Below are 54,734 nucleotides of genomic sequence, written 5' to 3' on the forward strand. Positions count from 1 at the left end.
GTCGGCGTCGGCATGGGCAACCCGCATTGCGTGCATTTTGTTGCCGATGCGGAAGCGGTCGATGTCGCGCGCCTCGGCCCCCGGATCGAACACGACCCGCTTTTCCCGAAAGCCACCAATGTCGAGTTTGCCTCGCTTACCGCCCCTGACAGGTTGCGGATGCGGGTCTGGGAACGCGGCACCGGCATCACGCTCGCCTGCGGCTCGGGCACCTGCGCCACCGCCGTAGCCGCCCACCTGCGCGGCCTGACCGGGCGGCAAGTAACGGTCGATGTCGATGGCGGCAGGCTGGCGGTTGACTGGCGCGACGATGGCGTCTGGATGACCGGCCCCACCGCACGGGTCTTTCGCGGCACCATAAGCCCCGAGTTTCTGGCCGCAGCGGAATGAGCGCGCCGATCCTTGCCACCCTCGGCTGCCGCCTCAACGCCTATGAAAGCGCGGCGATGCAGGAACTTGCCACCGCCGCGGGCATGACCAACGCGGTGATCGTCAACACCTGCGCGGTGACCGCCGAGGCGGTGCGCAAGGCCCGTCAGGAAATCCGCCGCCTGGCGCGCGAAAACCCCGGCGCGCCGATCATCGTCACCGGCTGCGCCGCGCAGACCGAACCCAAAACCTTTGCCGCCATGCCCGAAGTTGCCCGCGTGATCGGCAACCACGAGAAAATGCAACCCGCCACCTGGGCGGGCCTGACCGCCGCAGACCTGATCGGCACCACCGAAAAGATCATGGTCGATGACATCCTTTCCGTGCGCGAAACCGCGGGCCACCTGATCGACGGCTTTGGCCGCCACCGCGCCTATGTGCAGGTGCAGAACGGCTGCGATCACCGCTGCACCTTCTGCATCATCCCCTACGGGCGCGGCAATTCGCGCTCGGTTCCTGCGGGCGTCGTGGTGGAGCAGATCAAGCGGCTGGTGGGCAAGGGCTTTGCCGAAGTGGTGCTGACCGGCGTCGATCTCACCTCCTGGGGGGCCGATCTGCCCGGCGCGCCCCGGCTTGGCGATCTGGTGGCACGCATTCTGCGGCTCGTGCCGGATCTCGCGCGGCTGCGCATTTCCTCGATCGACAGTATCGAGGCCGATGAGAACCTGCTGCAAGCCATCGCCACCGAACCCCGGCTGATGCCGCATCTGCACCTGAGCCTGCAACATGGCGATGATCTGATATTGAAGCGGATGAAGCGCCGCCACAGCCGGGATGACGCGATCCGCTTTTGCGAAACGGCGCGCACCCTGCGCCCCGGCATCGTCTTTGGGGCCGATATCATCGCGGGCTTTCCGACCGAGACCGAAGCGATGTTCGCCAACTCGCTGCGACTTGTGGAAGACTGCGGCCTGACCTTCCTGCACGTCTTTCCGTTCAGCCCGCGCCACGGCACCCCCGCCGCCCGCATGCCGCAACTCAAGGGACCGGCAATCAGGGAACGCGCCGCCCGCCTGCGCGCCCTGGGCGATGCCCGCCTGCTCGCCCATCTTGCAGCCGAGGTCGGCCAGACCCGCCGGATCCTGACCGAAGGCCCCCGCATTGGCCGCACCGAATATTTCACCGAAGTCGCCTTTGCCGAGGACCAGCCCGAAGGCACGCTGCTGGAGCGCCGCATTCTGGGCCATGGCAGCACGCAGCTTCTGGCCTGAGCGTCTCTTTCGTGCAAATACCCCGGGGGTCCGGGGGCAGCGCCCCCGGCCTTGCCCGCGGTAGCGCCGGGGGTTTCACACCCCCGGACCCCCGTGGGGTATTTCGGCGAAGGAGATGAGGATGCACCCGAACCCGGCCTTTCGCGGCGAATCCGCTGAAGCTTGTCTTGCCTTTGCTCTCGCGCGCGGTTTCGGCGCGCTTTCGGTGAATGGCGCGGCGGGGCCGATCGTCTCGCATCTGCCCTTTTGCGCGGTCCCGGCGGGTATCGAGTTCCACATCGTTCGAAACGCCCCGATGGCACGCGCGCTTGCCACACCGCAGCCAGCGCTGATGGTGGTCAGCGGTGCCGATGCCTATGTTTCGCCCGACTGGTACGGGCTCGATCATCAGGTGCCGACATGGAACTACCATGTCGTGCACCTGCGCGGGGTGGTGGAGACCTTGCCGGAAACCACCTTGCGCGGGCATCTGGAGCGGCTTTCCGCGAGTTTCGAAGAACGGCTCGACAAGGCTCCCTGGCGGTTGGAAAAGATGCCGGAAGCGGCGCTGGCGCGGATGATGCGGGCAATTCAGCCCTGCCTTCTGCGCGTTACCGAAGTGCAGGGAACGCTGAAGCTTGGCCAGAACAAGCCCGACGCCGCGCGCATTGCCGCAGGCCGGGCGATGCAGGCCGCGGGGCTTGGAGCCGGTGCCGCAGAGATCGCCGCGCGCATGTTGCAGGCGGATTGATGCCAAGCCTTGCCGGCTTCGGCACCGCACATCAGAGCCTGTCTGGCAAAAGTGGGCACCGGTTTTGTCGCAAGACAGGCGCAAATCAAGAAGCTAGAGTCTGTCTGGCGCTTCTATCTGCGCCGGACAGACTCTAGCGTTTCGCCCATGACAACCGCCTTTATCACCCAAGCTTCGGCCATGGAGCACCTCGCCCCGCCCGGGCACGCCGAGCGCGAAGCGCGGATTGAAGCGATCTGGTCGGCGCTAGGCGCGCCTGCATTCGCCGCGCTTGCCCGCCACCCCGCGCCCCGCGCCGATGCGGCCGAGGTTCTGCGCTGTCACCCGGCGCGGCACCTCGATGCGGTCGGTGCCGCCATTCCCGAGGCGGGTTGGGCGATGCTCGACCCGGACACCTTTGTCTCGCCGCGCTCGCTCGACGCGGCCTTGCACGCGATCGGCGGGGTCAACCTCGGGGTCGATCTGGTGCTGGCGGGGCAGGTGGCCAATGCCTTTGTCGCCATGCGCCCGCCGGGCCACCATGCCGAGGCTGACCGCGCCATGGGCTTTTGCCTGTTCGGCACCGTGGCGATTGCCGCAAGGCGGGCGCTTGACCATCACCGCCTCGCCCGGGTGGCGGTGCTCGATTTCGACGTGCACCACGGCAACGGCACCCAGGACCTGCTCTGGGACGAGCCGCGTGCGATGTTCGTCTCCTCCCACCAGATGCCGCTCTATCCGGGTTCGGGTTCCCCCACCGAGACCGGCGCGCATGGCCAGATCCTGAACCTTGCCCTGCCGCCCGGTTCCGGCAGCGCGGCAATGCGGCCCGCCTGGGAGGCAGCGCTTGCGCAGCTGCGCCGCTTTGCGCCGGAACTGGTGCTGGTATCCGCCGGGTTTGATGCGCACCGCGCCGACCCGCTGGCGGGGCTGACCTGGAACGAGGCCGATTATCGCTGGCTGACGCATGCGATTTGCGATCTGGCCGATGCGTGTTGCGGCGGGCGGGTGGTCTCGACACTTGAAGGCGGATATGATCTGACCGCACTTGCGGCCTCGGTCGCGGCGCATGTGGCGGTTCTGATGGAGCGGGGCGATGACCGAATTGGCGGCGATGAGCTTTGAAGATGCGATGGCGGCGCTGGAAAAGGTCGTGCGCGATCTGGAACAGGGCAATGTCTCGCTCGATCAGTCGATCTCGCTTTACGAACGCGGCGCGGCCCTGAAGGCGCATTGCGAGGCGCTGCTGAAAGCCGCCGAAGAGCGGGTTGAAAAGATCACGCTGGGCGAAGGCGGGGTTCCCACCGGGTCAACGCCGGTGACGGGGCTCTAGGTGTTTCAGGCGCGGCTCGCCGAGGTGCAGCGCGGCGTGCAGCCAGTGCTTGACGCTGCCATTGCCCGCCATCCCGCCGGGCAGCTTCGGGATGCGATGTGCTATGCGGCGGCGGGGGGCAAGCGGCTGCGGGCGTTTCTGGTGCTTGAAGGCGCAGCACTGCACGGCATCGCGCAATTGCAGGCGCTGCCTGCTGCTGCGGCGGTCGAGGCGCTGCACGCCTACAGCCTTGTTCACGACGATCTTCCTGCGATGGACAATGACGATCTGCGCCGCGGCCTGCCCACGGTGCATGTGAATTGGAATGAGGCCACCGCAGTGCTGGCGGGCGACGCGCTGCAAGCGCTGGCCTTCGAGCTTTGCTGCGACCCGGTGCTTGGCCCGCCTGACCGGCGGCTCGATCTGGTGGCCGCACTCGCCCGGGCTGCGGGGGCGGCGGGCATGGTCTATGGTCAGGCGCTCGATATCGCCGCCGAAACCGCTGCCGCACCGCTGACGCTTGCCGAAATCACCACCCTGCAGGCGGGCAAGACCGGCGCGCTCATTGCCTTTGCGGCCGAGTCGGGGGCGATCCTTGCCGGGGCAAACCGCGCCCCGCTTGCCGCCTTTGCCGCCGCCCTCGGCCTCGCCTTCCAGATCGCCGATGACATTCTCGATGTGACCGGCACCGAGGCGCAGGCGGGCAAACGGCTTGGCAAGGATGCGCAGGCTGGCAAGGCCACCTTCGTCACCCTGCTTGGGCTTGCCGGGGCGCGGGCCCGCGCTGCCGCATTGGTGGCCGAGGCCGAGGCGGCGCTTGCGCCCTATGGCGCAAAGGCGCAAAACTTGCGGGCCGCGGCGCGGTTCGCTATTGCCCGCCAGATGTGACCGCCCCCGGGAGGGCCCGATGACCGAACGACCCCTGACCCCGCTGCTTGACCGCGTTCGCCTGCCTGCGGACCTCAAGGGTTTCAGCGACCGCGAATTGCACCAGCTGGCGAATGAGCTTCGCGCCGAAACCATATCGGCGGTATCGGTGACCGGAGGCCATCTTGGCGCAGGGCTGGGCGTGGTCGAACTGACCGCGGCGCTGCATGCGGTGTTCGATGCGCCGCGCGACAAGATCATCTGGGATGTCGGCCACCAGTGCTACCCGCATAAAATCCTTACCGGGCGGCGTGATCGTATCCGCAGCCTGCGCCAGAAGGGCGGGCTTTCCGGCTTCACCAAGCGCGCGGAAAGCCCCTATGACCCGTTCGGCGCGGGCCATAGCTCCACCTCCATTTCCGCCGCGCTCGGCTTTGCCATGGCGCGCGAGCTTGGCGGCGAGGCGGGCGACGCCATCGCCGTTATCGGCGATGGCGCGATGAGCGCGGGCATGGCGTTCGAGGCAATGAACAACGCGGGCCACCTTGGCAAACGCCTTTTCGTGGTGCTGAATGACAACGAAATGTCGATCTCGCCGCCCGTGGGTGCGCTTTCATCCTACCTCACCCGGCTTTATTCCGGCGGGCCCTATCAAGACCTCAAGGCGGCGGCCAAGGGCGCGGTCAGCCTGTTGCCCGAACCCCTGCAGGAAGGCGCGCGGCGGGCCAAGGAAATGCTCAAGGGCATGGCCGTGGGCGGCACGCTTTTCGAGGAAATGGGTTTCACCTATGTCGGCCCCGTCGATGGCCACGACCTTGACCAGCTTCTGCCGCTCCTGCGCACGATGAAGGCGCGGGCGACCGGGCCGATGCTTATTCATGTGGTGACCAAAAAGGGCAAGGGCTACGCCCCCGCTGAAACCGCCGCTGACCGTGGCCATGCCACCGCCAAGTTCAACGTGCAGACCGGGGTGCAGACCAAGGCTGCGTCAAACGCCCCCAGCTACACTTCGGTTTTCGCCCAAAGCCTGGTGGCCGAGGCCGAGCGCGATGAAAGGATCGTCGCGGTAACCGCGGCGATGCCCGAAGGCACCGGGCTCAGCCTTTTTGCCGGGCGTTTCCCGCGCCGTTGCTTTGATGTGGGCATAGCTGAACAGCATGCCGTGACCTTTTCGGCGGGGCTTGCGGCGGGGGGAATGAAGCCCTTCTGCACGATCTATTCCACCTTCTTGCAGCGCGGTTACGATCAGCTCGTGCATGATGTGGCAATCCAGCGGCTGCCGGTGCGCTTTGCCATCGACCGCGCCGGGCTGGTGGGGGCCGATGGTGCCACCCATGCGGGCGCTTACGATGTGGCGTTTCTGGCCAACCTGCCCGGCTTTGTGGTGATGGCCGCGGCGGACGAGGCGGAGCTGGTGCACATGGTCGCCACCGCCGCCGCCCATGATACCGGCCCGATCGCCTTTCGCTATCCGCGCGGCGAAGGCACGGGGGCGGAAATGCCTGCGCGTGGCGTTCCGCTGGAAATCGGCCGGGGTCGCGTGGTGGCCGAAGGCGGCCGGGTGGCGATATTGTCGTTCGGCACCCGCCTCGCCGAGGTCTTGAAGGCCCGCGAGGCGCTTGCCGCCCGCGGGCTGGCACCAACGGTCGCCGACGCCCGCTTTGCCAAGCCGCTCGACCGCGACCTGATCCTGCGGCTGGTGGCCGAACACGAAGCCCTGATCTGCGTCGAGGAAGGTGCCATCGGCGGTTTCGGCAGCCATGTCGCGCAGCTGCTTGCCGAAGCGGGGGTATTCGACCGCGGCTATTGCTTCCGCTCGATGGTGTTGCCCGACATTTTCATCGACCAGTCCAGCCCCGAAGATATGTACTCCACCGCCGCGATGAACGCCCCGCAGATCGAGGCGAAGGTGCTTGAGGTGCTGGGGGTCAAGGTGGCGCGGAGGGCGTGAGGGGCGCGGTGCGGGTGTAACGCAGTGTTTACATCTGCAAAGGTAATAATTGTCACTTCCCTCATTATCTATTAGCCTGAGTCAGCAAGGAACAGGAAATGTACATGAAATCAGTTCGCAAACTTTCAATGACCCCTGTTCTCAAGGGGTTCTGGGGTGGTGTCTCGGTGGGACTGGCGTCTTCTGACTATGCCTTTGATGTTCCGAAGAGTTCGTACCGTTTGACGGCAGTTGCTCGAAACGGGTTCGCTCTGGACAAGGAAGCACTTCGCAAAGATGTCGAGAAAGCCAGGTCAGAATTTGCCCGCTCAGCCGCGGCAGGCGCATACGCATCCTAATCAGGCCGAGCGCTCTGAGCAACGCGCTCAGCGCATGAACGCCGATGGAAGTCGAGAAGAAATCGAGCTTCGGTCAGAGCGTTTCTGGTCAGGGGCGCTGCCTCGGCCAGAGGATTTTGCCAAGTTTGGCGAAATTGTCCCGGACGCCCCAGAGCGCATCCTACGAATGGCGGAGAAGGAGCAGGAACACCGCATTGCGTTGGAGTCTCTGATCGTCCCGGCTAACAACAAGGCTGGGCAACGCGGCCAATGGCTTGGTGCGGGGATTTCGGTCCTCGCACTCGTGCTGGCTGTAGTTGCTGTCTATATTGGTGCGCCTTGGCAGGTCGCTGTTGCGCTCGTTGGCGTTCCAGTCTTGAGCGTGGCCCGTTCGCTTGTTACGGCTTTCCGGTCAGACAACGAGTAGTTTCAGGCATCGACGGCATCATCCACGAAGACGCCCTCGGCCTCGATGCCGTCTATATTCAGGCCAAACGCTACGGTGCCGATGCCAAGGTTGGCCGCCCGGCGATGCAGCAATTCGTCAGCAGCCTTACTGGCGAGGGCGCTACCAAAGGCGTTTTCGTCACCACCTCCGATTTTTCCCGCGAGGCGCGCGATTACCTCAACCGCGTGCAGCACCGGGTGGTGCTGATCAACGGTGCCGAACTCGCGCGGCAGATGATCCGCTACGAGGTGGGGGTGCGGGCGCGCGCGGCCTATGTGCTGCGGGGCGTTGACGAGGATTATTTCAGCGAGGAATGAACCACGCACGGGCGAGCGGCAGGGTCAGTGCCAGAACAACGCCACTGCACCCGCGCCGCGGTGCACAAAGAGCAGCGCCCGGCCCGAGGGTGGGCGAGAAGCGCCCGCCCTGGGGGGCGGGTCGGGCGCTGCCCGGCGTGCCGCCGGGCGGAAGGATGCCGCTCAGAGTGGGAAAGTGAGCCCCATTGCGAGGAATAAGCCCCGTCACCCCCCTCAGATATCCAGGTTTTCCACATTCAGCGCGTTCGCCTGAATGAACTCGCGCCGCGGTTCCACCACGTCGCCCATCAGCTTGGTGAAAATGTCGTCGGCCTCGGCCACGTCGTCGATTTTCACCTGCAACAGGGTGCGCGCCGCGGGGTCTAGCGTGGTTTCCCAAAGCTGCTCGGGGTTCATTTCGCCGAGGCCCTTGTAGCGTTGCAGGTTCAGCCCCTTTTCGCCCTCGGCCAATATCGCCGCCAGCAGTTCCAGCGGCCCGTTGATCGGCTGTTCGCGGTCCTTGCGGATCAGCCGTGCGGGCTGCCCGTAAACCTCGTTCAGCGCCTCGGTATGCGCCGCCAGCCGCCGCGCCTCGCCCGAGCGCAGCACCGGCCCGTCGAGTGTGCGCACCTCTTCGACGCCGCGCAGAATGCGGGCAAAGCGCAGCCCGTGGTCCTGTGTCGGCCGACCCTGCCAGCCGCGCTCATATTCCACCGCCACGAGGTCAAGCCGCGCTGCCACCGCATCGGCCACGCCCTGCGCATCGGCATCAAGCCTGCCCGGCAGCAGCGCCCCGGCAATCGCCGATTGCTCCAGTATCCGCTGCGGATAAATCGTCGGGAAAGCGGCCAGAATCCGCCGCACCACCCGCGCCTCTTCCAGCACCCGCGCCAGATCGGCCCCGACAATTTCCTCGCCCGAGCCAAGCCGCAGCGCCGCCCCCTCGATGCCCTGCGCTATCAGAAACTCCTCCAGCGCCGGCTGATCCTTGAGGTAAACCTCGGATTTTCCGCGCGCCACTTTGTAAAGCGGCGGCTGCGCGATATAGAGAAAACCGCCATCAATCACCTGCGGCATCTGCCGGAAGAAGAAGGTCAGCAAGAGCGTGCGGATATGCGCGCCGTCCACATCGGCATCGGTCATGATGATGATCTTGTGGTAGCGCAGCTTGGCAATGTTGAACTCGTCGCGCCCGATCCCGGTGCCAAGCGCGGTAATCAGCGTACCCACCGTTTCGCTTGCCAGCATCCGGTCGAACCGCGCACGCTCCACGTTCAGGATCTTGCCGCGCAAAGGCAGCACCGCCTGGTTCTTGCGCGCCCGCCCCTGCTTGGCCGAGCCGCCCGCGCTATCGCCTTCGACAATGAAGATTTCGCTCAGCGCCGGGTCTTTTTCCTGACAATCGGCCAGCTTGCCGGGCAGGCTTGCCACATCCATCGCGGTCTTGCGGCGGGTGAGGTCGCGCGCCTTGCGCGCCGCCTCGCGCGCCAGCGCCGCTTCCACGATCTTGCCGACAATCACCTTGGCTTGCCCGGGGTTTTCCTCGAACCACTCGCCCAGCTTTTCGTTGACAAGGTTTTCCACCGCGGGCCGCACTTCCGAAGAAACCAGCTTGTCCTTGGTCTGGCTGGAAAACTTCGGGTCGGGCACCTTGACCGACAGCACGCAGGTCAGCCCCTCGCGCGCATCATCGCCGGTAAAATCGACCTTCTCGCGCTTGGCGATGCCCGAGCTTTGCGCATAGGCGTTGATCGTGCGCGTCAGCGCGCCACGGAACCCGGCAAGGTGGGTGCCGCCGTCGCGTTGCGGTATGTTGTTGGTAAAGGGCAGTACGGTTTCGTGGTAGCTGTCGTTCCACCACATCGCCACCTCCACCGAAATGCCGTTGCGCTCGCCGATGATGTAGATCGGCTCCGGCATCGCGGGTACCTTTGACCGGTCGAGGTAGCGCACATATTCGCGCACCCCGCCATCGTAATGCAGCTCAACATGCAGCGGTTCCACCGGGCGCTCGTCGTCAAGCACGATGCGCACGCCGGAATTGAGGAATGCCAGCTCCCGCAGCCGGTTTTCCAGCGTCTTGAAGCTGTAATCAAGGTTTGAAAAGGTTTGCAGACTGGCCAGGAACCGCACCTCGGTGCCTTTCGCGCCGACCTCCGCCGGGCCGACCACCCGCAGATGCTCGGCTGTGTCGCCATGCACAAAGCGGGCGAAATGTTCGTTGCCATCGCGCCAGATGCGCAGTTCCAGCCACTCGCTCAGCGCGTTCACCACCGAAACGCCAACCCCGTGCAAGCCGCCCGAAACCTTGTAGCTGTTCTGGTCGAATTTGCCGCCCGCATGCAGCTGCGTCATGATGACCTCGGCGGCCGAAACCCCCTCGCCCTCATGAATGCCGGTGGGAATGCCGCGGCCATTGTCGCGCACCGAAACCGACCCGTCGGAATGGATCCGCACGCTCACAAAGTCGGCATGTCCCGCCAGCACCTCGTCAATGCCGTTGTCCACCACCTCGTAAACCATATGGTGCAGACCCGAGCCATCGTCGGTATCGCCGATATACATGCCGGGGCGCTTGCGGACAGCCTCCAAGCCTTTGAGAACCTTGATGGATTCCGCGCCGTATTCATTCGGCTTCGCAGCGATGTTGGTCATGCCTGCCTACCTTGGGTTTTGCCTCCCGCTTATAGGGGAGCGGGCGCGCAATGTCACGCGCGCGGGGCAATTATCCGGCATCGGGCAGGGTAAGGCTGCCATCTTCGGCAAGCGGCCAGAACGGGTTCATTGCCAGTTCCCACACATGCCCGTCGGGGTCGGCGAAATAGCCCGAATAGCCGCCCCAGAACACCTCTTGCGGGGGTTTCAGCGCTTTTGCCCCCGCTGCCAGCGCGGCGGCAAAAGCCGCGTCCACCTCGGCCCGCGTGGCAAAGTTCTGCGCCAGGGTCATTGCCCCGGTGCCAAGCGCTGCGCCCGGCCTGCCCTGATCGACCGCCAACGCCTCGCGGCCGAACAGCCCGAGTGCCGACCCGAGCAGCTGAAAGAACACAACCCCTTCAAGCGCCCGCGCGACCCGCCAGCCCCAGGCCTCATAAAACCGCCGCGACCGCGCCAGATCGTCCACCCCGAGCGTGATCAGCGTTACCCTTTGTGGTGTCATGGCTGCCTCCCCGCCACTGCCGCCTGCCTCGGCAAACCTTTCCAAAAAGTTAACACAAACATGTGTTATCCAGCAATATCATTGTGTTATCAATGATAACACGCGTGTTAGCCTAACCCGGAGCCGCCGAAACCCCGCCCCGCTCGTTCACCTCGAATACCTGCGCCCGCCCGCCAAGCCCTTCAAAAAGCTCCGCCCCGGTTCCGGTCATGAAAGCCTGGCAGCCAAGCGCGCAGATCTCGTCATAAAGCGCCGCCCGCCGCTCCGCATCCAGATGCGCCGCCACCTCGTCAAGCAAAAGCACCGGCGGCGCGCCGGTATCCTCGGCCAGAGCCCGCGCATTCGCCAGGATCACCGAAATCAGCAGCGCCTTCTGTTCGCCGGTCGAGGCCTGCGCCGCCGGCATCCCCTTGGCCGCGTGATGCGCCACCAGATCGGCCCGGTGCGGCCCCTCCAGCGCCCGCCCCGCCGCCATGTCCCGCGCCCGCCCCTCGGCCAGCGCGGTGGCCAGATCGGCAGGCCCCTCGCCTTCGATCCGCATCTCCGGCACCGGAAAAGCCGTCGCCCCCCGCTGCGCTGCCGATATCCGCGCGAGCGCCGCCCGCCGGTTTCCCGATATCGCCGCCCCCGCCGCCGCCATCTGCGCCTCAAGCGCCCCATACCAGCCCGCGTCGCGCACCATGTCTTTCAACAGCCGGTTCCGCTCGCGCATTGCCTTTTCATAGGCCAGCACTTCCTCGGCATGCCCCGGCTGAAACGCCATCGTGAGCCGGTCCAGAAACCGTCGCCGCCCCTCCGGTGCCTCGATCCAGAGCCGGTCCATCACCGGCACCAGCCACAGCACCCGCATAAGCCGCCCCAGCGCCACCTGTTGCGCGGGCTTGCCGTCGATCATCACCGCGCGCGCCGCCCCCGGTGCGGCGAAGCTCTCGATCTCATGCCCGATCCCGTCAACCGTCACCGCAGCACGGATCTTCCAGCCAAGATCCCCCGGCTGGCGCGCCAGTTCCTCGGCCGCCGCCCGCCGCAAGCCGCGCCCCGGCGACAGCATCGACACTGCCTCCAGAATGTTGGTCTTGCCGGCACCGTTCGGACCGAAAAGCACCACCGGCCGCCCGTCGAGCCGAAGCTCGAGATGCGGGTGCGAGCGGAACTGCAACAGCACCAGCCGGCTCAGCACGCCACTTCCCCCTGCTTCAGGTCAAATATCCGCGCCGCAGGCACCGGGCGCAGCCCGGTCAGACCCGCATCGGCATGACCACATAGACCGCCGAGGTATCGTTGCCCTCGCGCATCAAGGTGGGGTCGCCCGACGAGTTGAACAGGAACACCGCATTCTCGCGGTCCACCTGGCTGGCGATTTCCAGCAGATACTTGGCGTTGAAACCGATCTCAAGCCGCTCGTCGGCGTAGGCCACCGCCAGCTCTTCCTCGGCCGCGCCTGCATCGGGGGCGTTGACCGAAAGCACCAGACGGTCTTCGTCAAGGCTCAGCTTGACCGCCCGCGAACGCTCAGATGAAACCGTCGCAACCCGGTCCACCGCGCGGGCAAATTCGGCAGCGTCCACCTCCAGCCGGCGGGTGTTGCCGATGGGAATGACCCGGGTGTAATCTGGAAAGGTGCCGTCGATCACCTTCGAGGTGAGTGTAATCGTCGGCGTTGCGAAGCGCACTTTGGTTTCGGAGACGGAAACCGCGATCGTCGCTTCGTCATCATCCAGCAGCTTGCGCATTTCACCCACGGTCTTGCGCGGCACGATCACGCCCGGCATTCCCTCTGCGCCCTCCGGCAGCGGCGCGTCGATCCGGGCGAGGCGGTGACCGTCAGTTGCCACGCAGCGCAGCACCGGCCCGGTTTCGCTGGTTGCCACATGCATATAGACGCCGTTCAGGTAATACCGCGTCTCTTCGGTCGATATCGCAAATTTCGACTTGTCGAACAGCCGCCGCAGCACCGGCGCGGGGGCGCTGAAATTGGCGGTGTATTCCGAATTCGCCATCACCGGAAAATCCTCGCGCGGCAGCGTTGCGAGGCTGAAATGCGATCGTCCGGCCTGCACCGAAAGCCGCCCGGTGGCGGGGTCATCGGCAAGGCTTATCAAGGCTCCGTCAGGCAGCTTGCGCACGATCTCGTGCAGCATCACCGCCGAGACCGTGGTCGCCCCGGCCCGCTCGACCATCGCGGGCGCGCGGTCCACCACCTCGATGTCAAGGTCGGTGGCGCGGAACGAAGCGGTAGCGCCCTCGGCCTCGATCAACACGTTGGCCAGGATCGGAATGGTATTGCGCCGTTCGACGACCGATTGCGCCTGCGCGACTGCCTTCAATAGCGCGGCGCGTTCAATACTGATCTTCATGTTCACCCCCAAAGGCCACCGGGAGCGGAAAACTAGCAGTTTTCCGCGCAGGCTCAAGATTTATCAGGACTTGTCCACGCAACCGCTGGCCCGTCAAGGCCTTGCGGTGTCACGCATCAAGCAGGCGGCGCAAAAGATCGATGTCTTCGGCCATCTGGTGGTCGGAGGCTTTCAGTTCCTCGACCTTGCGAATACCGTGCATGATCGTCGTGTGGTCGCGCCCGCCAAAGCGACGGCCGATTTCGGGCAGGCTGCGGGTGGTCATCTTCTTGGCAAGATACATTGCGATCTGCCGAGGACGCGCGATGGTGCGCACCCGCTTCGGGCCGATCAGGTCCGACAGCCGCACATTGTAGTGTTCGGCCACCTTGCGCTGGATCTCTTCGATCGAAACCTTGCGGTCAGAGGCGCGCAGGATATCGGCAAGGCATTCCTGCGCGAGGTCGAGCGTGATTTCGCGCCCGACGAGGCTGGCGAAGGCGAAAAGCCGCGTCAGCGCGCCTTCAAGTACGCGCACGTTGGTGGTGATGCGATGCGCCAGAAACTCCAGCACGCCATGCGCCAGAGTCAGCCCCGGATATTGGCTGCGGTAGGTTTCCGCCTTGGATTGCAGGATGCCCAGCCGAAGCTCGTAATCTGTCGGGTGCAGATCGACCACCAGACCGCACTGAAGGCGGCTTCTGATCCGCTCTTCCAGATCCTTGATTTCGCCCGGCGCGCGGTCTGCGGAAATCACGATCTGCTTGTTCTGATCCACCAGTGCGTTGAAGGTGTGGAAAAACTCTTCCTGCGTGCTGTCCTTGCCGGCGATGAACTGCACGTCATCGACCATCAGCACATCGACCGAGCGGAACAGTTCCTTGAAATCCATGATTTGCCGCTCGCGCAGCGCCAACACGAAGCGATACATGAACTGCTCGGCAGAAAGATAAAGCACCCGCAGCCCCGGCTGGCGGGCGTTCAATTCGTGCGCGATGGCGTGCATCAGGTGGGTCTTGCCAAGCCCGACACCGCCATAAAGAAAAAGCGGGTTGAAAGTTACCGGCCCACCCTCGGCAACCCGACGCGCGGCGGCATGGGCAAGTTCGTTGGGTTTGCCGACCACGAAACTGTCAAAGGTGAAGCGGCCATCAAGCGGTGCCCCGAGAAGCTCGCCGTTCTCGCCATTGCGTCCGTTGCGGCGCGGTTTTGGTTCCGTCGCGGCGACCGGGGCAGGTGCCGCCACTGGCCGCTGCTCGGCGACGCGGAGATCGATTCGGGCGGCATGGGCACCTGCGGCGTTCAACTGGCGCAGAATCTGGTCGGAGTAATTCCGCGAAACCCAGTCACGCATGAAACGGGTGGGGGCCTCGATTGTCGCGGTTTCTTCGCGCAAGGATTGCAGCGTCAGCGGTTCGATCCAGCAGGAAAAGTTGTTCGCCCCCAATACCCGAAAAAGCTCGCCACGCGCCTTGTCCCAGCAATCACTTGTCATATCCGCCATCCCCGCCGCGCCCATGCCCGCGATTTCGAAACCGGAGGGAATCGCCCCATCGCGCCAGCAAGGAAAGGTCGCAACGGGGGCCAGCACCCCGAACCTTTCCCGCCCCGGCGGCGGTGTGACGAAAGACATGCACCCCCGGCCCCGGAAATAGCCGGCAGCCAAGCAGTTGCGGCGGGCCGACCTTTTGGCCCGGCCCTCCTGTCGCATTGCGCTGCCTTCGAGCTCGGCAGCTTCCTTGAACGCCCGGCGCAGGAGCGCCGGGTGGTGCAGCAATGCGTCATGTCCCCCAGGCGACGTGAATCGCTTCGTCACGCTAACAAGCCGTCTGTGGCCTTCGCAACCAAACTTCGTACTTGACTTCGTTTTGTCGCAGCGAATCTGTCGGCACGGCAACAATAGCACAACGCATTGATATGATTGATAAAGCAAAAAAGGGCACCACCCGTGGGTGCGCCCTTTCAGGAAAAAATCCAGTCAGATCAGACAGCCAGCGCTTTCACGCGCGAGGCAAGGCGCGACATTTTGCGCGCCACGGTATTCTTGTGCAAAACGCCTTTGGTCACGCCCCGCGCCAGCTCCGGCTGGGCGGCGCGCAGTGCGGTCGCGGCGGTGTCGGCGCTACCCGAGGCAAGAGCTTCCTCGACCTTGCGCAGGAAGGTGCGAATCCGCGAACGGCGCGCCTTGTTGACGTCATTGCGGCGCTCGTTCTGGCGTGCGCGCTTCTTGGATTGGGGCGTATTGGCCATAGTGTTGTTTTCCGATTTCGGTAGGGTAATCCTGAAGCCGCGCTTCTATGCGCGACTCGGATTGAAGTCAACGGGGCGGGGCGAAGAAAAACCCTAGCGGTCGCGGAACTGCGGCTGCCGTTTTTCGAGGAAGGCGCTCATGCCCTCTTTCTGGTCCTCGGTGGCAAAAAGCGCATGAAAGACCCGGCGCTCGAACAGGATGCCTTCGCGCAGGGTTGTCTCATAGGCGCGGTTGACCGCTTCCTTCACCACCATCGTGCTGAGCGCCGACTTCGCGGCGATCTTGCGCGCCGCCTCCATGGCTTCGGGGATCAGCTTGCCTACTGGCACAACGCGGCTGACAAGGCCGGAACGCTCGGCCTCGGCGGCATCCATGAAGCGCCCGGTCAGGTGCATGTCCATCGACTTCGACTTGCCGACGAATCGGGTAAGGCGCTGGGTGCCGCCGATACCGGCCACCACGCCGAGGTTGATTTCCGGCTGGCCGAATCTGGCGGTTTCCGAGGCGATGATGAAATCGCACATCATCGCCAGTTCGCAGCCGCCGCCAAGCGCATAGCCCGAGACCGCCGCGATGACCGGTTTGCGCACGCGCGAGATGGCATCGGATTCGGCCCCGAAGTAATTGCTGGTGAACATCTCGACAAAGCCCTTGTCGGACATTTCCTTGATGTCGGCACCGGCGGCAAAGGCCTTTTCCGAGCCGGTGATGACGATGCAGCGCACCTTGTCGTTTTCATCAGCGGCTTTCAGCGCCTCGGCCAGCTCGCCCAGGAGCTGCGAATTGAGGGCGTTGAGCGCTTCGGGGCGGTTAAGCCGGATCAGCGCGACAGAATCTTCGATTTCGACGATCAGGGTTTCGTAGGCCATGATGCGACCCTTTCCAGAAGTCCGGGGGCGAGTCCTAACACTCGTGGGGCGATTATCAAGTCATCTCTGGCAGGTCGGGCAGTAGAAGCTCGACCGTCCGGACTGGGTGATGCGGGTGATGGTGCCGGTGCAGCCGGGCGTGGGGCAGGGCGCACCCGCGCGGTCATAAACCCGAAAGGTATGCTGGAAATAGCCAAGCTCGCCATCGGGCTGGCGGTGGTCGCGCAGGCTTGATCCGCCAGCTTCGATCGCCTCGGCCAGAACCTGCCGGATGATCGGCACGAGGCTGGCGATGCGCGTGGCGGAGATACGCCCGGCGGCGCGGCGCGGGTCGATTCCGGCGCGGTGCAGCACTTCGCTGACGTAGATATTGCCAAGCCCCGCCAGAAGGCGCTGATCGAGCAGCGCCGATTTGATCGGGCTGGCGCGACCCTTGAGCCGGGCAAGCAGGTAGTCTTCATGAAAATCGTTGCTGAAAGGCTCGGGGCCGAGGTCACAGAGCAGCCAATGCTGCCCGGCAGTCTCGGTGGGCATCAGATCCATTGCGCCGAAGCGGCGGGCATCGTTGAAGGTGATGCGCGCGCCTGCGTTCATGTGCAGCACCACATGGTCATGCTTTTGCGGCGCTGGGTGGGGGTGGTGGAGCGCGGCCAAGGGGCTGCCCGAAAGCAGCATCCGCCCCGACATGCCAAGGTGTACCAGCAGCGTTTCACCCGTGGAAAGATCGGCCAGAAGGTATTTCGACCGCCGCCGGAGCGCCAGAACCCGCGCGCCCTGTAGCCGTTCGGCCATGCGTTCAGGCAATGGCCAGCGCAGATCAGGGCGGTTGATCTTGGCCAGCACGATTGCATGCCCTTCCATCGCGGGAGCAAGGCCACGGCGCACGGTTTCCACTTCGGGCAGTTCGGGCACGCACTTCTCCTTGCTCTTGCCGCATTGTCTTGGCCGCTGCGCCGCCTATAAGGGGGGCACCATTCAAGATCGGCAAGGGCCATGACGGACAGCACCCAGAACACCACGCATTTCGGCTTTCAGACCGTGAACGAGGGCGAAAAGGCTGGAATGGTGCACGGGGTCTTTACCCGCGTCGCCTCGAAATACGACATCATGAACGATCTGATGAGCCTCGGCATCCATCGGCTCTGGAAAGACGCGATGATGAATTGGCTGGCACCGCGCCCCGGTCAGCACCTGCTGGACATGGCAGGCGGCACCGGCGACGTGGCTTTCCGTTTTCTCGGGCGTGCGCCGGGTGCCACCGCCACCGTCTGCGACATGACCGAAAGCATGCTGACCGAGGGGCAGAAGCGCGCCGAGGCGGAAAACCTTGCAAGCCGGCTGGAATGGGTGGAGGCCGATGCCATGGCGCTGCCGTTTGCGGACAATTCCTATGATGTGTTCACCATGAGCTTCGGCATCCGCAACGTGACGCGCATATCCGATGTGCTGGCCGAGGCCTTTCGCGTGCTGCGCCCCGGCGGAAGGCTGATGGTGCTGGAGTTCAGCCAGTTGCCGAACCCGGCGCTGCAATGGCTTTATGACCGCTATTCCTTCAACGTGATCCCGCCGCTCGGCGCGCTGGTTGCGAAGGACCGGGATAGTTACCAGTACCTGGTCGAATCAATCCGCAAGTTCCCCGATCAAGAGGCTTTCGCGCGGATGATCCGCGCGGCGGGGTTTGGGCAGGTGAAATACCGCAACCTGAGCATGGGCATTGCAGCGCTGCATTCGGGCTGGAAAATCTAGATGCGGGGCCCGCACAACCTCTGGCGGCTGATCATTACCGGCGCGACCTTCGAGAGGTCGGGCGCGATGAAACTGGCGCTGGAGGCCATGGATGTGCCGCCGCGGCTGCGGCTGGCGGCGCGGGTGATGGGCTGGCCGTTTGCCTGGCTGGGGTTGAAGGGCGACCCGGCGCTGCCGCCGGTGACGCGCGCGCTGACCGCACTCGGGCCCGCCTATATCAAGTTCGGGCAAGTGCTTTCGACCCGCCCCGATGTTGTCGGCGCGGAACTGGCTGAGCAGTTGACGGTTTTGCAAGATCGCCTGCCGCCGTTTTCGGTGGCCGAGGCGAAGGCCTCGGTCGCAGCCGAATTGGGCCAGCCGGTCGATGCGATCTTTGCCGAGTTTTCCGAAGCCGTGGCCGCTGCGTCGATCGCGCAGGTGCATGCTGCGCGACGTGTCGATACCGGCCAGAAGGTCGCGGTCAAGGTGCTGCGGCCGGGCATTGAGCGCGCTTTTCAGAAAGACCTTGATGCCTTCCACTTCGCCGCGGCGATGATCGAGTTCCTGTCGCCTGCGTCGCGCCGCCTGCGGCCTTCGGATGTGGTGGCGCATTTCGAAAGCGTGGTGCTGGGCGAGCTTGATCTGCGCATGGAGGCTTCGGCCGCTCTGGCGTTTTGTGCCAATACCGCGCGCGACGAAGGGTTTTCGGCGCCGCGCCCGCATTGGGACCTTTCGGCGCGCCGCGTCATGACGCTCGATTGGGTCGATGGCATCGCGCTCGGCGACATCGAGGCGTTGCAAAGCGCGGGGCACGACCTTGTGGCATTGAGCGAGCGGGTGTTGCAGCTGTTTCTCAGCCACGCGCTGCGCGACGGCTATTTTCACGCTGACATGCACCAGGGCAACCTCAAGGTGGCGGAGAATGGCGACATCATCGCCTATGACTTCGGCATCATGGGGCAGATCGACGAATACACCCGCCGCGTCTATGCCGAGATCCTGATGGGGTTCATCCGCAAGGATTATCGCCGCGTTGCCGAGGTGCATTTCGAAGCGGGCTATGTGCCGCGTGACCGCAACGTGGACGATTTCGCGCGGGCGCTGCGGGCGGTGGGCGAGCCGATCTTCGGCATGGATGCCAGCCATATCTCAATGGCGCGACTGCTGGCCTATCTTTTTGAAGTGACCGAGCGTTTTGGCATGCAAACCCGAACCGAGCTGATCTTGCTGCAACGCACGATGGTGGTGGTCGAAGGCGTCGCGCGCTCGCTCAACCCGGCGCTGAACATGTGGGAAGTGGCAAAGCCGGTCGTGGGCACCTACATTCGCCAGAATCTCGGGCCGCGCTCGATGGCGCGCGACCTGTTGCGCACGGCGCGGGTGCTGGGAAGGTTCGGCCCACGGCTTCCCGACATGGTTGAACGCGCGCTGCAAGGGCAGGTGGCCGCGCCTCCGCCTCCGCCACCGGCACCGCGCCGAAGCCGCGATCTCGTGCTGTTTCTGGCGGGCGGGGCGATGGTCGGCGCGGGTGTGGCCCTTGCCGCGCTGTTCTAGGCGAAGCGACGCGCAAGACACCTTTGCCCGCTTGAGAGGCTGACCGAATTTTGGCGTTTGGCGCATGACCGCTTTGGTATTTTCGCGCCGCCCTCACATCTGGTTTGCGCCAGTTGGCGCGCGAATTGCCGTTATCGCATCGGCAGCGACGGTCGCGCCGCCTGAAAGCACAAGCGTGGTGCCGCCCGCGCCGCCACGCGCCTCGGTGATGGTCGCGTAGGCTTCCACCATCTCGTTTGAGAGCTGGGCACCGCTTGCATCGTAGCTTTCCAGATAAAAACTGTACTTTCCTGGCATGAAGGCGGTGCCGGTGCTGGAGGTGCCGGTCCAGTTGACCGGCTCGGCGGAAACCGCGACATCGCGGCGATCAGCCTCTTGCCCCAGCGCGCTCACGGTAACCAGTACCGCGCGGCTGGCACCCACATGCGGGTTGGGCGAGAGCGTGACCGGGGTGACACCGTCAAATAGCACCGGCGCGGCTGCGCGTGCCTCCATTCCGACCCAGCTGGCGAATTGCGCCATGCCGAGCAGGCCGATTTGCGCAGAGAGCCCCGCCAGCAGCTGGTTGCTTTTCACCTGTTGTTCGACGCCGGAGAAGGTAGCAAGCTGCACCGCATAATCCGAGCTTTCGATCGGATTCAGCGGATCCTGGTTTTGCATCTGGGTGGTGAGCATCAGCAAAAACGTCTGAAAGTCGCTGCTGATCATTGCGGCGCTGTCGGTTTTCTGCGGTGTGGTGGTGGTGCCGGAAGTCAGGCCATTCACGACGTCTACCATGGGTTTCTCCCTTCAGAGCCTAAGGTCAAGGCCGCCGGTGCCGGGCACCGAGGGCAATTGCTGCGTGAGCGCGGCGGCCGGTGCGACCGGCTGGGCGTGCCGCGGGTTTTCGACCTCGGCCCCTGCTTGAGCCTGCGGCTTGTCGGGCTGGCCTTGCTCCTGCGGGCGGTCGCCGAAGCTGAAGGCAATATTGGAATAGCCCAATTCGCGGAAATCGCGCGCCAGATGGTCGATGTTGCGGCGAAAGAGTTCAAGCGTTTCCGGCCGCTCGGCCTGAACCGACACCGTAACACCTTGTTCGGAGGTTGCGAGTGTCAGCCGCACCCGCCCCAGTTCTTCGGGTGCCAGGGTCAGCTCGACCGGGCGGTCGGCGCGTTGGGCGACCAACTCGGCCATCTGCCGAAGCGCCGATACGCTGAGATCGGTACCCTGCCCCTGTGCGGCGGGTGCAGCTGCCATGAGGCGGTCACCCTGCGCTGACGCGGTCGAGAGCATTGGCGGATCGGAATGCAGAGCGGTGGCCGCCGGATCTGGCGCGCTGGACCCGAGGGGCGCAGCGCCGACCAAGGCTTCCGCTCGGCGGGGACCGCGCGGCTGCTGCTGCCCCTGGGGGCCCGCGACCGGCGAAGGCGCATGCCCAGCTTCTGCCTCGGGCTGCGCCGCGCGGGCTGCCGGTTCCGGCGCAGTTGCCGCTTCGGCAGAGGCCTGCCAAGCAGCGGCGTGCGCAGTGGCAAGGAGCGGTGCTTGTGCCGGTCCACTCCGGGGTGCTTGCCCGGGCGGTTCGCCTGCCACGGTGCCCGATGCGCCGCCGTGGCCGTCTGGCATCGGTGTGAATGCGGTCCGGGCGGCGCGTTCGCCTGCTTCGGCACCTGTTTGCAGGGCGGGGGGCACAGCGAAGGCACCAAGCTGCGCGACGCGCCCTGCGGTTTGCGGTGGCATGCGGCCGACGCCTTGCGCCGCATCCGAAAGCGCGGGGTTGGCATGTTGCGGTGCCAGCCGATCCGCTGTGCTGGCGCTGGCGGCAAGAACCTGGAAACCTGATCCGTGCCCCCTGGCTTCTTCCATGCCGGAGGCAGCAGTTGCGTCGGCACCCGCTGCTGCGGGCGAAGATGCACGGCCCTGTATATCGTAAGCGGCCGTTGACCCTGCGGGCTGCGGGTTTGCCCAGAGGCGCGGGGGGGGGTGCGCGGGCGCTGCAGCATGTTCGGGTGTTGTTGCGGCCCGAAATGGCGGCGTTTCGGGCAACTGCGCGCCGGGGTGAAGCAGCTGACCGGGCGGCGGGGCGGCAAAGACAAGGGCCGAAGGGGCGGCCGCCGGAGTGGGACTTGGCGCAGCTTGCTGCGCTGCGGGGGGTGGCACCTGTGGGCCGTGCCTTCGACTTGGGTGATAACCAACGAGCGGCAAGCTGGCTTCGGGCGAGAAAGTTGGTGGTGAAGTTTGCAGCTTTGCCGACCGCCCGGAAAAATCGGGGGCGGGTTGCATGATGTAAGTCGTCTTCGGCGTTACCATCGCCTCGCCGTCGGCGCTCGTAACCCTTTTCGGGTCTGGGGGAGGTGTAGCGGAAGTCGCGGCAGGCAAGGGCGAGGGCGCGATATCCGTATCTGCCGCGGGTGGGGCTGGCTGGTGCGGCTGAAGCGACGCGGCGCTGCTTCTGGCGGCAAACACGGGGTGAGCAGAGGCAGGCAACGGCGGTTGAGGAACTTGCTTGCCGCTGCTCGAAACCCCGGCTGTTGAAGTTTCACCGGATGCGGCGGACGTTGCTGCGGTGCCCGCATGCGGTTGTGCAAGCGGCATCGCCCACGAGGGCCAGGCAGCAGGCATGGCCATCTGGTCAAGCGACTCAGCACCACCTTTAGCCGGAAAAGCCTCGGGCACCGGGCGCGGGCGCTGAGCGGGTTGCGCAGTCTCGGTGTGCACGGAGGATTTGGGAGCCGAAAATCCTTGCGCGAGCACCTCACCGGTTTGGGTTGCGGCCTTTGGCACCGCCCCGTCCGTGGCGGTGCCAATGCGCGGTGGTCCTGCCGCATCCGGTAATGTGGCGGGCAGCGGTGCATCGCCGGTTGCAATGGAGCCGGGCTGACTCGGCGCGAGATCTGTGCCTGCCTCAGCCGCAAGAAACGCCAGAAAGGCACCATCGGTGGCGGGGCCAATACCATGTGAGGTGCCGGGCAGTTGCGGCGTAGCACCCAGAAATTCGCGTGCTGCGAGAGAATTCATGTTCCAAACGACCTTCTGCCGTTGATGCCGCGAACATGACAGCAGGAGGTTACCGCTTCTTTACCCGTTCTTGCCCATAATCCCCGAAATTGCTGCATTTGGAGCTATCCGATGTCCGAACTGAAATTGCCTGTGCTGCCTGAGCCTGCTCCACGCGCACCAGCCAAACAGAACCCGGCGCTGCGCGAGGCCCTGGTCGCGCTCGAGGCGAGCTTTCTTTCCGAGATGCTGAAAGGGGCGGGACTAGGGGAGGCCCGACAAAGCTTTGGCGGCGGCGCTGGCGAAGAGCAGTTCACCTCGTTCCTGCGGCAGGAACAGGCGGCCCAGATGGCGCGCGCAGGCGGCATCGGCCTTGCAGAAGCGATGTTTGCGGCAATGACCCGGAGCGCGCCATGACCGACACAACAAATACAATCGAGTCGCTGGAACGCCTGTTCGACGCCGAGCGCCATGCCATTTGCTCCGGTACATTTACCGCGCTGGGCCAACTTGCCGAAACCAAGGAACAGTTGATAACCGCACTGGCCGACGCCCCAGCCGAAGCGCTGAACCGGCTGCGCGCACGCGCCCAGACCAACCAGCGCCTGCTTGCCGCCGCCCAGAAGGGGGTTCGCGCGGCGCAAGCCCGGCTTGCCATGATTACCCGCGCAAGCCGCAGCCTGAACAGCTACGACGCGCGCGGGAAGGCGTGCACCGTGGCCTCTGGCGGCCCGAACGTGGAGCGCCGCGCATGAGCGGTTTTATGAAAATTGCTGTGAATATCAGCTGTTTGACAGGCGGCACTTAGCGAGTTCTTAGAACTTGCGGCGCAGATTTGGCGCACATCCCGAAGGATGGTGCGGCACCCGGGCAAAGCCCCGACCCGCCCCGGTCAGAACGCCAGCAGTGCCCCGATCCGGGGTTTGTGAAACCCGGCGCAAAGCGCCGACAGTATAGGACATGTCATGTCAAGCATTCTGACGAACACCAGCGCCATGGTTGCGCTGCAAACTCTGCGCGGCATCAATTCCGGCCTTGCCAAGACACAGGCCGAGATTTCCACCGGCAAGTCGGTGGCGAGCGCCAAGGACAATGCTGCGGTTTGGGCAATCTCGAAGGTCATGGAGTCTGACGTGCAGGGCTTCAAAGCCATCTCCGACAGCCTCGCGCTGGGCGAATCGACCGTTGCCGTGGCCCGTCAGGCCTCGGAAACCATCACCGACCTTCTGACCAAGATGAAGGGGAAGATCGTCGCGGCGCAAGAAGACAACGTCGACCGCGCGAAGCTTCAGACTGACGTCGCAGCACTTGTCGATCAGGTCACCTCGGTGGTCGGCGCGGCCCAGTTCAACGGCCTGAACCTGGTCAACGGCGCGGTGAGCAGCGCCGACATTCTCGCTTCGCTCGACCGGGACTCCTCGGGCAACGTGACCGCCTCGTCGATCACCGTGAACGCGCAGAACCTGTCGACCGGCGGCTACACCGCAAAAGCGGTGTTTACTGGCTCGGACGGGGTCGCGGCGGACGGCGCAGACTCGTTCGGCTTCTCGCTCGACGCGGCCGGCGGCACGGTGGCAGCGGGCACTGTCACCATCGTTGATCCAACGTTCGCCGCAGGCGACAAGATTTCGATGACGGTTGGCAACAAGCAGGTTTCCTACACCGTGACCGCCGAAGATATTGCGGCTGGCAACTCGCCTCAAGATGTCATTGCGATCAACCTGAAGGCGGCAATCGAGGCTTCGGGGGCGGCGGTTTCCGTGGCCTATGACAGCGGTTCCCCCGGCGTACTTGCAATCACCAACACTGGTGCGGATTCTCTGTCGATCAGCGGCCAGTTCACCAATGCCAATTCCGGCGGGCTCGGCCTGCTTGCCACGATCGACGTTTCCACAAGCGGCAACGCGACGACCGCGCTGGCAAATATTGAAACGCTGATCAACACCTCGGTCGATGCGGCGGCTGCATTCGGTTCGGTCGAAGGCCGTATCAGCACGCAGGCAGAGTTCATCACCAACCTGTCGGACTCGCTGAAGGCCGGGATCGGGGCGCTGGTCGATGCCGACATGGAAGAAGCATCGGCACGTCTGCAGGCGCTGCAAACGCAACAGCAGCTCGGCATTCAGGCGCTGTCGATTGCCAACCAGCAGCCGCAGAACATCCTGGCTCTGTTCCGCTAGGACAGCCGGGGGTGCCCAAAGCGGCACCCCCGCCCACACGCCCGGCAAAGCCGTGATCTGAAGCACCATTGCACTGGAAGGATTTCCCGTGAACGCTACAACCTTGGCCAAAACGGCCTATTCCGCGCCCGATCAGGCAACCCGCACGGCGCGCGGCACCGAATACGAAGTCTTCGCCCGCATCACGCACCGGCTCAAGACCGCTGCAGCGCTGGGAGATGCGGGCTTCAGCACGCTTGCCCGCGCGCTGCATGACAACCGCAGGCTCTGGAGTACGCTTGCCGCAGATGTGGCGGGGCCCGGGAACCTGCTTCCCGCGCCACTTCGGGCCCGCATCTTTTACCTTGCGGAATTCACCAACCAGCACACCCGCAAGGTGCTGGCGGGCGATTGCGGGGCTGAGGTGCTGGTTGACATCAACACCGCGATCATGCGCGGCCTCCGGCAGGAGGGTGGCGCATCATGACCGGGCTCGTGCTCAAGCTCGCGCCAAAAGAGCGCGTGCTGATCAACGGCGCGGTGATCGAGAATGGTGAGCGCCGCTCGCGGCTCGCGATCATGACTCCGAATGCGCATATCCTGCGGCTGCGCGATGCGATCCACCCCGAAGAGGTCAACACCCCGGTGCGGCGCGTCTGCTACATAGCGCAGCTGGTGTTGTCAGGCGACGCCGACGCGGGCGAAGCGCAGATGCAGCTTCTGCGCGGCATCGAGCAACTCAGTCAGGTGCTGACCGACCATGACAGCCGCGCGCAGCTGACGCTTGCCACCGCGGCGGTGCTCGACAATCAGCACTACCAGGCATTGAAGGCGTTGCGCAGCCTGTTGCCCCGTGAAGAGCGGCTGATGGCCGCCGCCGGTCGCGCATGAGCTTCGCGCCGGTCATTCCTTTTTCCGGTTACGCCGGATGGAAGTTTCTGGGCCGGACCATGCAGATGCAGAAGGCGGCCTTTGCCGCCTCTGCGACGTTGAAGCGCGACGAAGCCCATTTCCGCGAGAAGATCGGCGGAATCAGAACCGCTGAAGACCTCGTTTCCGACCGCCGCCTGCTGAAAGTGGCGCTGGGCGCTTTCGGGCTCGATTCCGATATCGACAACCGATTTTTCATCCGCAAAGTGCTCGAGGAAGGCACGCTCGACACCTCGGATCTTGCCAACAGGCTTTCCAACAAGAGCTATGCCGAATTTTCCCGCGCTTTCGGCTTTGGCGACTATTCCACGCCGCGCACCGTGCTTTCGGATTTTCCTGACGAAATCCTTGCGGCCTACGGCCAGCGCCAGTTCGAGGCCGCGGTGGGTGAGACCGATAACAACATGCGCCTGGTGCTGAATGCCGAGCGCGAGTTGCCCAAGCTTGCGGCGAAAGCCAGCAGCGAAACAACCAAGTGGCTCACCGTGATCGGATCAAAGCCGCTTGCCGAGGTGGTGCGCACCGCGCTCGGCTTTCCTGCAAGCTTCAGCGCCACGAATGTCGATGCCCAGGTCTCCAGCCTGCGGCGCAAGGCCAGCGCGATGTTCGGAAGCTCCGATCCGAAGCTGTTCGCCGACCCTGCAAACATGGACAAGCTGGTGAAAATGTATCTGCTGCGGGCGCAGACGGCGGCAGGCCTTGGCACCACAAAATCTGCTGCGCTGCAACTGCTGCAGTCGGGCGCGAATGCGCAGCGCGCGCTGTCGATGCGCCTTTAACCTGCTGGTGCAAGACACTCGGCCAGCCGCGTGAAACTGGCTGCGACCGTCGCCGGTTCATTCTCGGCAAGAAACGCATCGAGCGCGGGCCAGACCCGCAGCGCGGCATCGACCTGCGGATCGGAACCCGGCGCGTAGAGCCCCGCCTGAACCATCATCTCGGCCCGGTCATAGGTGCCGAGCAGCCGCCGCGCCTGCGCGATCAGGGCGTTTTCCGGAGCGGTTGCGGCCCGTGGAAGCGAGCGCGAAACCGAACGCAGAAGATCAATGGCGGGAAAGCGCCCGCGTTCGGCAATGCCGCGGTCAAGCACCACATGGCCATCGAGAACACCGCGCAGAATATCGGCGATCGGCTCTTCCATGTCGGAACCGGCGACCAGCACCGAAAACACCGCCGTGATATCGCCCGCGCCCTCCGGCCCCGGCCCGGCACGCTCGCCCAAAGCCATGATCTGATGCGCGGTCGAAGGCGGATAGCCGCGCAGGGAAGGCGGTTCACCCCCGGCCAGCGCCACCTCCCGGTGCGCCTCGGCAAAACGGGTGACACTGTCGGCCAGATAGAGCACATGCATGCCCTGATCGCGGAAGAATTCTGCAACCGCCATCGCTGCCCAGGCACAGCGGCGGCGCACCAGCGGCGAAAGGTCGGAGGTGGCCGCCACCACCACCGCGCGCGCCATGCCCGCGGGCCCAAGCACAGCTTCAACGAATTCGCGCAACTCGCGCCCGCGTTCGCCCACCAGGGCGATCACCACCACATCGGCGGAAACCCCGCGTGCAAACTGCGCCAGCAGCATTGACTTGCCAACGCCAGAGCCCGCGAAAAGCCCGATGCGCTGCCCGCGCACCAGCGGAAGCAGCGTGTTGAACGCGCGGATCCCGGTTTCGAGCCGCTCGCCAAGGCGGCGGCGCTGCGCCGCAGGCGGCGGGCTGGCACGGAGCGGGCGCTCAACGGTGCCGCGCAAGATGGGGCGACCATCAAGCGGTTGGCCAAAGGGATCGATGATGCGGCCGATCCAGCTTGGGTCTGGGGCGATGCCCGCCTGCCCGATAAGCTCGACCCGGTCGCCGATGGCAATTCCCTCGGCGGCACCATCGGCCAGCACTGCCACACGCCCCGTATGCAATGCCAGCACCTCGCCACCAAGCTGGCTGCCGCTTTGTCTGTGCAGGTTCACCCGGTCGCCCAATGCAGCGCGCGAGGAAAGCCCGCTGGCCATGATCGTGCCACCGCCCACCTCGCAGACCCGCCCGACAGAATGCGATGACCCAAGCCCGGAGATTTCGGCGCGCAACAGATCAAATTCGGCGAATGCCATTCTGGCCACCTCGTGTTCATGAAACGTTTTCTAAATGATTCGCTCTTAAGCCTTGGTTGATGGCTCGGAGGAGAAACCCCGATGTTTGAAAAACTTGTGATCCTGGAGATCGCGCGGGCGATGGCGTCACACGCCGCCCTGCGCCAGAACGCCGTTTCCCAGAACATCGCGAATGCCGACACGCCGGGCTATGCCGCGCGCGATGTGGCCCCCTTTGCCGAAGTTTATGCCGCCGCCTCGGGCGGCACCATGCGTGCAACCCGCAGCGCGCATCTGCCAGGCGGGTCGGCAGCAGCGGCGATGATTTCGCCGCGCCGCGAGCCGGGCACGATGTCGCCCAACGGCAACTCGGTTTCGCTGGAGGATGAGATGGTGAAGGCAGCTGAGGTCAAGCGCCAGCATGACCTTGCGCTCGCTATCTACAAGACGTCGCTTGGCGTGCTGCGCAGCAGCCTTGGGCGCAGGTAGGGGGCGAAAATGGCCGATTTCACCAGCACTCTCGCGCTTTCCGCCGCCGGCATGAGGGTGCAGGCGCAGCGACTGCGCCACGTTTCCGAAAACATCGCCAACGCCGATACACCCGGCTACCACCGCAAGACCGCAACCTTCGAGGAGGTGATCGAAGCCGGCCAGCATACCGGGATGGTCGGACTCGGCCCGGTGAATCTCGACCGGAAGGAGCTGACGCGGATCTACGATCCGGGGCACCCGCTGGCCGATGAAGGCGGCTACTACGACGGCTCGAATGTCGATCTGGTGGTCGAAATCGCTGACGCGCGCGAAGCGCAGCGCAGCTACGAGGCGAATCTCAGGATGTTCGATCAGGCGCGGCAAATGTCGTCGGCCTTGCTCGATCTCCTGCGCCGCTGATCAGAGGAGGTCCAGAATGGACGTGCGAACCTCTCTTGCCGCGCAAAGCTATGCCCAGGCCCGCCCCGCAACGGCACCGCGTCCCGTTGCGGGCGGGTCTGGTCAGAGCACGCTCGGCAGCCTTGCCAACGACTTTGCCGCAGTGCTGCGCGAGGGCGAAACCACTGCCCGTGCCGCGATGACCGGAGGTGCCGACCCGCACGCGCTGGTGCAGGCGCTCGCGGCAACCGAACTTGCGGTGGAAACCGCGGTCACGTTGCGCGACCGGGTTGTTGAAGCCTATCAGGAAATCTTGCGGATGCCGGTCTGAGCGATGGAACAGGCAGTGTTCTTCGACACGATGCGCCAGGGGCTTTGGATCGCGGTGATGATCGCGGCACCAATGCTCGCTGTCGCGCTCATTGCCGGGGTCTCCATCGGCCTCTTTCAGGCGCTGACTTCGGTGCAGGAAATGACCCTGACCTTTGTGCCCAAGGTGGGCGCGATGCTGGCGGTGTTCTGGGTTTCCATGTCGTTCATGTCGGAATCGCTGGTGGCGTTTTTCCGGCTCCAGATCATTCCGCTGATCGCGGGGGGCTGAGGCATGGACAACGCGATTTACGCAACCCTCACCCGCCAATCCGGCCTGATGCGCGAGATGCAGACCGTGGCGAACAATATTGCCAACGTCTCGACCAATGGCTTTCGCAAGGAAGGCGTGATCTTTTCCGAGCACATCGCCGCACTCGATGGCGCGGAACCTTCGCTTTCGATGGCCGAGGCGCTGGTGCGGACAGTGAACCGGACCCAGGGGCCGCTGGCAGAGACCGGCGGAACCTTCGACTTTGCCATTGAGGGCGAAGGCTATTTCCTGATCGACACACCCGAGGGCCAGCAACTGACCCGCGCCGGAAGCTTTACCCCATCGCCCGAGGGCGAACTGCTGACACTTGACGGTTTTCGCCTGCTCGATGCGGGGGCGGCACCGGTTTTCGTGCCCGCAGGCGCGCGCGGCATCACGCTTTCGCAAGATGGCACGCTTTCCGCCGAGGGGCGGCCGTTAGCCGAGATCGGGCTTTTTCTGCCCGCCGATCCGAATGGCCTTGTACATGTCGGCGGCACCCGCTTCTCCGCCGAGGCGGGGGTTGAACCGATCGAGGGCGGCGTGATGCTGCAAGGGTTTCTGGAGGAATCCAACGTCGATCCGATTTCTGAAATTGCCCGCATGATCGAGGTGCAGCGCGCCTACGAAATGGGCCAGACCTTTCTTGACCGCGAAGACGAACGCATTCGCGGTGTCATTTCCACCCTTGGCCGATAGGAGCCCCGCATGCGTGCCCTGCAAATAGCCGCAACCGGAATGAGCGCACAGCAGATGCGGGTCGAGGTCATTTCCAACAACCTCGCGAACATGTCGACCACAGGCTACAACCCCCGCCGCGCCGAGTTTGCAGACCTGCATTATCAGCAGCTGACCCGCCCCGGCACGATTTCCGCCAACGATGGCACCCTGGTGCCAACCGGCGTGCAGATGGGGCTGGGCGTACGGCCCGCGGCGGTCACGGTAAACCTTTCGCAAGGCACGCTTTCGGCAACCGGGGGCGATCTCGACATCGCCATAGATGGCCTGGGCTACCTCGAGGTCACGATGCCCTCGGGGGCCTCTGGCTATACCCGCGATGGCGGGCTGAAGCGCTCGCCGGATGGCGAAATTGTCACCTCGGGCGGCTATCCGGTGGCACCCGGCATCACCATTCCCTCCGACGCAAGCACGCTTGCAATCAACGCCGCAGGCGAGGTTTACGCCTATTTCAGCGACCGGATCCAGCCAGAGCTGCTCGGCCAGTTCACGCTCGCCAATTTCAGCAACGAAAAGGGTTTGGAGGCGATCGGCTCGAACCTGTTTCTGGAAACCTCCGGCTCCGGCCCGCCGCAAATATCGGCCCCGGGCGAGGATGGGGTGGGAACGCTGCGGCAGGGCTACCTTGAGGAAAGCTCGGTCGATCCGGTGCGCGAGATTACCGAGCTCATCAAGGCGCAGCGCGGCTATGAGCTCAACGCCAAGGTCATTACCGCCGCCGACCAGATGCTCGCGGCAACCACGCAGGTGCGATGATGCTGGGGCGGGAATTCTGGGTGCTGACAGCGGTTTTTCTCGCGCTCGCGGCCTCGGGCAGGGCCGATGTGGTCGTGGCCGCACGTACGCTGCGCGCCCAGGCGGTAATTGGCCCCGAAGATGTGGGTCTGGCCGAAGGCACAATACCCGGGGCGCTGATCTCGCTAAGCGAGGCAATCGGCCAGGAGGCGCGCAACGCAATCTACGCGGGGCGCGTGATCCGCATCGATGATGTCGGTCCCCCCGCAGTGATCGAGCGTAACCAGATTGTGCCGCTTCTCTATCGCCGCGGCGCGCTTTCGATTCAGGCCGAGGGCCGCGCGCTTGGGCGCGGCGGTGTCGGCGACAGCCTGCGTGCCATCAACATTACATCACGCACCACGGTCACTGGCTTGGTCGCGCCCGATGGCACCCTGGTGGTTTTCTCAAATGAGTGAGGTTTTCATGCGCCGCGCCTTCTTGTTCCTGACGATCTTGCCCATTGCGGCCTGCGGCAATCTTGAGGAGGTCGGTCGCGCCCCCGCACTCAGCCCGATCGAATCGAGCGATGAATTCCGCGCCATGACCACCGCACCGTTGCCCGCCTATTCCGAGCGCAGCACCCCCAACAGCGAGGCGTCGCTCTGGTCGGGCGCGCGCAGTTCGCTGCTCGGTGACCGCCGGGCCAGCCAGGGCGGCGACATCATGACCGTGGTGATCGAGATCGATGACAAGGCAGAAATTTCCAACACCAGCGGGCGCGCGCGCCAAGGCGCGCAGTCGATGGGAATTTCTGCGCTGCTGGGGCTTCCGCAGCGGCTGAACGAAGTGTTGCCGAACGGGATTGACCTTGACCCCGCCGTTTCGACCAGCTCGACTTCGTCTTTCAGCGGCAACGGTTCGGTTTCGCGCAACGAAAAGCTGACCCTTCGGGTTGCGGTCACGGTCATCGAGCGGCTACCGAATGGCGTGCTGCGCATCCGGGGCAGCCAGGAGGTGCGCGTCAACTTCGAGCTGCGCGAGCTGATCGTGACCGGTTTCGTGCGCCCGGAAGACATCAGCCGCCAGAACGAAATCACCTACGACAAGATCGCGGGCGCGCGGATTTCCTATGGGGGCCGTGGCCAGATCAGTGATGTGCAGCAGCCGCGCTACGGCCAGCAGATCACCGACATCATCCTGCCATTTTGAGCCGCAGCATGGGCAAGATCCTGCCGCTTCTGCTCGCTCTGATAGGGCTTGGTGCCGGCATCGGCGGTGGCTTTGTGCTGCGGCCGAAGGCCAGCGATACGGTCGTATTGAACCCTTGCGGGTCGGCTGCGCCCGCCGATGCGCAAAGTGCCGCCTCGGGCCTCGATCCGCAGGTGAACAGCACCCATGTTTTTGTCAAGCTCCCCAACCAGTTCGTCATTCCCGTTGTCGAGGCAGGCAGGGTTTCGGCGCTGGTGATCTTGTCGCTCAGCCTCGAGGTCGTGGCTGGCGGAAGCGAAAAGGTCTATGCCGTTGAGCCGAGGCTGCGCGATGCGTTCCTGCGGGTGCTGTTCAACCACGCCAATACCGGAGGTTTTCGCGGTGCGTTTACCGAGGCTGGCAACATGGAGGTACTGCGGCGCGCGTTGCTCGAAGCGGCGACCAGCAACCTTGGGGGTGCTGTAAAGAACGTGTTGATCGTGGATATCCTGCGCCAGGACAACGCCTGATCAGACGCTTCGCGCGCGCTTTGCCCTACGCTCAGCCGCGAGCCTCTGCGCGAGTCTGTCGAGCGCCTCGGTGCGACCGAGCGCCAGCGCCGCGCCACGCCGACAGTTTTCCGAGGTTTTTGCCGCTTCGACCAGCCTGGTCTTTGCGGATTGGAGCTGCGCCTCTGCCCAGCGGCAGTATCGGTCTAGCTGCACTGATGCGGCCATATCGGTCGGATCAGCGGCGGCCGCTGCCTCTCTGCGGCGCGCGGTCAACGCGGCAATGCTTTGAAATACAGCGAATTCCGCGCCTCGCGCCACGGCAAGGTCCTGCAACGCGGTGTCGCGCCGGAGCGCGGCAATAGCGTCAAGCACCGCCAGTTTCCTGGGCGCGCTCATGCGCCGCGCCTTTCCCGGGCACGCTGGCGGATGCGTTCGGCAAAGCGGATCGCGGCGGCGACCGCGCCGAAATGCTCCGGCCTGATCTCGGCCCCGACCGCGACCGTGGCGTGAATCGCCCGTGCCGTGGGCGGATCGGAGTGAATCGGAATTGCCGCCTCGGCCGCGCGCTCGCGGATCCGCGTCGCGATTTCGTCAATGCCCTTGGCCAGGCAGATCGGCGCGTGCAGACTGCCGCGCTTCCATTTCAGCGCTACCGCATAATGGGTGGGGTTGACGATCACCACATCGGCCTTGGCGACATCCGAGAGCATACGGTTGGTGGCAATTTCGACAGCGCGTTGCCGCCGCTGCCCTTTCATGTGCGGGTCACCATCGGATTGCTTCAGCTCATCGATCAACTCCTGTCTGGTCATCCGGTGGCGACGCAGATGTTCGGCGCGCTGCCACAGGTAATCTACCGCGCCGATGGTGGTGGCGATCAGCAGCATCAGAAACAGGAACTCGACGATCAGACTGCCAAGCTCGGAAACCGCCATGCCTGGCGACACCGCCTGCGCCATGACGATCCGGGGCAACCTGTCATAGAGAAAAGCACCAAGGATAAGCGAAATCACCGTGAGCTTGACAAAGCTCTTGGCGAACTCGAACAGGCCGCTGCGGCCGAACTTGTGCTTCGCATTTGCCATGGGGTTGATTCGGCTGAGCTTTGGCATGAGTTTTTCTGGCGCAAAGACAATTGCCTGCTGTGCCATGAGCGCGGCAAAGACCATTGCCATCGGCAGCAGGAACCACGGTGCGACATGCCACAAAAGCGCGCCCAACAGCCCGCCGAGAGGGCCGGATTCGCCGCCGAGCAGCAAGGGCGCGAGGCTGTCGGCCTGATCGAGCAAAACCATCGCCTTGGTGCCGAAACCTTGCAGGCTGGCGAGGCCAAAGCCGGAGGCTGCAATCAGCAATCCGCCATAGGCCGCCGCAACATTTACCTCGGCTGAGCGTACCAGCTCGCCGCGCTTGCGGGCCTCGGCAAGCTTGCGCTCGGTAGGTTCGTGTTCGCGTTCCGCCCCGCTGTCCTGGCTCATCGCCAGGCCTCGAACGGGTTGGCAACCAGCGCGGAAAGGTCGTTGTGCCAGAGCGCAAGCCCCGCCGGTATGCACAGCACGAGCAACAGCAGGCCGCCAGCGGTCAGCGCCGGGGCCCCGACGAAGGCCACCATCAGCTGCGGCATGGCGCGGTTGATCGCGCCAAGTGCCACGTTGTACACCAGCCCGGCCAGCACGAAGGGCGCGGCCAGAGTGAAGGCGAGCGCGAACCCGTGCGCCACCCCGCCAACGCCCCATTGCCGGATGCTCTCGGCACCCGGAAATTGCCCCGCAGGCATGGCATCGTAAGACCCGATCAAGGCCCCGGCGAGGGTGACGTGAAGCCCCAGCGACACCGCAAGCGCAAGCCCGCCCCAGGTCATCAGATGCCCGATCGCCGGTTGCGGCTCGCCCGCGCCACCGCCGAACAGCTGCGCGAGCGAGGTTGCCTGTGCCGCTATGGTGCCGGCGATCTGAAGCGCCAGAACCGAAATCCGCAAGATCGCCCCAAGCGCCAGACCAGCGAGAACTTCGGTGGCAAGAACCTGCCCCGGCAATGAGCCTGCCGCATGAAGCGGCGCGATACTGGCGCGCACAGCAGGTAACACCACAAGCGTGAAGGCAAGCGCCACGACAAGGCGCACCCGCGCAGGTATGGCGGTTTCGCCGAAAGCAGGTAGCAGCGCCATTGCGGCACCAACACGCAAGAAAACGATGAAGCCCGCCAGCAAGGACTGCGTGCTGAAGGCAAGCAGCTCGGCGAGTGCCGCATTCATGCCAACACCACGCCCACCAGAGCCGGGCGCGCGTCGATGCCGATTTCCTCGAAGCTCAGCACCGGCGCGGCGACCCCCTTGGCGGCGAGCACGGTCTTGACGAAACGCCTGCGCCGCGCCGAGGTGACAACGCCCGGAAAAACCCCGGTTTCGGCCACCCGGGCCAGCCGGTCTGAAACATTCGCCGCCAACCGGTTGAACTTGTCGGGCGGCAGAGCGATGTCGCCCGGCCCCTTTTCGGCGGACAACTGGTAGGTGGCGAAGGCTTCTTCCCATTCGGGCGCGAGTTGCAGCAGCGGAATCGTGCCATCGGCGCGCCGAAGCTCGGCCACCAGCTGAAAGCCGAGCCGCTGGCGCACATGCTCGCAGATCGCCTCGGGGTTCTGCATCCCGCGCGATTCGGAAATGGCTTCGAGGATCAACGGCAGATTGCGGATCGAAACCCGCTCCTCAAGCAGCAATCGCAACACCGAAAGCAGCAGATCGACCGGCACCTTGTCGGGGATCAGCTCATCAAGCAGCTTGCGCGTGGTCTCGGCGCGAAACGGGTCAGAGATGTTCGTCATCTCGTCAAGCAGGCGGCGCAGCGCGCGCAGGCTGAGCAGGCGGCTGAAATCGCGCTTGATGACCTCAAGCAGATGCGTTGCCAGCACTTCGGTCGCGCCGACCACGGTCGAGCCTGCCATTGCTGCTTCTTCCTGCATCGCCAGAGCCAGCCAACGCGCGGCGGCACCATAAACCGGCTCGCGCACATCCTCGCCGGGGGGAAGCAGGTTGCGGTTGTCAGCGATCAGGGCCAGCACCCGGTCGGGAAAAAGCCTGTCGCGCGCCTGTTCCACGCCCTGAATACGAATGCGGTATTGCCCCGGCTCCAGCGTGCTGTCGTCCGTCAGCCGGATTTCCGGCAGAATCAGCCCGTAGCTTGCCGCCACATGGTTGCGCATATTGGTGATGCGGGCGTCGAGCCCGGTGGCAGGGTCCAGCGCCATCGCCACCAGATTTGATGCGAATTCGACGTGAATTTCATCGATATCGAGCACATCGCCAAGCGAGCGGCGACGCGGCGCGGATTCGGGCGCAGGCATCTTCATGGCTTCTCGCGCGGCGATCCTGCGGGCGGTCCGGTCAACCAACACCGCAGTGACCCCCAGCGCGGCGGCCCCCGCAATGAACGGCAGGAACGGCAACCCCGGCACCAGCGCGAACAGCGCCATCAGCACCGCCACCGTGGTCAGCGCCGCCGGAAACCTGCCAAGCTGGCGGAAAAGTTCGATATCTGCGGCACCGCGCGCCCCGCCGCGCGAGAGCAGCAGTGCCGATGCGATCGAGATGATGACCGCCGGGATCTGACTGACCAGCCCATCGCCCACGGTCAGGATCGAATAGGTTTCAAGCGCGCGGCCAAGCGGCATGCCGTGCACACTGACCCCTATGATCAGGCCCATCACCAGGTTGAGCATGGTGATGAGCAGACCCGCCACCGCATCGCCCTTGACGAATTTCGACGCACCGTCAAGCGAGCCGAAAAAGGTCGTTTCGGCCTGCTCGCGCTCGCGTCGCGACTTGGCCTCGGCATGGTCGATGGCACCCGCGTTCATGTCGCTGTCGATGGCAAGCTGTTTGCCGGGCATCGCGTCGAGCGCAAAGCGCGCGCCCACCTCGGCCATGCGCCCGGCACCCTTGGTGATGACGATGAAGTTGACAATCAGGATGACCCCGAACACCACCAGCCCGATCAAGACCGAACCGCCCATGATGAAATTCGCGAAGCCCTCGATCACCTCGCCAGCAGCATTGGTGCCTGTATGCCCTTGTCCGATGATGAGCTTGGTCGATGAGACGTTGAGCGAGAGCCGCAGCATGAGCGAGGCGAGCAGAATCGTCGGGAAGGCCGAAAAATCGAGCGGACGCTCGATGAACAGCGTCACGGTGAAGATCAGAATGGCGATGGCGAAGGATGCCGCCAAACCGACATCGAGCACCCAGGCCGGCATTGGCAGGATCATCATCACGATGACCGCCATCAGCGCCAGCGCGAGCAGGATGGTCGGGCGAAAGACGCTTCGCAAGGTCAGCAACGGCATCATTCCACCATCGCCGCGGCGGCGGCGGACAATAGCCCGGTGCCGCTGTTGGCCTGGCCGAGTGGAACCAATGAGCCGAGACCGCCCGCGCTGCCCGACCGAAGCAGCGGAAAGCGGTTGACGCGGGGTGCCAGCGGGGCGGCGGGGCCGTAGGCCGCGAGCACGATGTCGGGGATTTCGGGGATATCGGCGGCAACTCGGGGCGGGGGCAGTGGCGTTGCGCCGGTCAGCCCGGCGAGAATGCGCTCGAAGCGTTCGGTGTAGCGATTGGCATATTCTGGCGTGCGCGAATGGTAGGCACCCGCTGCCTTGCTCCAGCTTCCGGTTTCGGCATAAAGCTCGGTTAGCAGGCGCGCGGCATATTGGGCGTTGATGAGTGGGTCGAACATCTGCTCGATCGAGCTGAAATGCTGCCCGTGCCAGCGATAGTTGATCTGGAAGCAACCAACGTCAAAGCTGCGCGCGCCACGATCATAGGCCGCAAGTGCAAACGCAGTGGCCTCGTCGCGCGTGTCAAACCAGGCGTCGTCACCTTCCATGTTCACCGCCCAGGGCCAGGCGCGAAACGCACCCGCGATGGTGCGGCCCGTCTCGGTAAGGGATATGGCGCGCATCACGTCGAGCGGAACACCGCTCTGCCGGGCTGCAATTTGTGTAACCTGCTCGCAAATCTGGTTGTTCGACAGCTCTGCAGAGGATGGTTGCGCGGCGAACAAAATGGCGCAGACAAGCATCGCAAGAATGCGCGGCATCGGGATTCTTCCCTGGATATCAGGCGCGTGATGCGCCCTGGGTGAAATTAACCGCGCAGGGGTTTAGATTCGGTAACCACCTGAAAGATCGGTCAATCGTCATCGGTTTCCGCCAGCGCGAGGTCGAGCGCCGCCCGCGCGCCGCGACTTGCCACCAGAAGCGACCGCGATGCCGCGAGGGGGCCGGGGGGTTCCACCGCAGCCGCCTCGCCGTTGGGCGAAAGCCCGAGGGCCGCCACGAGCGTGCGCTGCGCAGGCGAGCCGAAACGCGCCACCTCCGGCCAGATGCCCGCTTGCCAGGCTTCGGCACCCGCCTGATCGACTGCGTCCACCAAGAGGTAGGCGCGCTGCGCGGCGGCGTGTTCGCCGACCAGGCGCAGTGCATCGGCACGAACCCACGATGCATCGTCACCGGTCACGCCGGCAATTTCGGCGAGCGCGGCGGCACCCTCTCCCTCCTGCACGGCGGCGCGCGCGCGCAGCAGTCGGCCCGCGTCAAGGCGAACCGCCTCTGGGCCAAGCACCCGCCGGGCCTCGGCTGCAAAGCCAAGGTCCAGCAAACGTTCGGCGGTTTGTATCTTCAGCGGCCAGTCGTTTTGCCGAAGAACGAGATCTCGGCTCCGGAAGTACTGTGTGGCAAAGTTCACATCGTCCGGGGTCGCGGCGAGCTGGTGCATCAACGCGGTAGTGGTTGTTGCAATGTCGTCGGAGGTTGCGGTTGCGGGCATTCGTGCCAAGGCGTCGAAAGCGCGCTCGAACTGACCGGCAGAGCCTGCCGCCAGAACATGTGCGCGGGCAAGCGCCGGGCCGTCGGGTGCTTCACGGTGCTCATAGGCAAGCGCCGCGACAGCTTCGAGGCTGGCAGGGTCAATGTTTTCGCCAGAGGCAAGCCGGGACTCGATGGAGAGGACCATCGCGCGCGGCGCATCGGGCCCGTTTTCCGCTATCATCGGCGCAAGTGCGGTTGCAGCAGCGGCGGGTTCGCCACGCGCCATCTCGATGCCTGCGTCAATCAGCCCGATAGTTGCGCCATGGTCACCCGGTGCGCGGCTGATCGCATCACGCAGGGTTCGCGCCGCGCTCTCTGCGCCAAGCGCGATCAGCCGATCAGTGAGGCGCGGCCCGAGCAGCAGGCGCAGGTTCAGCGGCAGCATCGAAAAGCCACGCAAGACGGCGTTGACGTTTATTCTGTCGCCGCGCCTGAGCATGGAATTGGCAAGCACCGCCCAGAGTGCCACCTGCGCATCGCAGTCAGCCATTTGCGCGATCCGGCCTGCGGGATGCGCCGACAGGTCGTCAACCACCGCGGCCATGTCGCGCAGCACGTCTTCGTCGGGAAGCTCGAGGCGAAGCCCATCAATCAGCGCCGAAACCTCGGCTCCCATGCCCAGAGCAATGTACAGCCGCACGAGGCCGAGCACGGCACTGGGCGAAGGCCGGTCGAACTCGCCCAGCAGGCCAGCTTGCGCGGAGCCAAGCTGCACGGCAACCGGCGTATCACCTGCCCATGCGGCAACGTTTATTGCGGTGTCGGGAAGGCAGGCCAGACCGTCGGGGTTCAACAGCCGGGTAGCGGCACCGGTATTAGCATCGCGGTCAAACACGGTTTCGGACCGCAGCGCGAGATGGGTTTCCGGCAGGGTTGCCAGAGGTTCCGCCGAGGACAAAGTTTCCCGGGGCGCTGGCTCTGCGGCGGGCGGCGCGCTCGGCGCGAGTTCTGGCAGGGTCAGGATAACAAGGCCCTGGCTTGCTGCGCGGCTAAGTTGCAGCAAGAGTTGTTCCTCGGCCGCCATTATGCGAGGGTCGGTTGCGGTGGCTCCGCCAATATCGGGCAGCGGTTCTGCAACAGGGGCTTCGCGCCCGACAACGGCGACATTTGCCCAATAGTGATTGAGCAGCGGATCGGGCGTTGAGGTGCCGGCAGCCGGGCGAAGCGGCAACGCCAGCGTGGGGGCTGGTGGTGGTGCTGCCACCGGTTCAAGCGTAGCTGGGGCATCGAGCATTGCCTCGAAGCGAGATGCGGCGGGCGCTGTGCCATTGAAGATGTCGAGCACAATCGTTCCCGGCTTGAGCTCGAACGCCGAGGCGTAGGTTTCCGGCGCGACGCTTAGTGCGAGAGTTCCCGTTGCCTCTGGTGCGGCGACATCGAGAATCCGGCGGCGCGGAATCAGCTCGAACACCCGGCGAAGATCAAGCTCGACATCGTCGCGTGCCAACCGCAATTCGTAGCCGCTTTCGGTTCTTCCCAGCTGCCAGCCGGTTGGAGCAGCGAGTTGCAGCACCAGCCGCGAGAACGTCGGATGCTCTCCCGACTGCACCCGCACCCTTTCCGCCTGGGCGGGCATTGCCAGCAGCGCCAGCGCGGCAAAAAGGGGTAACGGAGAGGTCATGCGGCATCCTGCTTGATTGCCTTGAGCGCGCCTTCCAGCTCGGCGAAGCTCGGGCGGATGTGGTGCGGGGTATTCTGGCGACCGACCTCGATGCAGATGTTGGTGGCGTGGTTGTGCAGATTGGCCACAAGCACCTCGCGGATCAGCTTGTAGAAATGGCTGTCTTCCTCGACCACCGATTTTACCTTTTGCGCGAAAGGCCCGGCGAATCCGTAGGCCAAGAACACACCAAGAAAGGTGCCGACCAGCGCGCTGCCGATCATTTCGCCCAGAATCTCGGGCGGCTGGTCGATCGACCCCATGGTCTTGATGACACCAAGCACCGCCGCGACAATACCGAGTGCGGGAAGGGCATCAGCGACCGACTGCAATGCGTGGCTGCCGTGCAGCGCATGTGCGAGGTTGGCATCGAGCTGTTTTTCCAACACCTCTTCAACCTGATGCGGGTCGTCATAATTCATTGAGGCTGAGCGCAGCGTGTCGCAGATCAGCTCGACCGCCTCATGGTCCTTCAGAATTCTTGGATATTTACCAAAAATACTCGAGTCATTCGGCGCTTCAATATGCTCTTCGATGGCGACCGGGTTCTGTCGCGCCAGACGGATCAGTTCGAACAGGAGGCAAAGCAGATCACGGAAGTCTGTGGGCTTCCATTTCGTTCCCTTGAACACCTTGCCGATGTCTTTCATCGTATGTTTGATCGTGGACATGTCGTTGGAAATCACGAAAGCCCCCACGGCCGCGCCGCCGATGGTGATCATTTCGTGCGGCATCGCATGGAGGACGATCCCGAGGTGCCCACCGGCGAGCATGAAGCCACCGAAGACCATCACGAAGATTACGATTATGCCGATGATGCCAATCAAGCGCCTGCCCCCGTCATGCCCCGAACTTTCGCAGGTCGGGGTTAATTTTCATCCTGCGCACTACTCCACCGGCGCGCTCGCGTTTCGCCCTGCGATAAGCACCGAGACCGTGTAGGCGGCCTTTGGCTCCAGACCGGCCAGCACCAGCGCAGCCGCATCGGGACGCATGCGCGACAGGAAACCCGCCGCGAATTCGGGGGCCATTTCTGCAAATAACGCCGCCGCATCTTTCGGCTTCATGTTCTCGTAAAGCGTCACCAACCGCGCCAGATCAGCCTCGGTCGCACCATCGGCAATTGCGAGAGTCGCGGCCAGGCGGTCTTCGGCGGCGATCAGTTCGGCGAGCTTTAGGTCAAGCTGGGCTTGCGCCAGCGCGATGGCCTGCGCGCGGCTTTCAAGTCTTGCCGCACGCTCGGTCACTGCGGCCTCGCGGATGCGCAGCGCCGCCAAGAAGGCACCTGCATCGGTGGGGGGCGTGCAGGCCAGCGGTGCCACGGCAGGCGGCGCGCCCGAAACCGCCAGTGCCTGCCCCGCCGTTTCGCCGATGCGGATCAACCCCGAGGATGCAAAGAGCACAATGACCACCCACAGGGCACCGGGACCGCCGCGTCGCCGCGTACGGGCGGCGGGGCGGAGTGGTGCCGCGTCGGGTTTTCCCCTGTGGCTCATTGCGCCGCCTCCAGATCCTCGTGGGGCGTGCGCCGCCGCACCAGGCGAAACCTGCGTGTGGCCTGACCCGGTTCGGGAAGGTCGTGCATCGAGGCCAACAGCAGCTCCAGCCGTGCCGCTGCCTTCTCGGAACGTTCGGTGAGCGCGGTCAGCGTGGTGGCCGAGGCCCCTGCGGTGCTCTGTGCCTTTTGCAGTGCCTTTGTCATGTCATCGACTTGCGCTGAAAGCACGGCGATGGCACCCCCCATGCCGGTCTCAAGCTGATTGAACCGCGTAAGCCGCCGCGCCAGCACCAGACAATAGGCTGCCGCGCCAATTGCCCCCGCGCCCAGAAGGATGTCTGCAATGAGTTCCACGCCTGAGCCTCCTCAGTTCACCACGAATTCCGTCACCAGCAGGTCGCGCACGCGCCCCTCACCGGTGACAATCTGCACCCGCCGCAACATCTGCGCGCGCAAGCGGATCAGCGCGCTTCGATCCTCAATCTCGGCAACTTCGACGGCACGCAGGTACCCGTTCAGCACATCCATGACCCGAGGTAGCAGCAGGATCACTTGCGCCTCGTATGGCTTTGCAACCTCAAGCTGCGCGCGAAACAGCAAATGCCGCGCCGCCACACCGGTTCCGAGCTGAATCACCAAAGGCTCCATCGGCACAAAGGCGATGTCGGGAAGGTCGGCAACGACAACGCTTTCAGGGTTCACCGGCGGTTCCGAAGGAGAACCGAGAATCAGCCCCGAGAAGACCGCATAAAAGCCACCAGCCCCTAGCAGCAACATGGCACCAAGCCCCGCAAAAAGCGGGATTTTAGACTTCTTCGCAGGCGCGGCTTGCGCCACAGGGTCGCTTTCGGCCATGACATCCCCGCATTTCCGTTGCCCCAGATATAGACCCAAGCCCACTAACCGATTGTTAAGCGCAATCGGCGATTGATCAGCCAGGCGGTGGGCAGAAGCCCGCTCAACTGGAGGTGTGCATTGCAGCCGTTGATTGACCTCTGGATGGCGCTTGAACCGCGTCGCCGTGTTCTTGTTGCGGCGGCGACATTCGTGGTTTTCGCCGCGGTTCTCGGCCTCTCCGGTATGGTCACGAAGCCGTCGATGGCACTTCTTTATGCGCGGATCGAAGGCACAGGGGCGGGCGATGTTGTCGCCGCGCTCGAACAGCGCGGTGCAAACTACGAGGTGCGAGGCGACGCAATCTATGTCGAAACCTCGCGGCGCGATGAATTGCGGATGATTCTCGCAGGCGAAGGGCTGCCCGCCACCGGGGGCGCTGGCTACGAATTGCTTGATTCGCTCTCGGGTTTTGGCACGACGTCGCAGATGTTCGACGCAGCCTATTGGCGCGCCAAGGAAGGCGAACTTGCACGGACGATTTCCGCAAGCCCGCTGATTCGGTCTGCCCGGGTTCACATTGCCAACCCGACCGCGCAGCCGTTTCGAAAAGATCTGCACCCCAGTGCCTCGGTCATTGTCGCAACACTCGCAGGCGGGCTTTCACCATCTCAGGCTAAGGCATTGAAATACCTTGTGGCCTCCGCGGTTACTGGAATGAGCCCGGAGGATGTAGCCGTGATCGACGGGGTAGGTGGGCTGGTCTCGTCGGGCGAGGAACTTGCGGCCGCGCCAGGGGGTGACGCGCGCGCACAAGAGATCAAATTGCGCGTCGAGAGGTTGCTTGAAGCGCGGGTGGGCTATGGCAACGCCGTGGTCGAGGTTTCGGTGGAAACGGTCACCGAACGTGAGGCGATCACCGAGCGCATCTTCGACCCCGCAACCCGCGTGGCGATCTCCACCGAAACGCAGGAGCGCAGCAATTCCACGACCGACGCGGGCCGAGGGGCGGTATCGGTAGCTTCGAACCTGCCTTCGGGCGCGGGAGCCGAAGCAGGAAGTTCGCAAAGCCGACAAAGCGAAACCAGCGAGCGGGTCAATTTCGAAGTTTCCGAGACCACCCGCGAGGTGCTGCGCAGCCCCGGCGCGATCAAACGGCTCAGCGTGGCAGTTCTGGTCGACGCGGTGCAAGCCACGGGTGCCGATGGTGCCGCGAGCTATGAGCCGCGCGCCGAAGAGGAGCTCGCGGCGCTGCGTGATCTGGTCGCCTCAGCGGTTGGCTTCGACGCCGCGCGGGGCGATGTCATCACGCTGAAATCCATGCCGTTCCAGCCAGTCGTACCCTTGGGTGAGTCGGCACCATCCGGGGTGTTCTCGAATCTTGTGATCGACCTGATGTCGCTTGCGCAGCTCGCAGTGCTTGGCACCGTAGCGCTGGTGTTGGGTCTTTTCGTGCTGCGCCCAATCCTGCTGCGGCCACCATTGCGGAGGTTTGCCGAATTGCCCGCGCCCATGCTCCAAGCCGAGGCAGCGCCCTCGCGGGCACTTACCGGGATGATCGACGAAAGCGGCTATGTGCCGGACGATCTGCCGGTGATCTCCGGCTTCGATATGGCCATGCCAATGCGCAAGGGGGATTTCGGCTCCGACCCCGATTCGGTCGATCCGGTGGCCCGGCTCAAGAAACTGATCTCGGAGCGACAGGATGAATCCGTCGAGATCTTGCGCAGTTGGATGGAAGACCAAGGGGAGCGCGTCTGATGGCTACTCCATTTCGCCTTGAGGCTTTCGACACCGGCGACCCGGATCTGGAAGCGGTGCAGATGAACCTTGCCGATCTTGAGGAGGCGAAGCTTACGGCTTTTGAAAAGGGCTTCAGCGCGGGTTGGGAAGACGCGGTGGCCGCGCAGGAGGCCGAGGCCGGCAAGCTGCGCGCCGATCTTGGGCGCAACCTTCAGGCGCTATCCTTCAACTACCACGAGGCGCGTGGCCATTTGCTGCATGCGCTCGAGCCGCTGCTGCGCGATATGGTGGCAAAGGTGTTGCCCGCCGTCGCCCGCGAAACTCTGGCCGCGATCGTGCTGGAGCAGCTTTTGCCGATGGCCGAAAAGCTGACCGAAGCGCCGGTAACCGTGATGGTCAGCCCCGAAAGCCGCGAAACGGTCGAAACGGCGCTTGGCCTGCGTGCCGGTTTCCCGCTCCGGTTTTGCGAGGAGCCTTCGCTGAGCGATGGCCAGGTGTACCTTCGGCTTGGAGAAACCGAGACGCGGGTCGATCTCGACGGGGTGATCGCCGCAATTGCCAGCGCCTTGTCAGCGTTTTTCCAACTTGAGAACGAGGTGAGCCAGAATGGATAGCCCGAGCCGGTCCGACGCGCAGTCTGCGAACCCGTTCACCCAGGTGCCAATCGAAATCACCATTTCGGTCGGCAAGGCGCGGCCGCTGGTGCGCGAGCTGCTGCGGCTCAAGCGCGATGCAGTTCTGCCGCTCGACCGAAGGGTGGATGACCCGGTAGAGCTTTACGTTGGCGACAAGCTTATAGCGCGGGGTGAGCTGACCGAACTGACCGGCGATCAGGCGGGCCAGCTTGCGGTGCGGTTGACCGAGGTGGCCGATCTCCAGAACGGGTTGTGAATGCGCGCGGCCTTGATACTGCTGCTGCTGCTTGCGGCCGCGCCTGCCGGGGCACAGGACATTACCCTTTCGCTCGGCGGGGGCGACAGCCTTGCCGGGCGCACCATGCTGACGATTGCGCTTCTGACCGTGCTGAGCCTCGCGCCCGGCCTGGCGATCATGGTCACCTGTTTTCCGTTTATCGTCACCGTGCTCTCGATCCTGCGGCAGGCAATAGGCTTGCAGCAATCGCCGCCGAACATGCTCATCGTCAGTCTCGCCATGTTTCTGACCTGGTTCATCATGGAGCCGGTTTTCACCGAGGCGTGGACCGTTGCCGCCGCGCCGCTGATTGATGGCATAATCGACATTCCCACCGCGTTCGACCTCGGGTCCGAACCCTTTCGCGGCTTCATGGCACGGCGGATCGACCCCGACACGTTTACCGCCCTGCTCGGTCTGCGCCCGGAACCGGTATACGACGGCAGCATCGAGCAGGCACCGCTTTCGGTGCTGGTGCCGTCGTTCATGCTGTCAGAGGTTTCGCGTGCCTTCGAGATCGGGTTTCTGCTCTACTTGCCGTTCCTGATCATCGATCTCGTCGTGTCTGCGGTGCTGATGTCGATGGGGATGATGATGGTTCCGCCAGCGGTTGTTGCGCTGCCCTTCAAGCTTGCCTTCTTCGTGGTGGCCGATGGCTGGACCTTGGTTTCCGGGGCATTGGTGCGCAGCTATTTTTGAGTGCCGAACCCAAGGCATCAGCCCGGCGCACGCGCCATGGTGACCGTGGTGCCGCCATAGCGGCGCTGGTCGAGCAACACAAATCCCTCGGGCAAGATCGGGCGCGCCGCCTCTTCCCAGACCACCCTCGCGCCCGGAGCAAGCCAACCGCCGACGAGGCAGGAGGCAAGCGCAAGTTCACCCAAACCCTTGCCATAGGGCGGGTCGAGAAACACGAGGTTGTAGGGGGCATCACGGTTTCGCCCCATGTCGCGTGCGTCGCCGCGCAAGACATCAGTTGCGGGTGCCGCCCGCATCAATTCGATGTTGCGCCTCAGCAACCCGCGCGCCGCAATTCCGTCATCAACAAAAACCACCCGCGCCGCGCCGCGCGACAGCGCCTCGAGCCCAAGCGCCCCGGTACCCGCGAAAAGGTCAAGCACCCGCGCGCCGGGCAGCGGGTTGCCGTGGGTTCCGTTGACGAGCAGGTTGAAAATCGACTCGCGAACCCGGTCAGAGGTCGGGCGCAGATGCGCCTCGGCGTCGCCCGTCCCCACCTCGGCGAGTTTCAGGCCGCGCGCGGTGCCGCCGATGATCCTCACAGCAATGCCTTGAGGTCAGTCAGGGGGTCCGCCACTCTGGCGGCGTCGGGGCTGCGCCCCGCCTCGATCAGCCGCTTGCCGACCATATAGGCGCGTGCATCGTTCAGCGCATCGACGGCAAGCAGGGTTTTGCCACGGTAGTACCAGACCGAATAGCCCTCGGCCCGGCGGGTGATGACTTGGTCATAGCCGGTATTCAGCCCGGCAATCTGCAGTTTCGCATCATACTGGTCAGACCAGAACCAGGGCCTGGGCACATAAGCCGTTGCGGCACCAAGAATGTTTCCGGCGACGCATTCGGCCATATCGATCGCGTTGCCGACACTTTCAAGCCGCAACCTGCCGCCGCCCATCGGGAACGACGCGCAATCACCCGCCGCCCAGATCGCGGGATCAACGGTGCGGCCCTCGGCATCGACCGCAATGCCGTTGTCGATGGCCAATCCCGCCGCCTGCGCCAGCGCTGTTGCTGGTGCCACGCCGATGCCGACGATCACCAGATCGGCGGGCAGGTTGCGCCCGTCCGAAAGCTCCACCCCGCGCACCGAGGCGTCGCCCCAAAGCCGCGAAATGCCAATGCCTTCGATAATCTCGACCCCGTGCGCCAGATGCATGGAGCGGATGGCGTCGGCGGTTTCGGCGCTGGCGACGCGGCCCAGAATGCGCGGAGCGGCCTCGACCAGCACCACCTCCAGCCCCAGCTTGCGGGCCACTGCGGCGGCCTCAAGCCCGATGTAGCCACCGCCGACCACCACCAGCCGGGCACCTGCGCGCAGCGCCGGTGCCATGCCATCGACATCGGCGAGGTTTCGCACCACATGCACGCCCGCAAGCGTGCCGCCAATCGCCGCCGGCAAGCGGTGCGGCACTGCACCGGTCGCAAGAATGAGCTGGGAATAAGGCACCTTAGCGCCCGCAAGCCGCACCTCTTTTGCGGCGCGGTCGATTGCTGTCACAGCAGTGCCAAGCCGCAATTCCACCTGCTGTTCGGCCCAGAACTCCGGCGAGCGCAACAACAACCGGTCGATCGGCATCTGGCCGAGAAGATACGCTTTCGAAAGCGGCGGGCGCTGATAGGGTGCCAGTGGCTCTTCACCGATGATGGTAATCGGTTCCGCGTAGCCCAGTGCGCGCAGTTTGGCCGCGGCAGAAGCCGCCGCCTGACCCGCGCCGACAATAACCACACCTGCCATACCCATCTCCTACTGGTCAATTCCGGGTCGGACCCTATATCTGAGGCCAACCAGAACGCAACGCGAGAGGAGCGAACCATGACCATTTCCGTAGGCGACAGGCTGCCCGCCGCCACCTTCCTGCAAATTGGCGAAAACGGGCCGGCACCGGTTGAACTGGCCCCCCGCCTCGCCGGCAGGAAGGTGGTCATTTTCGCAATTCCCGCCGCATATTCCGGCACCTGCACAAACGCGCATGTGCCAAGCTTCATCCGCACCAAGGCTGCATTTCTGGCGAAGGGCATTTCAGAAATCATCTGTATCGCGGCAAACGACCCGTTTGTGATGAACGCCTGGGGCGAAAGCACCGGCGCCACCGCCGCAGGCATCAGCATGCTTTCCGATGCGGATGGCAGCTTTGCGCAAGCGCTCGGCCTGAGCTTTTCAAACCCGGCAACCGGGCTTTACAACCGCTCTTCGCGCTATTCGATGCTGGTTGAGGATGGCGTGGTCAAGGTGCTTCGCCGCGAAATGAAAGGCGGCACTTGCGAGATTTCGGGCGGCGAAGCGCTGCTGGCGGAAATTTAGGCCACGCCGTTTATGCGCCCGTAGGCATTCCCCCTTCTGGGTGAAGAGTTGCGACCCGCGGGCGCGGTATCAATTGCTGCCGTCATCGCGCCGAAACGGCCCCTGCGCCGAAAGCTCTGCTATCTCATGTGCTGCGTCCTCACGCTCCTGCGCGAGGTAGTTCGCAACGGCACGGCGAAAGGCTGGGTCCGCGATCCAGTGCAGCGAATGCACCGCCGCAGGCAGATAGCCCCGCGCGAGTTTGTGTTCGCCCTGCGCCCCGGCTTCGACACGGGCAAGGCCGTGCGCGATCGCCCAGTCAATTGCCTGATGATAACATAGCTCGAAATGCAAGCTTGGGTGCACCTCGATCGCGCCCCAGTATCGGCCGAAAAGCGCCTCCCGCCCGATGAAGTTGAGCGCGCCTGCGACCCAACGCCCCTCACGCCGCGCGAGCACCAGAAGCACATCGCGATTAAGCGCCATGGCAGCTTCAAAGAAAGCGCGCGACAGGTACGGTCGCCCCCACTTGCGTTCACCCGTATGTTGATAGAAATCCCACATTGCCGCCCAGTGTTCGGGCATTATCTCTGCACCCGTCAGCGCGACCATTTCGCCCCCGAATGCCTGCGCCTCAGCACGCTCGCGTCGCAGCGCCTTGCGCTTGCGCGAAGACAGGTCGTCGAGAAAATCGCTGTATCGCGTGTAGCCGCGATTGTGCCAGTGATACTGGGTCGTGACCCGCGGCAGATAGCCTGCGGCCACCCCCAGATCGGATTCTTCGGCAGTGCAGAAGGTCAGATGCGCCGATGACAGCCCCGAATTCGCGGCCAGCGCCCGAAGGGCTTCGAGAAGCCCAATGCGCCCCGCTGCCTCGTGCCCGGATCGCGCGAGCAGCCGCCGCCCTGTCACCGGCGTGAACGGAACCGCGACTTGCAGCTTCGGGTAATAGCGCCCGCCTGCGCGCTCCAGCGCTTCGGCCCAGCCATGATCGAAAATGTATTCGCCCTGCGAATGGCTTTTCACATAAGTCGGCGCGACGGCAATGACCTGCCCGGCGTCGCGCAGCACGAGCGGGCGGGGCTGCCAGCCGGTGCCCGGCCCGACCGATCCGGATGCCTCGAGCAACGCCAGAAAGCGATGCGTGGTGAAGGGGTCGTAAGGCCTTGCCCCATCGACGGTTTCGGGGCAGGCGCAAATATCCCAATCGGCTTCAGGTATTTCTGAAACCGAAGGGAAAAGTTCCGCCTCAGGCATTGCTCCAACCCAGGTCGCTACGCATGCCGCGACGCGGCGTAGCCCTCGAAGGTGATGTTGTGGGCGATCTTGCGCGCCGCAGCCTCGGCTTCGGGGGAACGAATGGTCCAGCAGAGTACCGCGGCACCCCTTGCTTTCAGTTCCGCAACGCGCGGGCGCGCGAGGTCGGCGGCCTCGTGCGAAATGAAACTTGCGCCGACGCGCTCATAATCCCGGATATCGCGCAGGTGGTCGCAGACCGCCCCCAGCAGTTCCGGATAATCCTCGGGCAAATAGGCGGCGGTGGTCAGCCCGACCGCCACATCGGGTGCCGCAGCATGAAAGGCCGCAACGGAATGGGGGTTGAACGACATCACCGCAACGGGGCCCGCGTAGCCCCGCAACGCATCGGCAACCGCGCGCTCAAGCGCCCCGACCTCGGGCCCGCTGGCCCCGCTCTGGTCTTTGATCTCGATCAGCAGCGGCACCCGGCCTGCGACTTCGGCCAAGACGCGCGCCAGCGTCGGCACCGCCTCTCGCCCGCCCAGCAGGGGTAGTCGCCCAAGCGCATCAGCGCTCAGGCCGGTGATGTTTCCGGGCATCCCGGTCAGCCGCTCAAGGTCATAGTCATGAAACACCATCGGCACGCCATCGGCAGATGGTTGTATATCCATTTCAATTCCGTAGCCCTCTTCCAGCGCTGCACGCACCGCCTCGATCGAATTCTCGGGGCGGCCCGCGGTGGCGTCATGAAAGGCGCGGTGCGCAAGTGGAATGCGCAGAAAATCGGGGTGCAAGGCGGGCATCATGCGACCTCGAACACCGCATCGATTTCCACCGCAACACCGCGCGGCAGCGATGGTGCGGAAACCGCGGCGCGGGCATGACGCCCGGCCTCGCCAAACACATTGACCATCAAGTCGGAGCACCCGTTGATCACCTCGGGTTGGTCGGTGAAATCGGCGGTGGAATTCACGAAACCGACAAGCTTCACCACCCGCCGCACCCGGTCCAGATCGCCTCCGCAGGCGGCGCGCGCTTGCGCGAGCAAGGCAAGGCCGCAGGCGCGCGCGGCGGCGGCCCCTTCCGCCACACTCATGCCGCCGCCGAGCTGCCCCTTGATCAGGCCATCGCTGCCTTGGCTGATCTGGCCAGAAACGAAGAGCAGATTGCCGCTCCAAACATATGGCACATAGTTTGCCGCAGGCGCAGGGGCAGGCGGAAGCATGATGCCCAACTCCGTCAAGCGCGCTTCAATTTTTCCGCTCATTACTCTTCTCCTCGGTTTTCGCTGCGCAGCATTTTGCCTGCGCCAATGATGCCGCATCGCAGCATTCTTCAGGAAACCAGCGCCTCCGCGCGCTTCAGATCGACACTTACCAACTGGCTCACACCTTGCTCGACCATGGTGACGCCAAACAAACGGTCCATGCGCGCCATCGTAACCGCGTGGTGGGTGATGATCAGAAAGCGCGTGTCGGTGCGGCGCGCCATTTCATCCAGCAGGTCGCAAAAACGTGTCACGTTCGCATCATCAAGCGGCGCATCGACCTCGTCGAGCACGCAAATCGGTGCCGGGTTGGCAAGAAACACCGCGAAGATCAGCGCCATCGCGGTCAGCGTCTGCTCGCCCCCCGAGAGCAGGCTGAGCGTCGCAAGCTTCTTGCCCGGCGGCTGACACATGATCTCCAGCCCGGCTTCCAGCGGGTCATCGGATTCGACCAGCATCAGGTTGGCCTCGCCGCCGCCGAAAAGATGGGTGAAAAGCAGCCGGAAGCTCTCGTTGACCTGTTCGAATGCGGTCAGCAGCCGCTCGCGTCCTTCGCGGTTGAGGCTGCCGATGCCGGCGCGGAGCTTGCGGATTGCCTGCTCCAAATCCGCCTTTTCTCGCACCAGCGTTTCGTGTTCGGCCTGCACCGCGCGCGCGTCCTCTTCGGCAAGCAGGTTGACAGCGCCAAGCGCCTCTCGCTGGCGGCGCAGGCGCGCGACATCGATTTCAAGCGACTCGGCAGCGGCAAGCCGGGCGGGGTCGGTGCCGAGGCTTTGCAGCAGCGCTTCGGGTGACAGATCAGCTTCGTCCTGAATCCGCCCGGCCGCTGCACTGACTGCCTCGACCGCTGCATCACGCCGCGCTTCGGATGCTGCACGCGCCTCGCGCGCCTCACCGGCACAGCGCTCGGCCTCGCGCTCGGCCTCGGCGGCGGTCCGCAGCGCTGCTTCGGCGGCGGCAAGCGCGTCTGCCGCCGACGCGCGGCGGCTTTCGGCGGCTTTGGTCGCATCAGCAAGCTCTCCGCGGCGGGCCGCAAGTTCGGCGGGAAGCGCCGCGGCCACCTGCAACCCCGCCTCTGCTTCCGCGCGCCGCGCCGCAAGCTCGCTGCCTCGCTTTTCGGCCGTGTCGAGCCGCAGCCGCCACCCCGACATCTCCTTGACGATCTCCTGCCTGCGCCGAAGCCGGGCCTCTCCCTCGCGCCGCAAGTCCTCATGCGCGGAACGCCGCGACAACATGCCGATCCGCGCCGCCTCGACCGAAAGCTTGCTGCGCTCGACGGCGCTGCGCGAGGTGGCAAGGTCGGGCAGGGCGGCCAATGCCGCCTCGACCTCGGCGGCGCGTTCCTGCGCTGCTTCAGCCTCCTGCGCGTGGCGCTGGCGTGCCTGTTCGGCCGATTCGAGCCTGCTGCCCGCGATCGAGCGATCCGCTTCGGCGCGGCTGAGCGCCCGCCCCGCCTCGGCAAGCGCCCGGTCGGCATCGCGCCGCCGCTCGCGCGCGGCGGCATCGGCACGGCTCGCCTCGGCCAAGGCCAGGGTCAAAGCCTCGTGCGCCTGCCCGGCCCCCGTGGCGCGCGCCGAGACATCTTCGAGATCGCGCTTCAATTCCACCAGCCGGTTGAGTTGCTGCAACCGCAGCGCCGTAGCTGAGGGCGCATCCTCGGCTGCCGACCGCAATCCGTCCCACCGCCAAAGGTCGCCCAGAATCGAAACCAGCCGCTGCCCCGGCGCAAGCGCCGCCTGCAACCGCTTGCCTGTCGCGCGGTCAGGCACCACCCCGATCTGCGAAATCCGCCGCGCCAGCACCGCGGGTGCCCTGATCCGTTCGGCCAGCGGTTCTGCGCCCTCGGGCAGAGGTTGCGCTTGCGGATAATCGGGCAGCACCGCCCAGCCAGAGCCAGCTTCCCCGCTGGCTACCGGCGCGCGCAGATCATCGGAAAGTGCGGCACCGAGCGCCAGCTCGTAGCCTTTGCCGACCTGAACCTGGTCAAGAACCTGATTGCCGCCGCCCGCCTCGCGCTCCACCAGCCGCGCCAGCGCAGCGACCTGCGCGCGCAGCGCACCCGCTTCGCCCTCAGCTTCGGCGCGGGTGGCGCGGGCGCGGGACTCGCGCTCCTGCACCGAGGCGCGCGCCTGTTCGGCGGCAAGCAATGCCGCCTCGGCGGCCTGCGCCAACGCCTCGGCCCCGGTGCGCGCCGCCTCGGCCTCGGCATAGTCGCGCCCGGCGCGCGCAAGCGCCGCCTCCGCCTCTGCGGCCGCCTCTGCGGCGCGCGCCGCTTCGGCTTCACCGCGCGCCGCCGCAGCGCGGTTTTCGGTCAGCAACCGTTCGCCGGACTGGTGCCGCGCTGCCAGCCGTGCCGCATCTTCGGTCAATTCGGCGAGTTCCGCCTCGCTCGCCTGCAACGCTTGCGCGGCGGCGCTGGCGGCTACCGCTGCATCCGCCAGCCGGGCGTCGTGGCCCTCGCCTGCCTTGGTGATCTGGCCCTGCTCCCATTCCAGCCGCGCGATAGTTTCGAGCGCGTCGCGGTTCAGACCCTCCTCGCGCTCGGCGTCTTGCGCGAGTCGCGCATTCTGCGCCTGCAGTTCGGAAATGCGGGCGCGCGCTTCCGCCTCCTGCGCCCCAAGCGCATCGCGCTGCAGCACGACCCGCTGCAGGATTGCCCCTGCAACCGCCTCGCTCTCTCGCAGCGCTGGCAAGGCCTGCTCCCGCGCCTGCCGCGCCGCCTCGGCGGAACGCGCCGCCGCTCCAGCTTTTGCTGCGGCGATCGTTGCGGCGGTCAGCACCGCGTCAGCCTCGCCGCGCAAACCTTCGGCATCGCGCCAGCGCAGATACAGCAAGATGCCCTCGGCGCGCCGCATCTCGGCCCCGATTTCGCGGTAGCGCGCCGCCGCGCGGCTCTGCCGCATCAGCGCGGCAAGCTGCTGTGCAAGCTGCTCAACCACGTCATCGACACGCAGCAGGTTCGCCTCGGCGGCGCTCAGCTTCAGCTCGGCCTCGTGGCGGCGCTGGTAGAGGCCGGAGATTCCCGCCGCCTCCTCCAGAATCCTGCGTCTGGATTTTGGCTTGGCGTTGATCAACTCGGCAATCTGCCCCTGCCGCACCAAAGCGGGCGAATGTGCGCCGGTCGAAGCATCAGCAAACAGCATTTGCACATCGCGCGCCCGCACCTCGCGGGCGTTGACACGGTAGGCCGAACCCGAATCGCGGGTGATCCGCCGCACGATTTCAATGGTGTCGGCGTCGTTGAAGCCCGAAGGTGCCAGCCGCTCGGCATTGTCGATGGCAAGCGAGACCTCGGCAAAGGCGCGCGCCCCGCGCGAGGCGGCCCCGGCAAAGATCACGTCCTCCATGCCCTCGCCGCGCATCACTGTGGGCCGGGTTTCGCCCATTACCCACCGAAGCGCCTCCAGCAGATTCGACTTCCCGCAACCGTTCGGGCCGACAACCCCGGTGAGCCCGTCATGGATGACGAGATCAGTCGGGTCGACAAAGCTCTTGAAACCGTTGAGTCGAAGCCGAGTGAAGCGCAAACAGATACCCTTTTTCCCGGAGTGAGTCTCCGGCGTGAAATCTTTCGCGCGTTGGCGACGGCTGTCAACCGCCGGGCCCATGATATGGAGGCGCTTGAGAGAATATCCACAAGATATGCGGTGATACGACCCGCAATCCGCAAGTAGGCCGCGCCAGCTGCGCGACACCGCGCAGATCACCAGCCAATCGCGGCGCGGCGCAATTGCATTTTGTTTGCCGCGGGACTATTTCAGCCCGATGCTGCATCACGGGGGGGGCACAGGCGATGAACTGGATCTCGAACTATGTCCGGCCCAAGATCAACTCGCTGTTTTCCCGCCGCGAGGTGCCCGAGAACCTTTGGACCAAGTGCCCCGAGTGCGGCACCATGCTGTTTCACCGCGAACTGAGCGAAAATCTCAACGTTTGCACCTCCTGCGAGCACCACATGGCGATCACCCCGCGCGAACGCTTCGCGGCGCTGTTTGACGGCGGCGTTTTCGTCGAGGTTCCGGTGCCCGATCCGGTGATCGACCCGCTCGCTTTTCGCGACCAGAAGAAATACCCGGACCGGCTTAAGGCCGCCCAAAAGGCAGCGGGCGAGAAAGAGGCAATGCTGGTGGCAGATGGCGAAGTCGGTCGCACACCCATCATTGCCGCCGCTCAGGATTTCTCTTTCATGGCCGGATCGATGGGCATGTATGTGGGAAACGCCATCGTCGCCGCCGCCGAGCGTGCCGTAATGCTCCGGCGCCCGCTCGTGCTTTTCGCCGCGGCGGGTGGTGCGCGCATGCAGGAAGGCATTCTGAGCCTGATGCAGATGCCGCGCACGACGGTTGCCGTGCAAATGCTGAACGAGGCCGGTCTGCCCTATATCGTGGTGCTCACCCACCCGACCACCGGAGGTGTCACCGCTTCCTATGCGATGCTCGGCGATGTGCAGATTGCCGAACCGAACGCGCTGATCTGCTTTGCCGG

60 protein-coding genes (2 of these 60 only partly in view) are annotated in these 54,734 nt (G+C 64.7%); 33 read left to right on the top strand and 27 right to left on the bottom strand.

Features of this window, described 5'->3' with window-relative positions; genetic code table 11:
* The 10 genes from dapF to Q8J98_RS03720 all read left to right on the top strand — a co-directional run.
* Positions 1–390, top strand: the 3' portion of a protein-coding gene (gene dapF / locus Q8J98_RS03680) for a diaminopimelate epimerase (RefSeq protein ID WP_305293197.1). 450 nt of this gene lie to the left of the window's left edge; 390 of the gene's 840 nt are visible here — the last part of the coding sequence; its start codon lies beyond the left edge, outside the window; it ends in the stop codon at positions 388–390.
* A complete protein-coding gene (gene mtaB, locus Q8J98_RS03685) occupies positions 387–1,640 on the top strand; it encodes a tRNA (N(6)-L-threonylcarbamoyladenosine(37)-C(2))-methylthiotransferase MtaB (protein WP_305293198.1) in 1,254 nt (417 codons plus the stop codon). Before dapF ends, mtaB begins: the two co-directional genes overlap by 4 nt.
* A 121-nt stretch (positions 1,641–1,761) precedes the next feature.
* Entirely contained in the window at positions 1,762–2,370 is a 609-nt protein-coding gene (locus Q8J98_RS03690) for an FMN-binding negative transcriptional regulator (protein ID WP_305293199.1), read from the top strand.
* A 147-nt stretch (positions 2,371–2,517) separates the two neighbouring features.
* On the top strand, positions 2,518–3,474 hold the full coding sequence (locus tag Q8J98_RS03695; protein WP_305293200.1) for a histone deacetylase family protein: 957 nt from the start codon (positions 2,518–2,520) through the stop codon (positions 3,472–3,474).
* The gene (locus tag Q8J98_RS03700; protein ID WP_305184711.1) at positions 3,446–3,682 is read left to right on the top strand and encodes an exodeoxyribonuclease VII small subunit; all 237 of its coding nucleotides are present in this window, start codon (positions 3,446–3,448) and stop codon (positions 3,680–3,682) included. Before Q8J98_RS03695 ends, Q8J98_RS03700 begins: the two co-directional genes overlap by 29 nt.
* A complete protein-coding gene (locus Q8J98_RS03705; RefSeq protein WP_370868051.1) occupies positions 3,683–4,549 on the top strand; it encodes a polyprenyl synthetase family protein in 867 nt (288 codons plus the stop codon). It begins immediately after the preceding gene.
* Between the two features lie 19 nt (positions 4,550–4,568).
* Positions 4,569–6,479, top strand: a complete 1,911-nt coding sequence (gene dxs, locus Q8J98_RS03710) for a 1-deoxy-D-xylulose-5-phosphate synthase (RefSeq protein ID WP_305293201.1) — start codon at positions 4,569–4,571, stop codon at positions 6,477–6,479.
* A 104-nt stretch (positions 6,480–6,583) separates the two neighbouring features.
* Positions 6,584–6,817, top strand: a complete 234-nt coding sequence (locus Q8J98_RS03715) for a hypothetical protein (protein ID WP_305293202.1) — start codon at positions 6,584–6,586, stop codon at positions 6,815–6,817.
* Between the two features lie 34 nt (positions 6,818–6,851).
* Positions 6,852–7,223 (top strand): DUF2335 domain-containing protein, encoded by a 372-nt coding sequence (locus tag Q8J98_RS14780; protein WP_370868052.1) that lies wholly within the window; start codon positions 6,852–6,854, stop codon positions 7,221–7,223.
* On the top strand, positions 7,136–7,561 hold the full coding sequence (locus tag Q8J98_RS03720) for a restriction endonuclease (RefSeq protein WP_305293203.1): 426 nt from the start codon (positions 7,136–7,138) through the stop codon (positions 7,559–7,561). The genes Q8J98_RS14780 and Q8J98_RS03720 overlap by 88 nt, the downstream gene beginning before the upstream one ends.
* Positions 7,562–7,774: 213 nt before the next feature.
* Here the strand turns inward: Q8J98_RS03720 and gyrB are convergent, their stop codons facing one another.
* The 8 genes from gyrB to mutM form a co-directional block, all read right to left on the bottom strand.
* Positions 7,775–10,195, bottom strand: a complete 2,421-nt coding sequence (gyrB, locus tag Q8J98_RS03725) for a DNA topoisomerase (ATP-hydrolyzing) subunit B (RefSeq protein ID WP_305293204.1) — start codon at positions 10,193–10,195, stop codon at positions 7,775–7,777.
* Positions 10,196–10,265: 70 nt separating this feature from the next.
* Entirely contained in the window at positions 10,266–10,697 is a 432-nt protein-coding gene (locus Q8J98_RS03730) for a VOC family protein (RefSeq protein WP_305293205.1), read from the bottom strand.
* Between the two features lie 112 nt (positions 10,698–10,809).
* Complete coding sequence (gene recF, locus Q8J98_RS03735) at positions 10,810–11,877, bottom strand: DNA replication/repair protein RecF (RefSeq protein ID WP_305293206.1); 1,068 nt, start codon at positions 11,875–11,877, stop codon at positions 10,810–10,812.
* A 58-nt stretch (positions 11,878–11,935) separates the two neighbouring features.
* Positions 11,936–13,054 (bottom strand): DNA polymerase III subunit beta, encoded by a 1,119-nt coding sequence (gene dnaN / locus Q8J98_RS03740; protein WP_305184718.1) that lies wholly within the window; start codon positions 13,052–13,054, stop codon positions 11,936–11,938.
* A 109-nt stretch (positions 13,055–13,163) separates the two neighbouring features.
* Positions 13,164–14,528 (bottom strand): chromosomal replication initiator protein DnaA, encoded by a 1,365-nt coding sequence (dnaA, locus tag Q8J98_RS03745; protein ID WP_305293207.1) that lies wholly within the window; start codon positions 14,526–14,528, stop codon positions 13,164–13,166.
* A 488-nt stretch (positions 14,529–15,016) separates the two neighbouring features.
* Entirely contained in the window at positions 15,017–15,283 is a 267-nt protein-coding gene (gene rpsT / locus Q8J98_RS03750; protein ID WP_305184719.1) for a 30S ribosomal protein S20, read from the bottom strand.
* A 93-nt stretch (positions 15,284–15,376) separates the two neighbouring features.
* Positions 15,377–16,153, bottom strand: coding sequence for an enoyl-CoA hydratase (locus tag Q8J98_RS03755; protein ID WP_305184720.1), 777 nt, complete (start codon positions 16,151–16,153; stop codon positions 15,377–15,379).
* A 60-nt stretch (positions 16,154–16,213) separates the two neighbouring features.
* A complete protein-coding gene (gene mutM, locus Q8J98_RS03760) occupies positions 16,214–17,065 on the bottom strand; it encodes a bifunctional DNA-formamidopyrimidine glycosylase/DNA-(apurinic or apyrimidinic site) lyase (RefSeq protein WP_305293208.1) in 852 nt (283 codons plus the stop codon).
* A gap of 81 nt (positions 17,066–17,146) precedes the next feature.
* Between mutM and ubiE the strand changes: the two genes are divergently transcribed.
* Both ubiE and ubiB read left to right on the top strand, forming a co-directional pair.
* Positions 17,147–17,899, top strand: coding sequence for a bifunctional demethylmenaquinone methyltransferase/2-methoxy-6-polyprenyl-1,4-benzoquinol methylase UbiE (gene ubiE / locus Q8J98_RS03765; protein WP_305293209.1), 753 nt, complete (start codon positions 17,147–17,149; stop codon positions 17,897–17,899).
* The gene (gene ubiB / locus Q8J98_RS03770; protein WP_305293210.1) at positions 17,900–19,432 is read left to right on the top strand and encodes a 2-polyprenylphenol 6-hydroxylase; all 1,533 of its coding nucleotides are present in this window, start codon (positions 17,900–17,902) and stop codon (positions 19,430–19,432) included.
* 93 nt (positions 19,433–19,525) lie between these two features.
* Here the strand turns inward: ubiB and Q8J98_RS03775 are convergent, their stop codons facing one another.
* Together Q8J98_RS03775 and Q8J98_RS03780 are read right to left on the bottom strand one after the other, a co-directional pair.
* Positions 19,526–20,209 carry a flagellar hook capping FlgD N-terminal domain-containing protein gene (locus tag Q8J98_RS03775; protein ID WP_305293211.1) on the bottom strand — a complete coding sequence of 228 codons (684 nt, stop codon included), beginning with the start codon at positions 20,207–20,209 and terminating at the stop codon, positions 19,526–19,528.
* A gap of 12 nt (positions 20,210–20,221) precedes the next feature.
* Positions 20,222–20,668, bottom strand: coding sequence for a flagellar hook-length control protein FliK (locus Q8J98_RS03780; RefSeq protein ID WP_305293212.1), 447 nt, complete (start codon positions 20,666–20,668; stop codon positions 20,222–20,224).
* 1,869 nt (positions 20,669–22,537) lie between these two features.
* Between Q8J98_RS03780 and Q8J98_RS03785 the strand changes: the two genes are divergently transcribed.
* From Q8J98_RS03785 to Q8J98_RS03810, 6 genes are all read left to right on the top strand, one after another.
* The gene (locus Q8J98_RS03785) at positions 22,538–22,822 is read left to right on the top strand and encodes a rod-binding protein (RefSeq protein ID WP_305293213.1); all 285 of its coding nucleotides are present in this window, start codon (positions 22,538–22,540) and stop codon (positions 22,820–22,822) included.
* A complete protein-coding gene (locus Q8J98_RS03790; protein WP_305293214.1) occupies positions 22,819–23,160 on the top strand; it encodes a hypothetical protein in 342 nt (113 codons plus the stop codon). The genes Q8J98_RS03785 and Q8J98_RS03790 overlap by 4 nt, the downstream gene beginning before the upstream one ends.
* Positions 23,161–23,370: 210 nt before the next feature.
* Positions 23,371–24,585, top strand: coding sequence for a flagellin (locus Q8J98_RS03795; protein WP_305293215.1), 1,215 nt, complete (start codon positions 23,371–23,373; stop codon positions 24,583–24,585).
* A gap of 88 nt (positions 24,586–24,673) precedes the next feature.
* Positions 24,674–25,051 (top strand): flagellar biosynthesis regulator FlaF, encoded by a 378-nt coding sequence (gene flaF / locus Q8J98_RS03800; RefSeq protein ID WP_305184729.1) that lies wholly within the window; start codon positions 24,674–24,676, stop codon positions 25,049–25,051.
* Positions 25,048–25,455: a flagellar biosynthesis repressor FlbT gene (gene flbT, locus Q8J98_RS03805; RefSeq protein WP_305184730.1), complete on the top strand. Its 408-nt coding sequence runs from the start codon at positions 25,048–25,050 to the stop codon at positions 25,453–25,455. The genes flaF and flbT overlap by 4 nt, the downstream gene beginning before the upstream one ends.
* A complete protein-coding gene (locus Q8J98_RS03810; RefSeq protein WP_305293216.1) occupies positions 25,452–26,273 on the top strand; it encodes a DUF1217 domain-containing protein in 822 nt (273 codons plus the stop codon). The genes flbT and Q8J98_RS03810 overlap by 4 nt, the downstream gene beginning before the upstream one ends.
* On the opposite strand, the gene Q8J98_RS03815 is transcribed toward Q8J98_RS03810, so the two are convergent.
* Entirely contained in the window at positions 26,270–27,592 is a 1,323-nt protein-coding gene (locus tag Q8J98_RS03815) for a FliI/YscN family ATPase (RefSeq protein WP_305293217.1), read from the bottom strand. The genes Q8J98_RS03810 and Q8J98_RS03815 overlap by 4 nt on opposite strands.
* A gap of 81 nt (positions 27,593–27,673) precedes the next feature.
* Between Q8J98_RS03815 and Q8J98_RS03820 the strand changes: the two genes are divergently transcribed.
* From Q8J98_RS03820 to Q8J98_RS03860, 9 genes are read left to right on the top strand one after another with little or no spacing between them, the layout of a single operon-like run.
* Positions 27,674–28,060 (top strand): FlgB family protein, encoded by a 387-nt coding sequence (locus Q8J98_RS03820; RefSeq protein ID WP_305293218.1) that lies wholly within the window; start codon positions 27,674–27,676, stop codon positions 28,058–28,060.
* A gap of 9 nt (positions 28,061–28,069) precedes the next feature.
* Positions 28,070–28,462, top strand: coding sequence for a flagellar basal body rod protein FlgC (gene flgC / locus Q8J98_RS03825; RefSeq protein WP_305293219.1), 393 nt, complete (start codon positions 28,070–28,072; stop codon positions 28,460–28,462).
* Between the two features lie 16 nt (positions 28,463–28,478).
* Entirely contained in the window at positions 28,479–28,772 is a 294-nt protein-coding gene (fliE, locus tag Q8J98_RS03830) for a flagellar hook-basal body complex protein FliE (protein WP_305184735.1), read from the top strand.
* A 3-nt stretch (positions 28,773–28,775) separates the two neighbouring features.
* On the top strand, positions 28,776–29,042 hold the full coding sequence (locus Q8J98_RS03835; RefSeq protein ID WP_305184736.1) for a flagellar biosynthetic protein FliQ: 267 nt from the start codon (positions 28,776–28,778) through the stop codon (positions 29,040–29,042).
* Positions 29,043–29,045: 3 nt separating this feature from the next.
* Positions 29,046–29,762 carry a flagellar hook-basal body complex protein gene (locus Q8J98_RS03840; RefSeq protein ID WP_305293220.1) on the top strand — a complete coding sequence of 239 codons (717 nt, stop codon included), beginning with the start codon at positions 29,046–29,048 and terminating at the stop codon, positions 29,760–29,762.
* 9 nt (positions 29,763–29,771) lie between these two features.
* The gene (flgG, locus tag Q8J98_RS03845) at positions 29,772–30,557 is read left to right on the top strand and encodes a flagellar basal-body rod protein FlgG (protein WP_305184738.1); all 786 of its coding nucleotides are present in this window, start codon (positions 29,772–29,774) and stop codon (positions 30,555–30,557) included.
* The gene (flgA, locus tag Q8J98_RS03850) at positions 30,554–30,994 is read left to right on the top strand and encodes a flagellar basal body P-ring formation chaperone FlgA (protein ID WP_305184739.1); all 441 of its coding nucleotides are present in this window, start codon (positions 30,554–30,556) and stop codon (positions 30,992–30,994) included. Before flgG ends, flgA begins: the two co-directional genes overlap by 4 nt.
* A gap of 7 nt (positions 30,995–31,001) precedes the next feature.
* Entirely contained in the window at positions 31,002–31,727 is a 726-nt protein-coding gene (flgH, locus tag Q8J98_RS03855) for a flagellar basal body L-ring protein FlgH (RefSeq protein ID WP_305293221.1), read from the top strand.
* Between the two features lie 8 nt (positions 31,728–31,735).
* Entirely contained in the window at positions 31,736–32,236 is a 501-nt protein-coding gene (locus Q8J98_RS03860; RefSeq protein ID WP_305184741.1) for a flagellar basal body-associated FliL family protein, read from the top strand.
* Here Q8J98_RS03860 and Q8J98_RS03865 read toward each other — a convergent pair whose 3' ends face one another.
* The 10 genes from Q8J98_RS03865 to fliL form a co-directional block, all read right to left on the bottom strand.
* Complete coding sequence (locus Q8J98_RS03865) at positions 32,237–32,614, bottom strand: hypothetical protein (RefSeq protein ID WP_305293222.1); 378 nt, start codon at positions 32,612–32,614, stop codon at positions 32,237–32,239.
* Positions 32,611–33,696 carry a flagellar biosynthesis protein FlhB gene (locus tag Q8J98_RS03870; protein ID WP_305293223.1) on the bottom strand — a complete coding sequence of 362 codons (1,086 nt, stop codon included), beginning with the start codon at positions 33,694–33,696 and terminating at the stop codon, positions 32,611–32,613. Before Q8J98_RS03870 ends, Q8J98_RS03865 begins: the two co-directional genes overlap by 4 nt.
* Complete coding sequence (locus Q8J98_RS03875; protein WP_305293224.1) at positions 33,693–34,472, bottom strand: flagellar biosynthetic protein FliR; 780 nt, start codon at positions 34,470–34,472, stop codon at positions 33,693–33,695. Before Q8J98_RS03875 ends, Q8J98_RS03870 begins: the two co-directional genes overlap by 4 nt.
* Positions 34,469–36,556 carry a flagellar biosynthesis protein FlhA gene (flhA, locus tag Q8J98_RS03880; RefSeq protein WP_305293225.1) on the bottom strand — a complete coding sequence of 696 codons (2,088 nt, stop codon included), beginning with the start codon at positions 36,554–36,556 and terminating at the stop codon, positions 34,469–34,471. The genes Q8J98_RS03875 and flhA overlap by 4 nt, the downstream gene beginning before the upstream one ends.
* Positions 36,556–37,308: a transglycosylase SLT domain-containing protein gene (locus tag Q8J98_RS03885; protein ID WP_305293226.1), complete on the bottom strand. Its 753-nt coding sequence runs from the start codon at positions 37,306–37,308 to the stop codon at positions 36,556–36,558. Before Q8J98_RS03885 ends, flhA begins: the two co-directional genes overlap by 1 nt.
* A gap of 92 nt (positions 37,309–37,400) precedes the next feature.
* Positions 37,401–39,698 (bottom strand): hypothetical protein, encoded by a 2,298-nt coding sequence (locus Q8J98_RS03890; RefSeq protein ID WP_305293227.1) that lies wholly within the window; start codon positions 39,696–39,698, stop codon positions 37,401–37,403.
* A complete protein-coding gene (gene motA / locus Q8J98_RS03895) occupies positions 39,695–40,564 on the bottom strand; it encodes a flagellar motor stator protein MotA (protein WP_305293228.1) in 870 nt (289 codons plus the stop codon). The genes Q8J98_RS03890 and motA overlap by 4 nt, the downstream gene beginning before the upstream one ends.
* A 60-nt stretch (positions 40,565–40,624) precedes the next feature.
* Positions 40,625–41,233: a MotE family protein gene (locus Q8J98_RS03900; RefSeq protein ID WP_305293229.1), complete on the bottom strand. Its 609-nt coding sequence runs from the start codon at positions 41,231–41,233 to the stop codon at positions 40,625–40,627.
* The gene (locus Q8J98_RS03905; RefSeq protein WP_305184750.1) at positions 41,230–41,589 is read right to left on the bottom strand and encodes a hypothetical protein; all 360 of its coding nucleotides are present in this window, start codon (positions 41,587–41,589) and stop codon (positions 41,230–41,232) included. Before Q8J98_RS03905 ends, Q8J98_RS03900 begins: the two co-directional genes overlap by 4 nt.
* A 12-nt stretch (positions 41,590–41,601) precedes the next feature.
* The gene (fliL, locus tag Q8J98_RS03910; protein WP_305293230.1) at positions 41,602–42,090 is read right to left on the bottom strand and encodes a flagellar basal body-associated protein FliL; all 489 of its coding nucleotides are present in this window, start codon (positions 42,088–42,090) and stop codon (positions 41,602–41,604) included.
* A 144-nt stretch (positions 42,091–42,234) separates the two neighbouring features.
* On the opposite strand from fliL, the gene fliF reads away from it, so the two are divergent.
* The 4 genes from fliF to fliP are packed head-to-tail and all read left to right on the top strand — an operon-like array spanning position 42,235 to position 45,423.
* A complete protein-coding gene (gene fliF, locus Q8J98_RS03915) occupies positions 42,235–43,830 on the top strand; it encodes a flagellar basal-body MS-ring/collar protein FliF (protein ID WP_305293260.1) in 1,596 nt (531 codons plus the stop codon).
* A complete protein-coding gene (locus Q8J98_RS03920) occupies positions 43,830–44,426 on the top strand; it encodes a flagellar biosynthesis protein (protein ID WP_305293231.1) in 597 nt (198 codons plus the stop codon). The genes fliF and Q8J98_RS03920 overlap by 1 nt, the downstream gene beginning before the upstream one ends.
* Positions 44,419–44,703, top strand: a complete 285-nt coding sequence (locus tag Q8J98_RS03925) for a FliM/FliN family flagellar motor C-terminal domain-containing protein (RefSeq protein ID WP_305184753.1) — start codon at positions 44,419–44,421, stop codon at positions 44,701–44,703. Before Q8J98_RS03920 ends, Q8J98_RS03925 begins: the two co-directional genes overlap by 8 nt.
* Positions 44,704–45,423, top strand: coding sequence for a flagellar type III secretion system pore protein FliP (gene fliP / locus Q8J98_RS03930; RefSeq protein ID WP_305184754.1), 720 nt, complete (start codon positions 44,704–44,706; stop codon positions 45,421–45,423).
* Between the two features lie 17 nt (positions 45,424–45,440).
* Here fliP and rsmD read toward each other — a convergent pair whose 3' ends face one another.
* A complete protein-coding gene (rsmD, locus tag Q8J98_RS03935) occupies positions 45,441–46,004 on the bottom strand; it encodes a 16S rRNA (guanine(966)-N(2))-methyltransferase RsmD (protein WP_305293232.1) in 564 nt (187 codons plus the stop codon).
* Positions 46,001–47,197: an NAD(P)/FAD-dependent oxidoreductase gene (locus tag Q8J98_RS03940; RefSeq protein ID WP_305293233.1), complete on the bottom strand. Its 1,197-nt coding sequence runs from the start codon at positions 47,195–47,197 to the stop codon at positions 46,001–46,003. The genes rsmD and Q8J98_RS03940 overlap by 4 nt, the downstream gene beginning before the upstream one ends.
* A gap of 78 nt (positions 47,198–47,275) precedes the next feature.
* Here Q8J98_RS03940 and Q8J98_RS03945 point away from each other — a divergent pair, with 78 nt between their 5' ends.
* Entirely contained in the window at positions 47,276–47,764 is a 489-nt protein-coding gene (locus Q8J98_RS03945; RefSeq protein ID WP_305293234.1) for a peroxiredoxin, read from the top strand.
* A gap of 69 nt (positions 47,765–47,833) precedes the next feature.
* Here Q8J98_RS03945 and Q8J98_RS03950 read toward each other — a convergent pair whose 3' ends face one another.
* The 4 genes from Q8J98_RS03950 to smc form a co-directional block, all read right to left on the bottom strand.
* A complete protein-coding gene (locus Q8J98_RS03950) occupies positions 47,834–49,000 on the bottom strand; it encodes a GNAT family N-acetyltransferase (RefSeq protein ID WP_305293235.1) in 1,167 nt (388 codons plus the stop codon).
* Between the two features lie 17 nt (positions 49,001–49,017).
* A complete protein-coding gene (locus Q8J98_RS03955; RefSeq protein ID WP_370868053.1) occupies positions 49,018–49,788 on the bottom strand; it encodes a glycerophosphodiester phosphodiesterase family protein in 771 nt (256 codons plus the stop codon).
* A complete protein-coding gene (locus tag Q8J98_RS03960; protein ID WP_305293236.1) occupies positions 49,785–50,249 on the bottom strand; it encodes a RidA family protein in 465 nt (154 codons plus the stop codon). Before Q8J98_RS03960 ends, Q8J98_RS03955 begins: the two co-directional genes overlap by 4 nt.
* 68 nt (positions 50,250–50,317) lie before the next feature.
* Positions 50,318–53,776: a chromosome segregation protein SMC gene (gene smc, locus Q8J98_RS03965; protein WP_305293237.1), complete on the bottom strand. Its 3,459-nt coding sequence runs from the start codon at positions 53,774–53,776 to the stop codon at positions 50,318–50,320.
* Between the two features lie 266 nt (positions 53,777–54,042).
* Here smc and accD point away from each other — a divergent pair, with 266 nt between their 5' ends.
* Positions 54,043–54,734, top strand: the 5' portion of a protein-coding gene (accD, locus tag Q8J98_RS03970; protein ID WP_305184762.1) for an acetyl-CoA carboxylase, carboxyltransferase subunit beta. The gene runs 196 nt beyond the window's last position; the window shows 692 of its 888 coding nt (coding positions 1–692); it begins with the start codon at positions 54,043–54,045; its stop codon lies off the right edge, out of view.

Source organism: Phaeovulum sp., from assembly GCF_030684035.1.
Taxonomy (GTDB): domain Bacteria; phylum Pseudomonadota; class Alphaproteobacteria; order Rhodobacterales; family Rhodobacteraceae; genus UBA6213.

Coding starts and splice junctions, on each gene's coding strand:
- mtaB (WP_305293198.1), top strand. CDS start 387: ATGAGCGCGCCGATCCTTGCCACCCTCGGCTGCCGCCTCAACGCCTAT.
- Q8J98_RS03690 (WP_305293199.1), top strand. CDS start 1,762: ATGCACCCGAACCCGGCCTTTCGCGGCGAATCCGCTGAAGCTTGTCTT.
- Q8J98_RS03695 (WP_305293200.1), top strand. CDS start 2,518: ATGACAACCGCCTTTATCACCCAAGCTTCGGCCATGGAGCACCTCGCC.
- Q8J98_RS03700 (WP_305184711.1), top strand. CDS start 3,446: ATGACCGAATTGGCGGCGATGAGCTTTGAAGATGCGATGGCGGCGCTG.
- dxs (WP_305293201.1), top strand. CDS start 4,569: ATGACCGAACGACCCCTGACCCCGCTGCTTGACCGCGTTCGCCTGCCT.
- Q8J98_RS03715 (WP_305293202.1), top strand. CDS start 6,584: ATGAAATCAGTTCGCAAACTTTCAATGACCCCTGTTCTCAAGGGGTTC.
- Q8J98_RS14780 (WP_370868052.1), top strand. CDS start 6,852: ATGAACGCCGATGGAAGTCGAGAAGAAATCGAGCTTCGGTCAGAGCGT.
- gyrB (WP_305293204.1), bottom strand. CDS start 10,195: ATGACCAACATCGCTGCGAAGCCGAATGAATACGGCGCGGAATCCATC.
- Q8J98_RS03730 (WP_305293205.1), bottom strand. CDS start 10,697: ATGACACCACAAAGGGTAACGCTGATCACGCTCGGGGTGGACGATCTG.
- dnaN (WP_305184718.1), bottom strand. CDS start 13,054: ATGAAGATCAGTATTGAACGCGCCGCGCTATTGAAGGCAGTCGCGCAG.
- dnaA (WP_305293207.1), bottom strand. CDS start 14,528: ATGACAAGTGATTGCTGGGACAAGGCGCGTGGCGAGCTTTTTCGGGTA.
- rpsT (WP_305184719.1), bottom strand. CDS start 15,283: ATGGCCAATACGCCCCAATCCAAGAAGCGCGCACGCCAGAACGAGCGC.
- Q8J98_RS03755 (WP_305184720.1), bottom strand. CDS start 16,153: ATGGCCTACGAAACCCTGATCGTCGAAATCGAAGATTCTGTCGCGCTG.
- ubiE (WP_305293209.1), top strand. CDS start 17,147: ATGACGGACAGCACCCAGAACACCACGCATTTCGGCTTTCAGACCGTG.
- ubiB (WP_305293210.1), top strand. CDS start 17,900: ATGCGGGGCCCGCACAACCTCTGGCGGCTGATCATTACCGGCGCGACC.
- Q8J98_RS03775 (WP_305293211.1), bottom strand. CDS start 20,209: ATGGTAGACGTCGTGAATGGCCTGACTTCCGGCACCACCACCACACCG.
- Q8J98_RS03780 (WP_305293212.1), bottom strand. CDS start 20,668: ATGGCAGCTGCACCCGCCGCACAGGGGCAGGGTACCGATCTCAGCGTA.
- Q8J98_RS03785 (WP_305293213.1), top strand. CDS start 22,538: ATGTCCGAACTGAAATTGCCTGTGCTGCCTGAGCCTGCTCCACGCGCA.
- Q8J98_RS03790 (WP_305293214.1), top strand. CDS start 22,819: ATGACCGACACAACAAATACAATCGAGTCGCTGGAACGCCTGTTCGAC.
- Q8J98_RS03795 (WP_305293215.1), top strand. CDS start 23,371: ATGTCAAGCATTCTGACGAACACCAGCGCCATGGTTGCGCTGCAAACT.
- flbT (WP_305184730.1), top strand. CDS start 25,048: ATGACCGGGCTCGTGCTCAAGCTCGCGCCAAAAGAGCGCGTGCTGATC.
- Q8J98_RS03810 (WP_305293216.1), top strand. CDS start 25,452: ATGAGCTTCGCGCCGGTCATTCCTTTTTCCGGTTACGCCGGATGGAAG.
- Q8J98_RS03815 (WP_305293217.1), bottom strand. CDS start 27,592: ATGGCATTCGCCGAATTTGATCTGTTGCGCGCCGAAATCTCCGGGCTT.
- Q8J98_RS03820 (WP_305293218.1), top strand. CDS start 27,674: ATGTTTGAAAAACTTGTGATCCTGGAGATCGCGCGGGCGATGGCGTCA.
- flgC (WP_305293219.1), top strand. CDS start 28,070: ATGGCCGATTTCACCAGCACTCTCGCGCTTTCCGCCGCCGGCATGAGG.
- fliE (WP_305184735.1), top strand. CDS start 28,479: ATGGACGTGCGAACCTCTCTTGCCGCGCAAAGCTATGCCCAGGCCCGC.
- Q8J98_RS03835 (WP_305184736.1), top strand. CDS start 28,776: ATGGAACAGGCAGTGTTCTTCGACACGATGCGCCAGGGGCTTTGGATC.
- Q8J98_RS03840 (WP_305293220.1), top strand. CDS start 29,046: ATGGACAACGCGATTTACGCAACCCTCACCCGCCAATCCGGCCTGATG.
- flgG (WP_305184738.1), top strand. CDS start 29,772: ATGCGTGCCCTGCAAATAGCCGCAACCGGAATGAGCGCACAGCAGATG.
- flgA (WP_305184739.1), top strand. CDS start 30,554: ATGATGCTGGGGCGGGAATTCTGGGTGCTGACAGCGGTTTTTCTCGCG.
- flgH (WP_305293221.1), top strand. CDS start 31,002: ATGCGCCGCGCCTTCTTGTTCCTGACGATCTTGCCCATTGCGGCCTGC.
- Q8J98_RS03860 (WP_305184741.1), top strand. CDS start 31,736: ATGGGCAAGATCCTGCCGCTTCTGCTCGCTCTGATAGGGCTTGGTGCC.
- Q8J98_RS03865 (WP_305293222.1), bottom strand. CDS start 32,614: ATGAGCGCGCCCAGGAAACTGGCGGTGCTTGACGCTATTGCCGCGCTC.
- Q8J98_RS03870 (WP_305293223.1), bottom strand. CDS start 33,696: ATGAGCCAGGACAGCGGGGCGGAACGCGAACACGAACCTACCGAGCGC.
- Q8J98_RS03875 (WP_305293224.1), bottom strand. CDS start 34,472: ATGAATGCGGCACTCGCCGAGCTGCTTGCCTTCAGCACGCAGTCCTTG.
- flhA (WP_305293225.1), bottom strand. CDS start 36,556: ATGCCGTTGCTGACCTTGCGAAGCGTCTTTCGCCCGACCATCCTGCTC.
- Q8J98_RS03885 (WP_305293226.1), bottom strand. CDS start 37,308: ATGCCGCGCATTCTTGCGATGCTTGTCTGCGCCATTTTGTTCGCCGCG.
- Q8J98_RS03890 (WP_305293227.1), bottom strand. CDS start 39,698: ATGACCTCTCCGTTACCCCTTTTTGCCGCGCTGGCGCTGCTGGCAATG.
- Q8J98_RS03900 (WP_305293229.1), bottom strand. CDS start 41,233: ATGAGCCACAGGGGAAAACCCGACGCGGCACCACTCCGCCCCGCCGCC.
- fliL (WP_305293230.1), bottom strand. CDS start 42,090: ATGGCCGAAAGCGACCCTGTGGCGCAAGCCGCGCCTGCGAAGAAGTCT.
- fliF (WP_305293260.1), top strand. CDS start 42,235: ATGGCGCTTGAACCGCGTCGCCGTGTTCTTGTTGCGGCGGCGACATTC.
- Q8J98_RS03920 (WP_305293231.1), top strand. CDS start 43,830: ATGGCTACTCCATTTCGCCTTGAGGCTTTCGACACCGGCGACCCGGAT.
- Q8J98_RS03925 (WP_305184753.1), top strand. CDS start 44,419: ATGGATAGCCCGAGCCGGTCCGACGCGCAGTCTGCGAACCCGTTCACC.
- fliP (WP_305184754.1), top strand. CDS start 44,704: ATGCGCGCGGCCTTGATACTGCTGCTGCTGCTTGCGGCCGCGCCTGCC.
- Q8J98_RS03940 (WP_305293233.1), bottom strand. CDS start 47,197: ATGGCAGGTGTGGTTATTGTCGGCGCGGGTCAGGCGGCGGCTTCTGCC.
- Q8J98_RS03945 (WP_305293234.1), top strand. CDS start 47,276: ATGACCATTTCCGTAGGCGACAGGCTGCCCGCCGCCACCTTCCTGCAA.
- Q8J98_RS03950 (WP_305293235.1), bottom strand. CDS start 49,000: ATGCCTGAGGCGGAACTTTTCCCTTCGGTTTCAGAAATACCTGAAGCC.
- Q8J98_RS03955 (WP_370868053.1), bottom strand. CDS start 49,788: ATGATGCCCGCCTTGCACCCCGATTTTCTGCGCATTCCACTTGCGCAC.
- Q8J98_RS03960 (WP_305293236.1), bottom strand. CDS start 50,249: ATGAGCGGAAAAATTGAAGCGCGCTTGACGGAGTTGGGCATCATGCTT.